The sequence below is a fragment of the Streptomyces sp. NPDC048659 genome (genome assembly GCF_040650575.1).
Taxonomy (GTDB): domain Bacteria; phylum Actinomycetota; class Actinomycetes; order Streptomycetales; family Streptomycetaceae; genus Streptomyces.
In genome coordinates, this window is sequence record NZ_JBEZHM010000034.1 from 1 (window position 1) to 55762 (window position 55762).

Annotated in this window: 57 protein-coding genes (1 of these 57 cut by a window edge); 22 read left to right on the forward strand and 35 right to left on the reverse strand. The window is 73.3% G+C overall.

Annotated elements, in window-relative coordinates; genetic code table 11:
• On the reverse strand, positions 1–577 hold a 577-nt coding region (locus AB0C99_RS24220), incomplete at its 3' end, for a glycosyltransferase family A protein (RefSeq protein WP_362478601.1).
• 247 nt (positions 578–824) lie between these two features.
• Here AB0C99_RS24220 and AB0C99_RS24225 point away from each other — a divergent pair.
• Complete coding sequence (locus AB0C99_RS24225) at positions 825–995, forward strand: hypothetical protein (protein ID WP_362478604.1); 171 nt, start codon at positions 825–827, stop codon at positions 993–995.
• Between the two features lie 114 nt (positions 996–1109).
• Here AB0C99_RS24225 and AB0C99_RS24230 read toward each other — a convergent pair whose 3' ends face one another.
• Positions 1110–1868: an SDR family oxidoreductase gene (locus tag AB0C99_RS24230; RefSeq protein ID WP_362478606.1), complete on the reverse strand. Its 759-nt coding sequence runs from the start codon at positions 1866–1868 to the stop codon at positions 1110–1112.
• 152 nt (positions 1869–2020) lie between these two features.
• Between AB0C99_RS24230 and AB0C99_RS24235 the strand changes: the two genes are divergently transcribed.
• Positions 2021–2908, forward strand: a complete 888-nt coding sequence (locus AB0C99_RS24235; RefSeq protein ID WP_362478608.1) for an AraC family transcriptional regulator — start codon at positions 2021–2023, stop codon at positions 2906–2908.
• Between the two features lie 85 nt (positions 2909–2993).
• Here the strand turns inward: AB0C99_RS24235 and AB0C99_RS24240 are convergent, their stop codons facing one another.
• On the reverse strand, positions 2994–4229 hold the full coding sequence (locus tag AB0C99_RS24240) for a hypothetical protein (protein WP_362478611.1): 1236 nt from the start codon (positions 4227–4229) through the stop codon (positions 2994–2996).
• Positions 4230–4420: 191 nt separating this feature from the next.
• Complete coding sequence (locus tag AB0C99_RS24245; RefSeq protein WP_362478614.1) at positions 4421–5026, reverse strand: TetR/AcrR family transcriptional regulator; 606 nt, start codon at positions 5024–5026, stop codon at positions 4421–4423.
• 407 nt (positions 5027–5433) lie between these two features.
• Here AB0C99_RS24245 and AB0C99_RS24250 point away from each other — a divergent pair, with 407 nt between their 5' ends.
• On the forward strand, positions 5434–7167 hold the full coding sequence (locus AB0C99_RS24250) for an amidase (protein ID WP_362478617.1): 1734 nt from the start codon (positions 5434–5436) through the stop codon (positions 7165–7167).
• A gap of 59 nt (positions 7168–7226) precedes the next feature.
• Here AB0C99_RS24250 and AB0C99_RS24255 read toward each other — a convergent pair whose 3' ends face one another.
• The 4 genes from AB0C99_RS24255 to AB0C99_RS24270 form a co-directional block, all read right to left on the reverse strand.
• On the reverse strand, positions 7227–7853 hold the full coding sequence (locus AB0C99_RS24255; RefSeq protein WP_362478620.1) for a dihydrofolate reductase family protein: 627 nt from the start codon (positions 7851–7853) through the stop codon (positions 7227–7229).
• Positions 7854–7909: 56 nt separating this feature from the next.
• Positions 7910–9019, reverse strand: coding sequence for a methyltransferase (locus AB0C99_RS24260; protein WP_362478837.1), 1110 nt, complete (start codon positions 9017–9019; stop codon positions 7910–7912).
• A gap of 395 nt (positions 9020–9414) precedes the next feature.
• Positions 9415–9708 (reverse strand): putative quinol monooxygenase, encoded by a 294-nt coding sequence (locus tag AB0C99_RS24265; protein WP_362478623.1) that lies wholly within the window; start codon positions 9706–9708, stop codon positions 9415–9417.
• A gap of 140 nt (positions 9709–9848) precedes the next feature.
• On the reverse strand, positions 9849–10358 hold the full coding sequence (locus tag AB0C99_RS24270) for a universal stress protein (protein WP_362478626.1): 510 nt from the start codon (positions 10356–10358) through the stop codon (positions 9849–9851).
• 232 nt (positions 10359–10590) lie between these two features.
• On the opposite strand from AB0C99_RS24270, the gene AB0C99_RS24275 reads away from it, so the two are divergent.
• Positions 10591–11460, forward strand: a complete 870-nt coding sequence (locus AB0C99_RS24275; RefSeq protein WP_362478628.1) for a slipin family protein — start codon at positions 10591–10593, stop codon at positions 11458–11460.
• A 49-nt stretch (positions 11461–11509) separates the two neighbouring features.
• On the opposite strand, the gene AB0C99_RS24280 is transcribed toward AB0C99_RS24275, so the two are convergent.
• Positions 11510–12304 (reverse strand): DUF4118 domain-containing protein, encoded by a 795-nt coding sequence (locus AB0C99_RS24280; protein ID WP_362478631.1) that lies wholly within the window; start codon positions 12302–12304, stop codon positions 11510–11512.
• A 370-nt stretch (positions 12305–12674) separates the two neighbouring features.
• Here AB0C99_RS24280 and kdpB point away from each other — a divergent pair, with 370 nt between their 5' ends.
• On the forward strand, positions 12675–14873 hold the full coding sequence (kdpB, locus tag AB0C99_RS24285; protein WP_362478634.1) for a potassium-transporting ATPase subunit KdpB: 2199 nt from the start codon (positions 12675–12677) through the stop codon (positions 14871–14873).
• Between the two features lie 36 nt (positions 14874–14909).
• Here kdpB and AB0C99_RS24290 read toward each other — a convergent pair whose 3' ends face one another.
• Positions 14910–15290: a metalloregulator ArsR/SmtB family transcription factor gene (locus tag AB0C99_RS24290; protein WP_362478637.1), complete on the reverse strand. Its 381-nt coding sequence runs from the start codon at positions 15288–15290 to the stop codon at positions 14910–14912.
• Between the two features lie 93 nt (positions 15291–15383).
• Here AB0C99_RS24290 and AB0C99_RS24295 point away from each other — a divergent pair, with 93 nt between their 5' ends.
• Entirely contained in the window at positions 15384–17345 is a 1962-nt protein-coding gene (locus tag AB0C99_RS24295; RefSeq protein ID WP_362478640.1) for a heavy metal translocating P-type ATPase, read from the forward strand.
• Between the two features lie 37 nt (positions 17346–17382).
• On the opposite strand, the gene AB0C99_RS24300 is transcribed toward AB0C99_RS24295, so the two are convergent.
• From AB0C99_RS24300 to AB0C99_RS24310, 3 genes are all read right to left on the reverse strand, one after another.
• The gene (locus AB0C99_RS24300; RefSeq protein WP_362478643.1) at positions 17383–17688 is read right to left on the reverse strand and encodes a hypothetical protein; all 306 of its coding nucleotides are present in this window, start codon (positions 17686–17688) and stop codon (positions 17383–17385) included.
• Positions 17689–17736: 48 nt separating this feature from the next.
• Positions 17737–18300 carry a DUF4291 domain-containing protein gene (locus tag AB0C99_RS24305; protein WP_362478646.1) on the reverse strand — a complete coding sequence of 188 codons (564 nt, stop codon included), beginning with the start codon at positions 18298–18300 and terminating at the stop codon, positions 17737–17739.
• A 102-nt stretch (positions 18301–18402) separates the two neighbouring features.
• Positions 18403–18936: a hypothetical protein gene (locus AB0C99_RS24310; RefSeq protein WP_362478649.1), complete on the reverse strand. Its 534-nt coding sequence runs from the start codon at positions 18934–18936 to the stop codon at positions 18403–18405.
• Positions 18937–19045: 109 nt separating this feature from the next.
• Here AB0C99_RS24310 and AB0C99_RS24315 point away from each other — a divergent pair, with 109 nt between their 5' ends.
• Together AB0C99_RS24315 and AB0C99_RS24320 are read left to right on the forward strand one after the other, a co-directional pair.
• Positions 19046–19546, forward strand: a complete 501-nt coding sequence (locus tag AB0C99_RS24315) for an SRPBCC family protein (RefSeq protein WP_362478652.1) — start codon at positions 19046–19048, stop codon at positions 19544–19546.
• 59 nt (positions 19547–19605) lie between these two features.
• Positions 19606–19770 carry an LPXTG cell wall anchor domain-containing protein gene (locus tag AB0C99_RS24320; RefSeq protein ID WP_362478655.1) on the forward strand — a complete coding sequence of 55 codons (165 nt, stop codon included), beginning with the start codon at positions 19606–19608 and terminating at the stop codon, positions 19768–19770.
• 70 nt (positions 19771–19840) lie between these two features.
• On the opposite strand, the gene AB0C99_RS24325 is transcribed toward AB0C99_RS24320, so the two are convergent.
• Entirely contained in the window at positions 19841–20875 is a 1035-nt protein-coding gene (locus AB0C99_RS24325; protein WP_362478658.1) for a LacI family DNA-binding transcriptional regulator, read from the reverse strand.
• Positions 20876–21022: 147 nt separating this feature from the next.
• Here AB0C99_RS24325 and AB0C99_RS24330 point away from each other — a divergent pair, with 147 nt between their 5' ends.
• The 10 genes from AB0C99_RS24330 (at position 21023) to AB0C99_RS24375 (ending at position 31944) form a co-directional block, all read left to right on the forward strand.
• Entirely contained in the window at positions 21023–22213 is a 1191-nt protein-coding gene (locus AB0C99_RS24330) for a C45 family peptidase (protein ID WP_362478660.1), read from the forward strand.
• A gap of 75 nt (positions 22214–22288) precedes the next feature.
• On the forward strand, positions 22289–23992 hold the full coding sequence (locus tag AB0C99_RS24335; protein WP_362478663.1) for an amidohydrolase: 1704 nt from the start codon (positions 22289–22291) through the stop codon (positions 23990–23992).
• Positions 23989–25020: an ABC transporter permease gene (locus tag AB0C99_RS24340; protein WP_362478666.1), complete on the forward strand. Its 1032-nt coding sequence runs from the start codon at positions 23989–23991 to the stop codon at positions 25018–25020. Before AB0C99_RS24335 ends, AB0C99_RS24340 begins: the two co-directional genes overlap by 4 nt.
• Entirely contained in the window at positions 25017–25928 is a 912-nt protein-coding gene (locus AB0C99_RS24345; RefSeq protein ID WP_362478669.1) for an ABC transporter permease, read from the forward strand. Before AB0C99_RS24340 ends, AB0C99_RS24345 begins: the two co-directional genes overlap by 4 nt.
• Positions 25925–26968 carry an ABC transporter ATP-binding protein gene (locus AB0C99_RS24350; protein ID WP_362478672.1) on the forward strand — a complete coding sequence of 348 codons (1044 nt, stop codon included), beginning with the start codon at positions 25925–25927 and terminating at the stop codon, positions 26966–26968. Before AB0C99_RS24345 ends, AB0C99_RS24350 begins: the two co-directional genes overlap by 4 nt.
• Positions 26965–27792 carry an ATP-binding cassette domain-containing protein gene (locus AB0C99_RS24355; protein ID WP_362478675.1) on the forward strand — a complete coding sequence of 276 codons (828 nt, stop codon included), beginning with the start codon at positions 26965–26967 and terminating at the stop codon, positions 27790–27792. The genes AB0C99_RS24350 and AB0C99_RS24355 overlap by 4 nt, the downstream gene beginning before the upstream one ends.
• Positions 27789–29501 (forward strand): ABC transporter substrate-binding protein, encoded by a 1713-nt coding sequence (locus AB0C99_RS24360; protein ID WP_362478677.1) that lies wholly within the window; start codon positions 27789–27791, stop codon positions 29499–29501. Before AB0C99_RS24355 ends, AB0C99_RS24360 begins: the two co-directional genes overlap by 4 nt.
• Before the next feature lie 57 nt (positions 29502–29558).
• Positions 29559–30215 carry a hypothetical protein gene (locus AB0C99_RS24365; RefSeq protein WP_362478684.1) on the forward strand — a complete coding sequence of 219 codons (657 nt, stop codon included), beginning with the start codon at positions 29559–29561 and terminating at the stop codon, positions 30213–30215.
• 166 nt (positions 30216–30381) lie between these two features.
• The gene (locus tag AB0C99_RS24370) at positions 30382–31407 is read left to right on the forward strand and encodes a hypothetical protein (RefSeq protein WP_362478687.1); all 1026 of its coding nucleotides are present in this window, start codon (positions 30382–30384) and stop codon (positions 31405–31407) included.
• A 99-nt stretch (positions 31408–31506) separates the two neighbouring features.
• Complete coding sequence (locus tag AB0C99_RS24375) at positions 31507–31944, forward strand: DUF4259 domain-containing protein (protein WP_362478690.1); 438 nt, start codon at positions 31507–31509, stop codon at positions 31942–31944.
• A 31-nt stretch (positions 31945–31975) separates the two neighbouring features.
• On the opposite strand, the gene AB0C99_RS24380 is transcribed toward AB0C99_RS24375, so the two are convergent.
• Both AB0C99_RS24380 and AB0C99_RS24385 read right to left on the reverse strand, forming a co-directional pair.
• Positions 31976–32410 (reverse strand): hypothetical protein, encoded by a 435-nt coding sequence (locus AB0C99_RS24380; RefSeq protein WP_362478693.1) that lies wholly within the window; start codon positions 32408–32410, stop codon positions 31976–31978.
• A 38-nt stretch (positions 32411–32448) separates the two neighbouring features.
• On the reverse strand, positions 32449–32865 hold the full coding sequence (locus AB0C99_RS24385; protein WP_362478696.1) for an ankyrin repeat domain-containing protein: 417 nt from the start codon (positions 32863–32865) through the stop codon (positions 32449–32451).
• A 69-nt stretch (positions 32866–32934) separates the two neighbouring features.
• On the opposite strand from AB0C99_RS24385, the gene AB0C99_RS24390 reads away from it, so the two are divergent.
• On the forward strand, positions 32935–33321 hold the full coding sequence (locus AB0C99_RS24390) for a hypothetical protein (protein ID WP_362478699.1): 387 nt from the start codon (positions 32935–32937) through the stop codon (positions 33319–33321).
• A gap of 22 nt (positions 33322–33343) precedes the next feature.
• On the opposite strand, the gene AB0C99_RS24395 is transcribed toward AB0C99_RS24390, so the two are convergent.
• Both AB0C99_RS24395 and AB0C99_RS24400 read right to left on the reverse strand, forming a co-directional pair.
• Positions 33344–36694 (reverse strand): FlgD immunoglobulin-like domain containing protein, encoded by a 3351-nt coding sequence (locus AB0C99_RS24395; protein ID WP_362478702.1) that lies wholly within the window; start codon positions 36692–36694, stop codon positions 33344–33346.
• 191 nt (positions 36695–36885) lie between these two features.
• Complete coding sequence (locus AB0C99_RS24400) at positions 36886–37182, reverse strand: hypothetical protein (protein WP_362478704.1); 297 nt, start codon at positions 37180–37182, stop codon at positions 36886–36888.
• Positions 37183–37600: 418 nt separating this feature from the next.
• Between AB0C99_RS24400 and AB0C99_RS24405 the strand changes: the two genes are divergently transcribed.
• The 3 genes from AB0C99_RS24405 to AB0C99_RS24415 all read left to right on the forward strand — a co-directional run bounded on the left by AB0C99_RS24405 (position 37601) and on the right by AB0C99_RS24415 (position 39101).
• Positions 37601–38116 carry a hypothetical protein gene (locus AB0C99_RS24405; RefSeq protein ID WP_362478707.1) on the forward strand — a complete coding sequence of 172 codons (516 nt, stop codon included), beginning with the start codon at positions 37601–37603 and terminating at the stop codon, positions 38114–38116.
• Positions 38117–38401 (forward strand): DUF1214 domain-containing protein, encoded by a 285-nt coding sequence (locus AB0C99_RS24410; RefSeq protein WP_362478839.1) that lies wholly within the window; start codon positions 38117–38119, stop codon positions 38399–38401.
• Positions 38402–38771: 370 nt separating this feature from the next.
• The gene (locus AB0C99_RS24415; RefSeq protein ID WP_362478842.1) at positions 38772–39101 is read left to right on the forward strand and encodes a metalloregulator ArsR/SmtB family transcription factor; all 330 of its coding nucleotides are present in this window, start codon (positions 38772–38774) and stop codon (positions 39099–39101) included.
• A 15-nt stretch (positions 39102–39116) separates the two neighbouring features.
• Here AB0C99_RS24415 and mnhG read toward each other — a convergent pair whose 3' ends face one another.
• The 17 genes from mnhG to AB0C99_RS24500 all read right to left on the reverse strand — a co-directional run.
• Positions 39117–39458 (reverse strand): monovalent cation/H(+) antiporter subunit G, encoded by a 342-nt coding sequence (gene mnhG / locus AB0C99_RS24420; protein WP_362478844.1) that lies wholly within the window; start codon positions 39456–39458, stop codon positions 39117–39119.
• Positions 39459–39466: 8 nt separating this feature from the next.
• On the reverse strand, positions 39467–39760 hold the full coding sequence (locus tag AB0C99_RS24425) for a monovalent cation/H+ antiporter complex subunit F (protein WP_362478710.1): 294 nt from the start codon (positions 39758–39760) through the stop codon (positions 39467–39469).
• Positions 39757–40344 (reverse strand): Na+/H+ antiporter subunit E, encoded by a 588-nt coding sequence (locus tag AB0C99_RS24430; protein WP_362478713.1) that lies wholly within the window; start codon positions 40342–40344, stop codon positions 39757–39759. The genes AB0C99_RS24425 and AB0C99_RS24430 overlap by 4 nt, the downstream gene beginning before the upstream one ends.
• Entirely contained in the window at positions 40341–41963 is a 1623-nt protein-coding gene (locus tag AB0C99_RS24435) for a Na+/H+ antiporter subunit D (RefSeq protein ID WP_362478716.1), read from the reverse strand. Before AB0C99_RS24435 ends, AB0C99_RS24430 begins: the two co-directional genes overlap by 4 nt.
• Positions 41960–42553, reverse strand: coding sequence for a Na(+)/H(+) antiporter subunit C (locus tag AB0C99_RS24440; protein ID WP_362478719.1), 594 nt, complete (start codon positions 42551–42553; stop codon positions 41960–41962). The genes AB0C99_RS24435 and AB0C99_RS24440 overlap by 4 nt, the downstream gene beginning before the upstream one ends.
• Complete coding sequence (locus AB0C99_RS24445; RefSeq protein ID WP_362478722.1) at positions 42550–45441, reverse strand: Na+/H+ antiporter subunit A; 2892 nt, start codon at positions 45439–45441, stop codon at positions 42550–42552. The genes AB0C99_RS24440 and AB0C99_RS24445 overlap by 4 nt, the downstream gene beginning before the upstream one ends.
• 252 nt (positions 45442–45693) lie before the next feature.
• The gene (locus tag AB0C99_RS24450) at positions 45694–46473 is read right to left on the reverse strand and encodes a hypothetical protein (protein WP_362478725.1); all 780 of its coding nucleotides are present in this window, start codon (positions 46471–46473) and stop codon (positions 45694–45696) included.
• Positions 46474–46523: 50 nt separating this feature from the next.
• Positions 46524–47072, reverse strand: coding sequence for a hypothetical protein (locus tag AB0C99_RS24455; RefSeq protein ID WP_362478726.1), 549 nt, complete (start codon positions 47070–47072; stop codon positions 46524–46526).
• Between the two features lie 26 nt (positions 47073–47098).
• Positions 47099–47800: a hypothetical protein gene (locus tag AB0C99_RS24460; RefSeq protein ID WP_362478728.1), complete on the reverse strand. Its 702-nt coding sequence runs from the start codon at positions 47798–47800 to the stop codon at positions 47099–47101.
• Positions 47797–48312, reverse strand: a complete 516-nt coding sequence (locus AB0C99_RS24465) for a hypothetical protein (protein ID WP_362478731.1) — start codon at positions 48310–48312, stop codon at positions 47797–47799. Before AB0C99_RS24465 ends, AB0C99_RS24460 begins: the two co-directional genes overlap by 4 nt.
• Positions 48309–49574, reverse strand: a complete 1266-nt coding sequence (locus AB0C99_RS24470) for an MlaD family protein (protein ID WP_362478734.1) — start codon at positions 49572–49574, stop codon at positions 48309–48311. Before AB0C99_RS24470 ends, AB0C99_RS24465 begins: the two co-directional genes overlap by 4 nt.
• The gene (locus tag AB0C99_RS24475) at positions 49571–50872 is read right to left on the reverse strand and encodes an MlaD family protein (RefSeq protein ID WP_362478737.1); all 1302 of its coding nucleotides are present in this window, start codon (positions 50870–50872) and stop codon (positions 49571–49573) included. Before AB0C99_RS24475 ends, AB0C99_RS24470 begins: the two co-directional genes overlap by 4 nt.
• Positions 50869–51891, reverse strand: coding sequence for an MCE family protein (locus AB0C99_RS24480; protein WP_362478739.1), 1023 nt, complete (start codon positions 51889–51891; stop codon positions 50869–50871). Before AB0C99_RS24480 ends, AB0C99_RS24475 begins: the two co-directional genes overlap by 4 nt.
• Positions 51891–52937: an MCE family protein gene (locus AB0C99_RS24485; protein ID WP_362478742.1), complete on the reverse strand. Its 1047-nt coding sequence runs from the start codon at positions 52935–52937 to the stop codon at positions 51891–51893. The genes AB0C99_RS24480 and AB0C99_RS24485 overlap by 1 nt, the downstream gene beginning before the upstream one ends.
• Positions 52934–53989, reverse strand: coding sequence for an MCE family protein (locus AB0C99_RS24490; RefSeq protein ID WP_362478745.1), 1056 nt, complete (start codon positions 53987–53989; stop codon positions 52934–52936). Before AB0C99_RS24490 ends, AB0C99_RS24485 begins: the two co-directional genes overlap by 4 nt.
• A complete protein-coding gene (locus AB0C99_RS24495; RefSeq protein WP_362478747.1) occupies positions 53986–55239 on the reverse strand; it encodes an MCE family protein in 1254 nt (417 codons plus the stop codon). The genes AB0C99_RS24490 and AB0C99_RS24495 overlap by 4 nt, the downstream gene beginning before the upstream one ends.
• A 1-nt stretch (position 55240) precedes the next feature.
• A protein-coding gene (locus tag AB0C99_RS24500) for an ABC transporter permease (RefSeq protein WP_046907540.1) crosses the window boundary here: on the reverse strand, positions 55241–55762 show its 3' portion. 285 nt of this gene lie beyond the right edge of the window; only the last 522 of its 807 coding nucleotides appear in the window; the start codon falls outside the window, past its right edge — the gene reads right to left on this strand; it ends in the stop codon at positions 55241–55243.

Consider the following 55762-nt stretch of genomic DNA (forward strand, 5'->3'; position numbering starts at 1 on the left):
CGTCCCGCATGATCGACAGCCACAGGGCGTAGTCCTGCCGCTTACGCATCTCCGGCATGAGCCGGGTGCCCAGGGCGTTGCGGTCGTACATCGCGGTGAGGGCGCCGATGTAGTCCCGGACCAGCATCGCGCGGTAGTCCACGTGCTCGCGGGCCTGGATCACCCGCCCGTTGGGCACCCAGTCGGTGCTCTCACCGGCGTACTCGGCGTCCATCTTGAAGTACGAGGTGAACGTCAGGGGCGCGGTGCCCTCGGCGGCGAAGGCGAGCTGCTTCTCGGTCTTCTCGGGCAGCCACATGTCGTCGCTGTCGAGGAAGGCGATGTAGTCGCCGCGGGCCCGCTGGATCGCGAGGTTGCGGGCCCGGCCCGCGCCGCCCTGCTCGGGGGCCGTCTCCGGCCGCACGCGCTCGTCCCGCGCGGCGAACTCGCGGAGCAGTTCCATCGAGTCGTCGGTGGACTGGTCGTCGGTGATCAGCAGCTCCAGGTCGGTGTGGGTCTGTGTGAGCACCGACCGCACCGCCGCGCCGAGCGTTGCCGCCGAGTTGTACACGGGCATCACGACAGACACCAGGGGCACAGCGTTTCTCCTTGCAAGACCTGAGACGACGGTCCATTCAAGCATTCCCGGGTGGATCCGGCCGCACGGCACCGGTCGCCGCCGCCCGGGCCCCAGGCCGGGGAGCCGCTGCCGAACCTGCTCGGCGACGCCCGGCAGGCCGTCGTCGACGCCCGGGACGTGGCCGCGGTCGCCGTCGCGGCCCTGAGCGGGGACGCGCACGGCGGGCGGCGATCCTGGGGCGGGTCGCGCGGTCCCGGTCATCGAAGTGGACGCGCGCGCCGGGCTGCCGGCCACGTACGCCACGGACATCGGCTGGGCCCGCTCCGGCGGCGCGGCCTACGCCACCGACCACGTCGAGCGAGTGCTCGGCCGCCCGGCGGGCACGTTCGAGCGGTGGGCGCGCGCCCATCGGGAGGCACTCACGGCGGCGCCGTGAGACCGGCCCGGGGAGAGGGGCGGTGCCCATGACGGTGCCCAGGCCCGTCATGACCGGCCGGAGGACCGCAATGGCCGGGCCTCAGGCCGGTCTCGGACGCACGGCACCGCCGGGTCAGAGGCAGTAGCCGCCGGACACCTCGATGTTCTGGGCCGTGATCCAGCGGCCGTCGTCCGACAGCAGGGCCGCGATGGCGGCGGCGATGTCCTCGGGGGCCCCGAGGCGGCCCAGGGCCGTCTTCTCGACGAGGGGCGGGACGAGCTCGGGGAAGCGGTCGAAGGCGTCGCCGCCGAGGCGGGTACGGGTGGGCCCGGGCGAGACGGTGTTGACGCGGATGCCCCGGGCGCTGAGCTCCTTGGCCATGTAGCGGCTCAGCACGTTGAGACCTCCCTTCAGCGACGCGTAGGCCGAGTAGCCGGGCTCGGGGGCCGCCGCCGTCGCCGAGCTGCTGCTCGTGTGGACGACGGCGCCGCCGTCCGCCAGCAGCGGCAGCAGGGTCTGGGTCAGGAAGTACGGGCCCTTGAGCAGCACCCGGGTCAGCCGGTCGAAGTCCTCCTCCGTCGTCTCCTCGAACAGGGCGGAGTGGGCGCAGCCCGCGTTGTTCACCAGGTGGTCGAAGGTGTCCCGGTCCCACCGCTCGCGCAGCGCCTCGGCCACCGCCTCCCGGAAGGCGGGGAAGCCGGCCGTGTCGCCGAGGTCCAAGGGGAGGGCGACGGCCGTCCCGCCCTCCTTCTCGATGGCGGCCACGGTCTCGTGACCGCCATCCGCGTTCCCGCCGTAGGTGAGGACGACGCCCGTGCCGCGCCGGGCGACCTCGATCGCCGTGCTCCGCCCGATCCCGGAGCTGGCACCCGTGATGACCGCTACCTTCATGACTCTCATCCCATCCGTGACTCGTCGCCGGTTGCGCTGTCCTCTCCATTCAAGGCTCTGAGCTGCACAGACAGTAGAACGATCCGCTCCCCCACTTGCACGATCCTCCCGCATCGAGGAGTTTCGGATGGATCCCGTGCTGGAATGGCGGCATGTCCCTCGACGAGCTCCGCACCCTGCTCGACCGGCACGCCAGGCCCGACACGACCACCGCCGTCGACGGGGTCCTCATCTCCCGCGTGGACAGGTCCGACCCGCCCGCCCCGGCCGCCTCCGGCACGGTCCTCGCGGTCATCGCCCAGGGCACCAAACGGCTCATGCTGGGCGACCGGGTCTTCACGTACGGGCCCGGTGAGTACCTGGTCGCCTCAGTCGACCTCCCCGTCACCGGCCAGTTCGTCGGGGCGACCCGCGAGCACCCGGCCCTCGGCTTCGGCATGACCCTGGAACCCTCCGCCATCGCCGAGCTCCTGCTGCGCGCGGGGACGGCCACGCCCGCACGTGCCGTCGGCGGCGCGGCGCCCGGCATCGCGGTCGGCTATGCCCCGGACGCCCTGCTCGACGCCGTGGTCCGGCTGCTCAGGCTGCTGGACGAGCCGCGCGACCGGGACGTGCTCGCCCCGCTGGTCAAGCAGGAGATCCTCTGGCGCCTGATCAGCGGCGAGCAGGGCCGCGCCGTACGCCAGCTCGGCCTGGCCGACAGCGGTCTCGCGCATGTCTCGCGGGCGGTCCGCTGGATCCGCGAGCACTACGCGGAACCCTTCAAGGTCGAGGACCTGGCCCGGCTGGCCGGCATGAGCCCGTCCGCCTTCTACCGCAACTTCCAGACCGTGACCGCGATGAGCCCCATCCGCTTCCAGAAGCAGATCCGCCTCCAACAGGCCCGCCTCCTGCTCGCCACCCACCCCCGCGACGTCACCTCCGTGGGCCACCGCGTCGGCTACGACAGCCCCTCCCAGTTCAGCCGCGAGTACCGCCGCCAGTTCGGCGCACCCCCCAGCGCGGACGCCGCACGCTTCCAGGAGGCGAGGGCGAGGTGAGGGGGGGCGCCCTCGCCCCCGCCCCGCCCTCCCCATCCCCGCCCCTTCCCCCTCCCTCCGGTTCTCGTACCCGTGCGCCCTACCGTCAGGGAGCCAGTGTCAGGGAGAACCGGTCGAAGACGTCGTACACGTCGATCCAGCCCACGGCCGTGCTGCAGAGCGGATAGCCCTCGGCGTTGTTGCAGCCGAAGCCGACGGCGACCATTCCGTTCAGCTGACGGGAGTCCTGGTTGTTGACGGTGATGACCGGGCCGCCGCTGTCGCCCTGCTGGGCGACGTATCCGCCGTTCTGCGGCACGCCGATGCTGCCGAAGACCGTGATGCCGTCGATGACCCAGCTCGCGTTGCCCGCCTGTTCGGTGCGGATGTTGCAGACGACCTTGGAGCCGTAGCCGAGCTGGCAGACGAAGTCGCCCACGGCGACGTTCCGCGTGCCGTTGAGGTAACGCACGTAGCCCTGGGCGTCGGTGCCGTCCCAGGTGTATCTGCCGGAGGGCACGTCGATGAACGCCGAGTCGATGTCGGTCAGCTCGGATCTGACCCGGCCGATGTACGTGCCTCCGGCCGTGGTGACGACGTCGTCGACGTTGTAACAGTGGCTGGAGGTGACGAGCCACCGGCGCTGGTCCACCGTGCTGATGGCCGGGATGCCGCTGGTGCAGGCGGCTCGGCCGCTCGCGCTGACGGGTCCGAGCGCCGCCCCCGCGTAGAAGGGCGAGCTGTCGTCCCACCGGCTGGCCAGGGGCAGCATCGCGGGTGAGTGGCGGACGCGGACGGGTGTCGCTCCCGCCTCCGCGCGCTGCCGTACGACGGCGGGGCGGGCCAGATACGCCTCCGCGGCCTTCGTGTCGTTCACACCGAGCTCGATCACGCTGCCGTCGACCGCGCTGTTCGCCCTCTCGATCTTGAACGGCAGGTCGCGCCGGTCGACGAGGGCCTTGATCTCCTTCCGGAGCGCCAGCCGCGACTTGGCCGCACGGCGCACGGTGAGCAGGCCCGTATCGGCCTTCGGGGCGGCCTGGTGCACCGCCTCCACGAAGTCGGCCCGCCGGTCCGGGTCCGTCAGATAGACGTTGACGGACCGGTAGTCCGGGGCCATCTCCACCTGGGTGTACACGTCCGCCTTGCCGGCTCTCCCCACCCGGGCCACGGCGTCGGCCAGCACCCGCAAGGGCTCCAGCACCTCGCCCTGGCGCTCCGGCGTCATCGCCGCCACCGTGGCGGCCGACAGCGGCTCGGGCGTCCTGGCCTCGGCGGACATCGCCATGAGCGGCAGGACGGCCAGCACCGCCGCGAGGACGATCGGGCGTCGCACAGCCATCGTCATCACTCCTCTTCCCTCTCACCTTCGTCACTGAGCGTACATAGTGATTACGGTGCGTGACAATAGGGAGTGTGCGCCGCCCCTCCAAGGGGGCGCGGCGAGGCCGCCCCCGTTCGAGGGTGCGCCCGGAGCAGCGCACGGGGGTGTTTCCGGCGCGCGACAGGGGCGCTCGCGCCCGCGGTCCATCCTCAGCCGTCGACCCCCGGGAGCAGTTCGCGCCGGAGGGCGGCCAGGGCGAAGGCGTGCGCCGACGCCTGCCGCCAGCGCGCCCGCCCGAACATCACGTCCTCGGAGATCCCGCTCAGCATGGCCACGGCCCTGACGGTGAACTCGGGGATGTCGACTTCCGCGAACTGCCCCAGGTCCCGGCCCTCGCGGAGGATGGCCTCCAGGCGCTCGTCCCAGCCGTCGAGCAGCTCGGTGAGGATCTTGCGGCCGGCCCGGTCGTGACGCTGGGCCAGGACCTGCGTCCACAGCGCGTACCGCTCGTCGCCCTGGCCACTGGGCAGGTAGAAGCGGACGAAGACGTCCAGCTTCCCGGCGGGGGACCCGGCCCGGTCGGCCTCCCGCTGGAACTCGGCCCAGAGGTCCGCCTGGCTCCAGGCGAGGACTTCGAGCAGGAGCCGGTCCTTCTTCCCGAAGTGGTAGAGGATGTGCCCGGTGCTCATGCCGGCCCGCTCGGCGATGTCCGACATCCGCAGCCCCGCGGTGCCCTTCTCGGCGATGGCGCTGATCGCGGCCCGCATCGCCCGGCCGCGCGCGTCGTCGCCGGCGGGCTGACGCTTCCTGTCCACCGGGGGCCGGGGCGCGGGCCGCCCCCCGGACCCGACCCCGATTTCGGCCCCGCCTCCGATTTCGGATCCGGGTCCGACTTCGGCTCCGGGTCCGACCCCGGCTCCGGATCCGCCGCCTGTCGACTCACCCCCGCCGTCCGGCGGTAGGGACTGGTCGCGGTCGGGCAGCGCGGGCCCGGTCTCTGCGGTCGGCATCGGTCGGCTCACCTTCGGTTCCGGACGGTCAGGGCTCCGAGGGCCTGGAGGGCTCGGTCTGGATTTCCAGTGTTCCCAATATTAGATCGCTGCTCTAGACTGAAAATCTAGTTAAAGCGCTGGGGTGCGATGCCGGACTGTGCGCGAGGCCGCCCCGACCCGCCGGCGACCCGTCCCGTCCGCCTGCACGACCCACCACCCGGGAGATCCCTATGACGCGCGGCTTCGATGTCGTGGAGACCTGTATCGCCGACCTGCGCGCGGCGCTGGAGAAGGGCGAGACCACCTCGGTCGCCCTGCTCGACGCCTATCTCGCCCGCATCGACGCGTACGACCGCCCGGGGACGGCCACCGCCCTCAACGCGATGGTCGTGATGAACCCGGGCGCCCGGGCCGACGCGGAGGCATCCGACGCCCGCCGCGCCCGCGGCGAGACCCTGGGCCCGCTCGACGGGATCCCGTACACCGCCAAGGACAGCTACCTCGCCGAGGGGCTCACGGCCGCGTCCGGCTCCCCCGCGTTCGAGCACCTCGTCGCCCAGCACGACGCCTTCGCCATCGAGCGGCTGCGCGCGGGCGGCGCCGTCCTCATCGGCCTGACCAACATGCCGCCCATGGCCAACGGCGGAATGCAGCGCGGTGTGTACGGCCGCGCGGAGAGCCCGTACAGCGCCGACTGGCTCACCAGCGCGTACGGCTCCGGCTCGTCCAACGGCTCCGGCACGGCCACGGCCGCCTCCTTCGGCGCCTTCGGCCTCGGCGAGGAGACCTGGTCCTCGGGCCGCGCCCCGGCCTCCAACAACGCGCTGTGCGCCTACACCCCCAGCCGCGGCGTCATCTCGGTGCGCGGCAACTGGCCGCTCGTACCGACCATGGACGTCGTCGTCCCGCACACCCGCACCATGGCCGACCTGCTCGAACTGCTCGACGTCATCGTCGCCGACGACACGCGGACCCGCGGCGACCTGTGGCGCGCCCAGCCGTGGCTGGAGATTCCCGCCGCGTCACAGGTGCGTCCCGCCTCCTACCCGGCGCTCGCCCCCGCCGACTCGGAGGCCGCGTCCGCCGCGCTCGCCGGCAAGCGCGTCGGCGTGCCCCGGATGTACATCAACGCCGACCCCGAGGCCGGGTCGAACCCCGAGGGCGGCATCGGCGGCCAGACCGGTCAGCGCGTCGACACCCGCCCCTCGGTCATCGCCCTGTGGGAGGCCGCCCGCCGCGACCTGGAGGCCGCCGGAGCGGAGGTGGTCGAGGTCGACTTCCCCGTGGTCACCAACTACGAGGCCGACCGCCCCGGCGCGCCCTCGCTGCTCACGCGCGGGCTGGTGAGCCGCGCGTACCTCACGTTCGAGATCGAGGACCTGTCCGCCTGGGCCTGGGACGACTTCCTGCGCGCCAACGGCGACCCGGCGCTCCCCACGCTGGCCGACGTCGACGGCGACAGCATCTGGCCGAAGCAGCAGGGCGAGCTGCCCGACCGGTACGAGGGCTTCGACGACACGATCGGCGCGTACCCGCGGTTCGTGCGCGAGCGCCCGTACGCCTCCCTCGCCGACATGCCGCTCCTGGAGGAGGGCCTGCGCGGGCTGGAGGAGACGCGCCGCGTGGACCTGGAGCTGTGGATGGACGGGCTCGGCCTGGACGCCGTGGTCTTCCCCGCGGTCGCCGACGTCGGCCCGGCGGACATGGACGTCGACGAGGCGTCCGCCGACCTCGGCTGGCGCAACGGCGTCTGGGTCGCCAACGGCAACCTGGTCCCCCGCCACCTCGGCATCCCGACCGTGACCGTGCCCATGGGCACCATGGCGGACATCGGCATGCCGGTCGGCCTGACCTTCGCGGGCCGCGCCTACGACGACAACAGCCTGCTGTCCCTGGCGGCGGCCTTCGAGCGCACCGGCGACCGGCGCACCACGCCGCCGCGCACGCCGCGGCTCGGGGCGTAGCGGCCTGACGGGGGGGAGGGGTTCGGTACGAGCCCCTCCCCCCCCGGCTTCGGGGCTGGTCAGCTCCTTGTCGTCTCGTACCTGGTCAGGACCACGCCACCGGGGAATGTGCGGGTCTCGACCAGATTCAGCTTCACCCACCTGTCCAGCGCGGTGAAGAAGGGCGTGCCCGCGCCGATCAGGACCGGGTGGACGGCGATGACGTACTCGTCGATCAGTCCGGCGCGTATGGCCGCCCCGGCTAGCGTCGCGCCGCCGATGCTCATGGGCGGGCCGTCCTCGGACTTGAGCCGGGTGATCTCGGTGACCGCGTCGCCGGTGAACAGGCGCGCGTTCCAGGCGGCCTCGCCGATCGGATGATCCGAAGCCGCGTCCGAAGCCGCGTCCGAGGACGCGTCCGTGCCCGCACCCCCGCCCGAGAACACCACCTTCGGTGTCTCCCGCCAGTTCCGCGCGAACTCGATCTCGGCGGGGGTCGCGCCGGGCTGCTCGTCGCCCGTCGGCCAGTAGGCGCTCATGGTCTCCCACAGCTTGCGGCCGTACAGCGTGAGGCCGCACGTCAGCTCGTAGTCGAGCCACCACTGGAACAGCTCGGCGCTCGGCGGTCCGCTCCAGCCGATGTCGTCGCCGGGTGCGGCGATGTAGCCGTCCAGGGTCAGGTTCATCCCGTAGATCAGTTTCCGCATGGAACAGCCAGCCTTCCTCGCTCACCAGCCGCTCGGTCGGAAGGCCGGATCAGATCTCAGATCGCGGTCACGACCGTGGCCGGGCTGTCCAGCCACAGGTGGGCGGAGCCGTCCACGCCCACGCTGAGCCCGTACCGGTCGACCGTCGGACGGCCGAGTCCCTCCCATTGTCCGTACGCGGCCGCGATCTCGCCCCACAGAGCGCGGGGACCGGACTGGGTTACCGTGAAGTGCGTGCTGGTGCGGCCGTCGTAGTCGACCGTCGCCCAGGAACCGCTGGTGTCGTCGGCGATGTCCAGCCGGGTGTGGGCCTGCCGGCCGCTGGTGTCCCAGGCGAAGGACGCGCCGGGTACGGCCAGTCCGACGTGGAACTCGGCGTCCAGGTCGCCGCCCGCGACCGTCCACGGGGACAGTGTCGACGTCGAGCGGGCGGGAGCGGCGTGTGACACCTCAGTCGCTACGGGGGCGGCCTCGGCGGACGTTGCCATGGGCATGAACGAGGCGAACGGGTGAAAGCGCCCCTGTGCCGCACTGTCCCTGCCATCCCCGCTGTCCCGGCCATCGCCGCCGACGGTCAGCGCGAGCGTCCCGTAGCTGCACCATGCCGACATCCACGGGGTCACGATCCGTCCGCCCCGGCGCGTCTGGGACAGCCAGGCGGGCGGTACGCGGTCCACGGAGAACGTTGCCAGGATCCTGTCGAAGAATCCTTCCCCAACCGCATCGACCGTATCGACCGCATCCGCCGCGTCACCATGGACCACAGCCGGGGCGAACCCCACCGTCTTCAGGTTCTCCTCCGCCTGTCGGGCCAGCAGCGGATCGACCTCGACGGTGGTGACGGCGTCCTCCCCCACCAGCGCGCACAGCAGACCCGCGTTGAACCCGGTGCCGGCCCCCAACTCCAGTACGCGCTCACGCCCGCCGGCCGGCTCGGACTCCGCCACCGGACCCGCGAGGCCGACGAGGAGCAGCATGCGGGCCACCATCGACGGCATCGACGCCGACGACGACGGCCGCCCGTTCGCGAACCGGGTGATCAGCGGCTCGTCCGCGTACGCCGCCGCCAGCCACCGCTCGGGCTCCGCTGACCGGTCGCAGGGCGCGTAGCCGCCCGTGCCGTCCCGCCGCCAGACACGGTCCGGCAGGAAGAGGTGCCGGGGCACCCGTTCGAATGCCTCGCGCAACCGCGCGGGCAACGGCCTGCCCAACCGCTCTCGTACGGCGGCGAGCAGACCCTCGACGAACTCGTCCCCCACTGACCCGGCCGGGCCCCGCCCCGGAATGTCCGTCATCGCCCGTCTACTTCTTCCGGCCCTGGTCGGACGGCGGCGGGGGCGGCGGAGGGGGAGGAGGCGGTAGGGGCCGGTTGGGCTGGTGCCCGTCGTCCCCGATCGGCGATCTGTGCTTGCCCTCGGCGATGCGTACCACAGCGACCTCCTCGATGCCCCGGATACCCAACGGTAGGAGCGGAACCCGGGACACGGCAGACCACAAACTCGCCACAGAAGGGTCGCTCTCTCGTCCTCGTCCACGCCCTCCGTGTGATCTGACCCCGCCGTCAGGACTCGGCGGTGAACACGTGCTCCGTCGGCGGCGCCAGCAGCAGGCCCGGGCCCGCGGCGAGTGCTTCGGTCAGGTGCGGGCTCGCCAGGTGTGCCTCGAAGGACGCGCGGTCCTCCCACTCCTCGAAGACCAGCCACGCGCTCGGGTCCTCGGGGTGGACGTACGCCTGGTAGCTGATGTTGCCCGGCTCGGCGCGCGACGGCTCGACCAGGGACAGGGCCTGCTCGCGGACCTTGTCCTCGGCGCCGGGGGCGGCCTTGAGGAGGGCTATCGCGGTGACCTTGGGCATGGTGCGCTCCGTTCGACTGCGTGTTCTCGTGCGGGAGCGGTGAGTCTATGTGCGTGCGGTCACAACAAGCCATGATGGCCTGACCGTTCGGCCGTCGCCGCGACTCGTCGCCTTCATCGCCCACCTCCTCGCCGACCCGTTCAGACCGCCTCGCTCGGGTCGAGCGGCAGGTGCCACAGGTTGCGGCGGTGGGCCGTGCCGTAGGCGGCGAGGAGGGGGGACGGGGGTACCGCCAGTACGGGGCAGGCGGCGTGCGTCTGGCAGTAGCGCGCGACGGAGGGGCGGACGAGGCGGCGTACGGGGCCACGGGACCCGGTGCCCACGACGAGGAGGTCGTCGGGGTCGCTCGCCATGTCGACGAGCGCGGCGCCTGGTGTGGCGCACACGGTGAGGCCCTGGAGCGCGGTCCTCGGCCTCTCCGGGCCGAACGCGGCGTCGAGCGCCTCGTGCAGCCGCTCCCGGGCCGCCTCGCGGCACAGCTTCAGGGCCGGGTCGTACGCGGTGTGCCGGCCGCCCAACGAGCCGCCGGGCGTCTGCCAGGCCAGTACCGCCCACAGCTCCGCCCGGCGCAACCGGGCCTCGGCGGCGGCCCGGTGCAGGGCCGCCAGACAACCGAGGCTTCCGCTCACGCCGACCACTATCTTCGGCACGACGCCATCCCTCCCTTTCCGTTCTCCGACACTCAGTGCTCATTACAGAGCGGGGGCGGGGCTCGGAGGGGTTCGGAGTGGGTCCCCTGACGCCTCTTTGACGTCGGCGGGGTCGGTTCTACGGATTCTTGACTCTCCCTAGGGACTCCGCGCTCTCGCGGCGGTGCCATCGTTCATTGTCCGAATCCATTCCTCGTGATGCTCGTGAAGGGCGGTTGTCGTGGACGGTTCCGTGACAGGGTTCCTCGCCGTCGTCGTGATCCTCCTGTTCCTGGTGCTGCGCGGCTCCGTCCGCGTCGTCAACCAGGTCGAGCGGGGCGTCGTCTTCCGGCTGGGCAAGGCGCTTCCCGGGCACCGGCAGCCGGGCGTCACCTTCCTCGTGCCCGTCGTCGACCGGCTCCGCAAGGTGAACGTCCAGGTGGTCACCCTGCCCATCCCCACCCAGGAGGGCATCACCCGCGACAACGTCTCGGTGAAGGTCGACGCCGTCGTCTACTTCCGGGTCGTCGATCCGGCCCAGGCCACCATCGAGGTCCAGGACTACGTGTTCGCCGTCGGCCAGGTCGCCCAGTCCTCGTTGCGGTCGATCATCGGCAAGAGCGACCTCGACGACCTGCTGTCGGACCGCGAACGCCTTCACGAGGGGCTGGCGTTGATGATCGACAGCCCGGCGGCCGGCTGGGGCGTCCACATCGACCGCGTCGAGATCAAGGACGTACAACTGCCGGAGTCCCTGAAGCGTTCCATGTCCCGGCAGGCCGAGGCCGAGCGTGAGCGGCGGGCCCGGGTCATCACGGCCGACGGCGAGTTCCAGGCGGCGCAGCAACTGGCCAACGCCTCCCGGATCATGTCCGACACCCCCGAGGCGATGCAGCTGCGTCTGCTCCAGACGGTCGTCGAGGTCGCCGCCGAGAAGAACTCGACCCTCGTGATGCCGTTCCCCGTGGAACTGCTGCGCTACTTCGACCGGGCCGCGCGCGCCTTGGACCCGGACGGGGCGCCTGGGGGCTCCAACGCCCCCGCGCAGTCTGCGGATGCCGGCGTCCCCTCTCCGCGGAAGAGCGATCACGAGCCCGAGGATCCGCGCGCCGCCGGGGCGTGAGCGGGACGGTGCCGGGTTCGCCGCCCGGCCCGTGCCAGGGCTCGTCCCTTCAGGAGTTGCCCGCCGTCCCGTTACCCGCCGGCTGCCGCGCGCGGTCCAGCGCCGCGGCGGCCCGGCCCGCGAGGTCGGCGGCGACCAGGCGGGACTCCAGGGGCGGTGGGGTGCCGCCGGGTGCCGGGGTCATCATGTAGCGGCCCTGGTAGTGGCCCGCGGCGACGGCGCGCAGTTCGATCTCGCCGTCGGGCCAGCCCTGCCGGTCCACGTCCCAGTCCCAGCCGTCGACCCACACGGAGCCGTCCGGCTGGAGGCGCGCCGGGCGTCCCGTGAGCGTCCCGTACTCGAAGCGGCAGCCGGTCAGCTCCAGCAGCGCCGTCAGCTCGACCCCGACGTACCGTACGAACTCCTCCGGCGTGCGCGTCGTCCCGGCGAGCCGGGTCGCCGCGTGGAGGCGTTCCAGGTGGACCGCGTCCGTGTACGCGGCGGCGCCCAGCAGACGGGCCCGGGCGGCGAGCTGGGAGACGGCCAGGCCGACGGCCAGAAGGAGCAGCGCGGTCACCGCGTCCGCCCGGTCGTGCATGTGGAAGCTCTGGTACGGGACCGTGTGGAAGAAGTCGAACCACGCCGCCGCGGACACCGCCGCCAGCGCCCCCGCGAACCGGTTGCCGAGCGCGGAGACCGCCACGACCACGACGACGAGCAGCAGCGCGAGGTTGGTGTGCGTCACGCTGGTCCGCAGCGGGACAAGCGCCAGCGCGGCGAGGAAGGGTGCGACGACCGCCGCCGTCACGGCGGCCACGTCACGGAACTCGCGGAACTCACGGAACTCACGGAATTCGGCGTTCATCGTCCACCTCCGGAGACACCGTCGGAAGCCCGAACCCCCATCGGAAGCATCCCTCGGGCCGGGCCGGAGAGAGCCGTTCCCGCGAATCTCTGACGCGGCTCTGACGCATCTCCCACGGGGCTCCTGCGGCCCGCGTTCCTCTGTCGTCAAGGCTCCGTCAGAGCCGCGTCAAAGCCGTCGTTCCGGGGTTCCGGCGGGCCGTTCGCCGTCTAGATTCCCTCTCGGTCGCTCACCGGCCCGGGGCGTCGGCACCTGCCCGTCCCGGACCGCGGGGGCGCGGGCCGCCGCTCCCATCCGGCGTCCGCGCCCCCGCGTCGCGACGACGCCGTCCATCCGTGCGTCCGTCCGTCCTCCCAGAAGGTCCTCCACGATGCGCTCCGCCGTCCCCGAACAGGCGCCGTCCGCCCCTGTCCCGCACGTTCCCCCACACGATCCGCCGCATGCTCCCCCGCACGACGCGCCGCCCGCTCCAGGGCGCGGCGGGCGTTCGCGGCGCCGGCGGGCGGTGCGGGGCGGTGTGCTCGATCCCGTACTCCTGCTCCGGTCCTTCCCCGAGGCCGTGCGCAAGCTGCGTCCCCGGTCGCTCGTCCGCAATCCGGTGCTGTTCGTCGTCGCGGCCGGTTCCGCGCTGACCACGCTCTCGGCGCTGCTGGATCCGTCCGTGTTCACCTGGACCGTCAGCGTCTGGCTGTGGCTGACGGTGATCTTCGCGAACCTCGCCGAGGCCGTCGCCGAGGGCCGGGGGCGGGCGCAGGCCGAGTCGCTGCGCAAGGCGCGTACGGACGCGGTGGCGGTGCGGCTGAAGGAGTGGCGGTACGGGACGAACCCGCATACCGCCGAGACGGAGGTGGTCGCGGCGACCGACCTCAGGCAGTTCGACTTCGTCCTGGTCGAGGCGGGCGGGCTGGTCCCGGCCGACGGCGACGTCGTGGACGGCGTGGCGTCGGTCGACGAGTCGGCGGTGACCGGGGAGTCGGCGCCGGTGATCCGCGAGGCGGGCGGCGACCGTTCCGGGGTCACGGGCGGTACGACGGTGCTGTCGGACCGCGTCGTCGTACGGATCACCTCGCGCCCGGGGCACTCCTTCCTCGACCGGATGATCGCCCTGATCGAGGGCGCGCGGCGGCAGAAGACGCCCAACGAGATCGCGCTCAGCATCCTGCTCGCCGCCCTGACCATCGTCTTCGTGCTGGTGGTCGTCGCGCTGGGGCCCATGGCCCGGTACGCGGGCGCCGCCCCGACGACGCCCGTCCTCGTCGCCCTGCTCGTCACCCTCATACCGACGACGATCGGCGCCCTGCTCTCCGCGATCGGCATCGCGGGCATGGACCGGCTCGTGCAGCGCAACGTCCTCGCGATGTCCGGCCGGGCCGTCGAGGCCGCCGGTGACGTGGACACCCTGCTACTCGACAAGACCGGGACCATCACGCGCGGCAACCGGGAGGCCGCCGCCTTCCTGCCCATGCCGGGTGTGGAGGCGTCCCTGCTGGCCGACGCGGCCCAGCTCGCCTCCCTCGCGGACGAGACACCAGAGGGCCGTTCCGTCGTCGCCCTCGCCCGGCGGCAGTTCGGTCTCCATGCGCCCGGCGAGGGCGAGTTGGCGAATCCGCGGTTCGTGGCGTTCAGCGCGCGGACCCGGATGAGCGGCGTCGACCTGCACGGGGACGGCGGGGCCTGTCACCTGCGCAAGGGGGCGACGGCGCAGGTCGTGGCGTGGGTGGAGATGTACGGGGGCGTGGTGCCGGCGGAGGCGCGCGGCTGGTCCGACGCGGTCGCGGAGGCGGGCGGCACGCCGCTGCTCGTGGCCGTGCACGACGGGGGCGGGGCCCGGGTGCTGGGGATCGTGCACCTCAAGGACGTCGTGAAGGAGGGGATCCGCGAGCGGTTCGGCGAGCTGCGCCGGATGGGCATCCGTACGGTGATGATCACGGGCGACAATCCGCTCACCGCGCGTGCCATCGCCCAGGAGGCCGGTGTCGACGACTACCTGGCCGAGGCCACGCCCGAGGACAAGATGGCCCTCATCAAGCGGGAGCAGGCGGGCGGCAGGCTCGTGGCCATGACCGGCGACGGGACCAACGACGCCCCGGCGCTCGCCCAGGCGGATGTCGGCGTCGCGATGAACTCCGGCACGTCGGCCGCGAAGGAGGCCGGGAACATGGTGGACCTGGACTCCGACCCGACGAAGCTCATCGACATCGTCGAGATCGGGAAGCAGCTCCTCATCACGCGGGGCGCGCTGACCACGTTCTCCATCACGAACGACGTGGCGAAGTACTTCGCGATCATTCCCGCGATGTTCGCGGGCGCCTATCCGGGCCTGGAGGCGCTCGACATCATGGGCCTGCACAGCCCGACCTCGGCGATCACCTCGGCCATCATCTTCAACGCCCTGATCATCGTGGCGCTGATCCCGCTCGCGCTGCGCGGCGTCCGTTACACCCCCGCCTCCGCCCACGCCCTCCTGCGCCGCAACCTCACCCTGTACGGGCTCGGCGGCCTGGTCCTGCCGTTCGTCGGCATCAAGCTGATCGACATGCTCGTCTCCGGCGTGCCGGGACTGGGGTGAGCCCGAGGGGGACGCCCCCTTCCCGCCCTTCCCGTCCTACTCCCCCCGTCCGACCTCGACCGGCTCGGGGGGCAGGTCGCGCAGGCCGCGGCGGAGGTGTTCGACGTGGTAGAGGGCCTGGTCGAGGAGTTCGGCGACGTGGTTGTCGTACAGGGCGTAGACGATCGAGCGGCCGTGCCGTTCGCCGGTGACCAGGCCGAGGTTGCGCAGCAGGCGGAGCTGGTGGGAGCAGGCGGACGCCTCCATGTCGACGGCCGCGGCGAGGTCGCCGACGGACGAGGGGCCTTCCCTGAGGCGGGCCAGGATGTAGAGGCGTGACGGGGTCGCGAGGGCCTGGAGGGTGGCGGCGACGTCGGCCGCGCCGACGGCGTCGAGTCGTTCGCGCGTGCTGCTGTCGGAGTTCGTTCCGTGGCCCATGTGACCATGATACGGACGACACATGAAGACCTATTCAGATGTTCCGCTATCGTGGACGTGTCGCCCCATCCGCCCGCGAAGGGTTGCTTTGTCATGTCCTCAGTCCTGGAACGGCCTTCCGCGCCCGCCGCCGGACCTCCGTCCCGTACGCCCGTGCGCCGCACCCGGATCCTGGCCCTGCCCGAGGTCCGCTGGGCGCTGGCGGCCCTCGTGCTGTTCCTGCTCGCGCTCCCGCTCCACCTCCTCGGCGGGCCGGTGTGGCTGTGGGGTCCGCTGTTCGCCGCCACGTACGCGGCGGGCGGCTGGGAGCCGGGGTGGGAGGGCCTGAAGGCGCTCAGGGAGAAGACGCTCGACGTGGACCTCCTGATGGTCGTGGCCGCGCTCGGCGCGGCGGCGATCGGACAGGTCCTGGACGGCGCGCTGCTGATCGTCATCTTCGCCACCTCGGGCGCGCTGGAGGCCGTGGCGACCGCCCGGACCGCCGATTCGGTGCGGGGCCTGCTCGACCTCGCGCCCGAGACCGCGTCGCGGATCGGCGCGGACGGCGGCGAGGAGACCGTCCCGGCAGCCGCGCTCGCGGTGGGCGACCTCATCCTCGTACGGCCCGGAGAACGCGTCGGGGCCGACGGCGTGGTCCTCGACGGCGCGAGCGACGTCGACCAGGCCACCATCACCGGCGAGCCGCTGCCCGCCGCCAAGGGCCCCGGCGACGAGGTGTTCGCCGGCACCCTCAACGGCTCCGGCGCCCTGCAGGTACGGGTCGGGCGCGACCCGTCGGAGTCGGTGATCGCCCGGATCGTGGCCATGGTCGAGGAGGCCGCGGAGACCAAGGCGCCCACGCAGCTGTTCATCGAGAAGGTCGAGCAGCGCTACAGCCTGGGCATGGTCGCCGCCACCCTGCTGGTCTTCGCCGTCCCGCTGCTCCTGGGCTCCGACCTCCAGTCCGCCCTGCTGCGCGCGATGACGTTCATGATCGTCGCCTCGCCGTGCGCGGTCGTCCTCGCGACGATGCCGCCGTTGCTGTCCGCGATGGCCAACGCCGGGCGCCACGGCGTGCTGGTCAAGTCCGCCGTCGTCATGGAACGGCTCGGGCAAGTGGACGCGGTCGCGTTCGACAAGACCGGCACCCTCACCGAGGGCGCGCCGCGCGTGACCGACCTGCGCCCGCTGGACGGTTCCGGGCTCGACGTGGACGGGCTGCTGCGCGTGGCGGCGGCGGCCGAGCGGCCGAGCGAGCATCCGCTGGCGCGGGCGGTGGTCGCCGCCGCCGTCGCGCGCGGCCTCGACCTGCCCTCCGCCGAGGACTTCGCCTCCACTCCGGGCGCCGGGGTGACCGCCACGGTCGACGGACACTGTGTGGCGGTCGGGAGCCCCCGGCACCTCCTCGCCGACCGTGACGGCGCGGCGGGTCGTCTCGCGGACGCCCTGGAAGAGGGCGGGCGCACGGCGGTGGTGGTCGCGGTCGACGGGCGCCCGCTGGGTGTCCTCGGGCTCTCCGACGCGCTCCGGCCCGAGGCCGCCGCCGGGATCCGGGCCCTGCGCGCGCTCACGGGCCGCGAGCCGGTGCTGCTCACCGGCGACAACCCGCGCGCCGCCGCCCGGCTCGCCGCCGAGGCCGGCATCGCGGACGTCCGCGCCGGTCTGCTGCCGCAGGACAAGGTCGCCGCGGTGCACGCGCTCCAGAACGGCGGGGCCAAGGTCATGGTCGTGGGCGACGGCGTCAACGACGCGCCCGCGCTGGCCGCGGCGCACACCGGGATCGCGATGGGGCGCGCGGGCTCGGACCTCGCGCTGGAGACCGCCGACGCCGTGGTCGTACGCGACGAACTCGCCGCCATCCCCGCGGTCGTCGCCCTCTCGCGCCGCGCCCGTCGCCTCGTCATCCAGAACCTCGTCATCGCGGGCGCCTTCATCGCGGTCCTCGTCGCCTGGGACCTGGCCGGCACCCTACCCCTCCCCCTCGGCGTCGCCGGCCACGAGGGCTCCACGGTCCTCGTCGGCCTCAACGGCCTGCGGCTCCTCACGGAGGGGGCCTGGAGGCGGGCGGCTTCGTGAGCCCGGGCGCGGCGGGGGCGGTGGCGGCGCAGCGGGGTCAGCTCTGCGGGAGGGTGTCGGCCCCGGCGTACTCGTAGACCCACCCCGCGACGGCGCCGGGCACCCGCGTCGCCAGGTACGTGTGCCTGGCGCCGGTGCTGCGGAAGCCCGGCACGCCGGCGGACCCGGCGCGGAACCCGACGGGCGGGAGGGCCTCGTCGTCGAGTGCGACGATCTTGGTCTTCCCGTCGAGCGGACCGCCGACGATCTTGATGCCGACGCTGCCGTTGACCACTTCGCCGGAGAGCCAGCGCCGAATCAGCCTCAGGTGATCCGAGTCACCGTGCTCGTCCTCGCTTCCCATGGCGGCAGCCCACCACCCGCGCGAGTCGACGGGCAAGCAGCTTTCAGGTCAGCCCGGCGTGACGGCATCCTCCAGCGCCCGCGGCAAGGGATACGCCCGCTCGGCGGGGAACAGCCGCTGGGCCTTGGCCGCGTGGCCGGACTGGATCAGGGTCGCGGCCTTGCGGACCTGAGGGGTGAGGTCGGTGAGGCCGACGATCCAGTCGTCCGTGAACGTACGGATGAGGTGGCGGCCCACGCCGACCTGGATGCTGTAGTGGTTGAGGGCCGCGCCGCGCGCCGAGCGCTCCGGGTCCCACTGGACGTGCACCGCCGCCCGCGCCACCGCGTCCGGGTCACTCGTCGTCAGCACCGCCTGGGACAGGGCCTCCTCCCACCCCTCGCGCGTGATCCGCACCGCGAGGATCCGCTCCTGGCCGGACTTGCGGGCCCAGTTGCTGCGGTGCATGAGCCACAGGAACGAGGGCTTGATCCACGTCATCCGCCCGAACGAGAACGGCGCGACGAACCGGCCCGCCCGCAGCGCCGCGTCGGCGATGGCGGGCGCGTACGCCTGGTAGACGACGATCGTGCGAGCGTCGTAGTCGGCACGGATCTGGTACTGGGACGTCATGCGCCGCACCCTGCCAGCCGGCCCGCCCGCGCGGCGAGCCGTTTTCCTCACCTCGGCGACGCGCCGACGGCTGTCCGCCGTCGCGGAGGGGCGGTGGAGAGTTCAGGGGCGTAGGCGGACGCGGTGGCCCGGGACCGCTGCCGGGACGCTTCCCTGCGATGCCAGCGGCTCGCCCGTGTCCGCGAACTCCCAGCGTGTCGCCTGCCCGCCGCCCCCGCCCGTGAGCGGCCACGTCACGCGTACGACCGGGCGGCTCAGCAGCGCCTCGAACCAGTCGGCGCACCGCTCCGCGAGGGCCTCCGGTGGGCCCTCGGCCTCGAAGGAAGCGGGGTCGGGGGGCTCGTGGAGGCTGAAGAGGTGGTCGAGGACCTTTCCGGCCCTCACGTGGGCCCCGTGGAAGTGCGCGGCCCACTCCCCCAGGATCAGGCCGCGCGCCTCGTCGACGAGGGCGACGTGGACGAGCAGGGACCCGCCGTCCTCGGGCCGGCCCGCCTGGCTCGGGGCCCAAGGCACCCGCCAGCGGGCGGCGCGGGCTCGGAGGGCGGTCAGGAAGGCACGCTCGGCCTCGTCGAAGTCCCAGGGCTCCTCCCCGTACTCCTCCGGGTCCTCGGCCTCGACCCAGTCGTCGGCATCCACAACCGGTGACTCTAGGGCCACATCCCGGCGCTGCGGGTGCCGAGGGGCGGTGTCGGGGCTACTGTCGAAAGGCGCCGCCCGAGCAGTCGTTCGAAGGAGCGTGGTCGGTGTGTCCCGGAACCGTCGGCTGATCCTCAGTTCGCCCTCCGAGGTCTGGGGGCTCCTGTCCGCCGGTCACCGTTACGGGGAGTGGGTCACCGGCACACAGCAGGTCATCTCCGCCGACCCCCACTGGCCCGACGTGGGTGCCCGTCTGAAGGTGCGCGTCGGGCTCGGCCCCGTGGTCCTCGACGACACCTGCGTCGTGCGCGTCTGCGAGCCGGAGCGGCGGCTGGAGCTGGAGGCCAAGGCGGGTTCGTTCGGCGCCGCCCGTATCGCCATGCGCCTGATCCCCTGGGGCGGCAACACCCTCTTCGTACTCGACTGGCATCCCTTGCGGGGGCCCGGCACCCGGATGCACGGGCTGCCCGTCGACTACGTCGTCTCCATCCGCAACGGCATGATGCTGACCAAGCTCGCCCGCATCGCCGTACACGAGCACGATGCCGGTGTCGGTGTCGGCGGCGGGTCCCAGGAACCGAACCCGCCCCTCCGCGGTCCCCACCCTTGACGCCGACCGGCGCCACCGAACGCCTCCTCCGCGGGGGCACGGTCGAAGGGGAGCTGCGCATGGACTGGTTCGACGGGGAGATCGGCGGCGGGGGCCGGGACCACGACCTGCCCGACACGGGCGGCTCCTGGAACTGGGTCAACATCGTCCTCATCGGCGTCTTCGTGCTGCTCGCCATAGGGATGTTCAGCCTGATCCACTGGCTGCGGGGGCTCCTCTTCTAGGCTCCGCGCGGGCCGAACACGCAGGCCGAACCCTCAGGCCGACCCCGCAGGCCAGCCGCGCGCGGGCCCTTCAGCCGCCCGCGCCCGGCTGGGCGCGCCGCGTCGACGCCCGGACGCGGAAGCGCGAGGTCGTCAGGATCGGGCCCTTGCCCGGTTCGCCCGCGATGCGGGCCTGGAGGAGGTCGAGGAGCGCCAACGTCGTGTCGGCGACGTGGAGTTCGACCGCCGAGATCGCGGGGCGGCTGTGCCGGGTGTGTTCGGAGTCCGAGGCCGCCGCCAGCATCGTGCGCTCGGGCACCGCGACACCCCGGGCCGTGAGGCCCGCCAGCACACCGGCCGCCTGACGGCCCGTATGGCACAGGATCGCGTCCGGTACCCCGTCGTCGACGACGGCGTGCGCCACGCGCTCGCCGCCCCGCTGCCCGTCGCGCTCCGCCGACTCGTACACGCGCGGCGCGATCCCCGCGCCCTCGCACCACGCGCGGTACGTCGCCTCGCTGTCGATGTTCCAGGCGTTCGGGTCGGTCCCGCGGACGAGCGCGACCGAGCGGGCGCCGTTGGCCGCGAAGTGCTCGTAGACGCGCCGGAAGCCCACGTACTCGTTCTCGGTGGCCCAGTCCGTGAAGTCCGGCCGCCCGGGGTCGCGCCCCAGCGTGACGTACGGGATCCCCCGGCGTTCGAGGAGGGCGACGACCGGGTCGTCCAGGTGCGGCATCGTCACGATGTAGCCGTCGAGCGAGAGCGCGAGCGGCGGGGTCGGGCGCCTGGTCGGGTCGGGTACGAGCATCACGCTGAGGCCGCGGTCCATCGCCTGCGCCGAGACCGCGCCGATGTAGCGGGTGAACACGTCGACGCCGCGCGGCGCGTACTCCCCCAGCGAGTCCAGTGACCGCATGACCAGCCCGATCGCCCCGACCGACGCCCGGCGCAGCCCGCGCGCGAGGGCGTCGGCCTGGTAGTCCATCTCCTCGGCCACCGCCCGGACGCGCAGCCGCGTCGCCTCGCTCAGCGTCCCGGTGCCGTTGAGTGCCATCGAGACCGCGGCGACGGAGACGCCGGCGCGCTGGGCGACGTCGCGGATGGTCACGCCCTTCGTGCGGGCCACGGGGACCTCCTGGGGAGACGGAGAGGCGCGGGGAGTCGGGAACGTCGGCGGATCGGGTCCGACCGTTGTATTAAACGTTTTACCTCCCTAGCGTGGCGGCCGTTCCCCCCTGTGATGGGCCTCACAAGGCAAAGGTCTGCGAACCCTATGAAGCTGCACACGCTCCGCTCGACCACCACCGATCCCCGCGAGCGCGGCCACGAGATCGGCACGCTGTACGGGGAGCGGGTGCGTGACGTCGGCGCCCGCTACCTGGAGCACTTCGCGCTGCTGGGCATCCCGGACGCCACCGTCCGCGAGATCACGGCCCGCAGCCACGACGCCCTGCGCGACTGGTGTCCGGCGCTCGCCGAGGAGTCCGACGCGATCGCCGGGGCGGCTGGTGTCGAGCCGTGGCGGGTGGCCGCGGTCGGCGCCCGTACCGAGATCCTCGCCGCCGCGCCGGCGCCCTCGAAGGGCGAGTGCACGACCGCCGTGTACGCGCCGCCCGCCGGGGGCCCGCCCGAGACGATCCAGACCTGGGACTGGCACGACTCGCTGACGCCGGACGGTCTGCTGCTGTCCCTGGTGACCGGCGCCGGGCGCCGGGTGAAGCTCTTCACCGAGTTCGGCACCGCCGCCAAGATCGGGCTCAACGACGCCGGTCTCGGCGTGCACTTCAACATCCTGCGGCACCGCTCCGACAGCGCCTCCGGCGGTGTGCCCGTCCACGCCGTCGCCCGCCGCGTCCTGGAGGAGGCGACGACGGTGGCCGAGGCCCGCGCCCTCGTCGCCTCCGCCGAGGTGAGCGCCTCCACCGTGCTGACCGTCGTCACCTATCGGGGCGGCGATGCCGAGCGTGACCCCTGTGACCGTGCCGAGGGCACTGACCGTGCCGAGGGCACCAACCGCGTCGAGGACACCAACCGCGTCGAGGACACCGACCACGCCCATGGCACCGCCCGCGCCGAAGCCGCCTCCATCGAGATGTCGCCGTCCGGGACCGCCGTCCTGGAGCCCGGCGCCGACGGCTGGCTGCTCCACACCAACCACTTCCTCGACACCGGGCTCGCCGACGGCTGCGTCACCGTGCCGGAGTCGGTGTCGGTCGAGCGGTACGCGCACGCCCTCGCCGTACGGGGCGGCATGACCGGCCGCTCCGCCGCCGAGCGCGCCGCGGCCTTCTGCGGCTCCGACGGGGCCGACGCGGTCGTGTGCGTGCGCGCCGATCCGGCCGAGCCGCGCCACGAGCAGTGGGGCACGTTGCTCACCGCGTCCCTCGACCTCCCCGGCTTCGCCCTCGCGTACCGGGCCGGCACCCCCGACCGCGCGGCCCGCGAGGGCCTCGACCTGTTCTGACCCGGCCGTCCCCGGCCGCCCCTCGCCGTGCTCTTCCTGCCTTTCCTGCCCTTCCCACCTGCTCCGAGGAACCCCATGGACGACAATCCCACCCCGCTCGCCCCGCCCGCACCCGCCCAGCTCTTCCGCAACGCCCGCGTCTTCACCGCCGCCCGCCGCGCCCACGCCGAGGCCCTCGTCGTGGTGGGCGAGCGGATCGCCTACGTCGGCGACGAGGCCACCGCCGCCCGCGTGGCCGGGCCGGACGCCCGGGTCCACGACCTCGGCGGCGCCACCGTCCTGCCCGGCTTCGTCGACGGCCACGCCCACGTCGTGGGCACCGGCGAGGCGGCGGCCCAGGTGAACCTCTGGGGCGCCGACTCGGTGGCCGAGATCCAGCGCCGGATCGACCGCTGGGCGCGGGAGCACCCGGACGCGCCCCGCGTGCTGGCCACCGGCTGGAAGCACGGCGACATCCCCGGCGGGGCGCCCGACCGGGGGATGCTCGACGCGGTCGTGGCCGATCGGCCCGTCTACGCGCAGGCGTACGACTTCCACTCGATCTGGCTGAACTCGGCGGCCCTCGAAGAGTCCGGCATCGACGACACCACCGTCTCCCCGCCCGGCGGCACGGTCCACCGCGACGCGGCCGGCGCCGCCACCGGCCTGGTCGACGAGACCGCGATGCACCGGCTCGTCTGGCCGGTGCTCGACGGCTTCACCACCGAGGCCGACCGGGACGAGGCCCTGGCCGTCGCCCTCGCCGCGTACGCCGAGTCCGGGATCGTCGGCTCGACCGAGATGGCGCTCAACGAGGACGACTACGCGGCCATGCGGCGCGCCGACGCGGCCGGCGCCCTGACCACCCGTATCAGCGCGTTCTGGCGGGTCCAGCCCACCGGCGACGAGGCCGCCAACCTCGCCCAGGTCGCGCGGGTCGCCGAGCTCGCCGCCCGCGACGCCACGCCGTTCCTGCGGGTCACCGGCATCAAGGTCATGGTCGACGGCACCGTCGACGGCTGCACCGCCTCCCTCGGCAAGCCCTACGTGGACGGCACGAACGCCGACCCGATCTGGAGCCTCGCCGAACTCGCCCCCGTCGTGGCCGCCGCCGACGCGGCCGGTCTCCAGGTCGCCATGCACGCGATCGGCGACGAGGCCACGCGCGTGGCGATCGGCGCCGTCGAGCACGCCGTCGCGGTCAACGGCCCCCACGGCTCCGATGGTTCCGATGGCCCCGGCAGCTCCATGGAGCGCCGCCACCGCATCGAGCACCTGGAGGTCGTCGACCCCGAGGACATCCAGCGGCTGGCCGCCCTCGGCATCACGGCGAGCATGCAGCCCGTACACGCGGATCCGGCCATACAGGAGAACTGGCGCCGCGTCCTCGGTGACGAGCGCGCGGACCGGGGTTTCCCGTGGCCGGAGATGACCGAGGCGGGCGCCACGCTCGTGCTCGGCACCGACTCCCCCACCTCGCCGCACGCCCCGCTGCCCAACATGTTCATCGCGGCGACCCGGCGCTCGGCGCTGGACCCCTCGCTGCCCGCCAACATCGCCCGTTACGCGCTGCCGCTGGCCGACGCGATCGTGCACGCCACTCGCGACGCCGCCTGGGCGAGCCGCTCCGAGCACCTGCACGGGCGCCTCGCGGAAGGGCTCTACGCCGACTTCGTCGTGCTCGACCGGGACATCTTCTCCCGCCCGCTCGACGAGCTGCTCGACACGCGCGTGCTGCGCACGGTCGTGGGCGGGCGCGCCGTCCACCCCGTACGGCCGGAGCCGGAGGAGGAGAGATGAACGACGACGCTACGAAGGGGGCGGCGAGGGCAGGGACGGCTCCACTCGCGCCGCCCACCCGCAAGCGCCCCGTCGCGGCGGTCGCGCGCTTCGTGGCCGTGCGCCTCGCGGGGCTGGCGGTGACCCTGCTGATCGCGAGCCTGGTCGTCTTCGGGGCGCTGTTCGCCGCGCCCGGCAGCCCGCTCACGTACCTCACGCACGGGCGCACGATGAGCCCCGAGACGATCGCGTCCATCAAGGCCGAATACCATCTCGACGACTCCGTCTGGGAGCAGTATCTGCGGTGGCTCGGCGGGGTGCTGCACGGCGACTTCGGCACGTCGATCATCTACAACCAGCCGGTGTCCACGCTGGTCGGCGGCCGTGCCGCGGTGACCACGCTGCTCGTCGTGATGGCCGCGGCGATCGTCCTGCTGTGCGGTCTGGCCGTCGGCACGCTCGCCGGGCTCAGGCCCGGCCGGCTGTCCCGGTCGGCGATGGCGGGCGCGACGGGGCTCATGGCGGTGCCGACCTTCGTCGGCGCGGTGGTCCTGATCATCGTGTTCGCCGTGAACCTAGGCTGGTTCCCCGTGTTCGGCGCGGGCGGCGGCGCGCTCGACCGGCTGTACCACCTGGCCCTCCCGGCGCTGGCGCTCGCCCTCGCGTCCGTCGCGTTCGTCGCGCGGCTCGCCCAGGCCGCCGTACGGGCGGAGCTCGCCGCCGACCACGTACAGACGGCGATCAGCCGCGGGCTGCCCCGCCGGGCCGTCGTGCGCCGGCACGTGATGCGCAACGCGGCGATGCCCGTGCTGACCGTCGCCGGTCTGACGATCGCGGGCCTGATCGCCGGAAGCGTCGTGGTGGAGCAGGTCTTCCAGCTCGGCGGGCTCGGCCAGTCTCTCGTCAACTCGGTGCAGCAGAAGGACTTCCCGGTCGTCCAGGCGATCTGCCTGGTGTACGTCGCCGCCTTCATCGTGCTGAACACCCTCATCGACATCGCCTACACACTGCTCGACCCGCGGGTGTCGATCGGGAAGAAGGACACATGAGCGCGACAGCGGCGGTACACCCCGACGGACGGGATTCCGGGCCTGGTGCCGGAGCCCGTGCGGTGAAGACCGGGCGGCGCGCCCGACGCCCCCGCTCGGCCCGAGGGATCGGCGCGTCCGGCTGGACGGCCCTGGTCCTCCTCGGCTGCGTGGTGCTCTGCGCGCTCCTCGCCCCGGTCCTGGCGCCCCAGCCGCCGGACGCGATCGACTTCTCCGGCGCGTACCAGGGCCCGGGCATTGGGCACCTGCTGGGCACCGACGCGACGGGCCGGGACCTGCTCTCGCGGCTGGTCACCGGCTCCCGGACGGCGCTGACCGGCCCGTTCCTCGTCGTGGCGGTCTCGACGTTGCTCGGGACGGCGCTCGCGCTGGCGGCCGTGTGGTTCGGCGGCTGGTTCGACCAACTGGTGGTCCGGGTCGTCGACGCCGTGTTCGCCTTCCCGGGGCTGCTGCTCGCGATCCTGGCGACCGCGCTGTTCGGCTCCGGGCTCCCGGCGGCGATCGTGGCGCTGTCGGTCGCGTACGTCCCGTACATCGCCCGGATCGTGCGGAGCGCGGCGCTCCGCGAGCGCAATCTGCCGTACGTGGCGGCGCTCCAGGTGCAGGGGGTGCACGGGCTGCGGATCGCGCTGTGGCACATCCTGCCCAACGTGAGCGGGCTGATCGTCGCCAACGCCACGCTCGCCTTCGGCTTCGCGCTGATGGACCTCGCGGGGCTGTCGTTCATCGGCCTCGGGGTGCAGCCGCCGACGTCGGACTGGGGCGCCATGGTCGGCACCGGCATGGCCGGCGTGCTCCAGGGACACCCGCAGGAGGCGCTGTTCGCCTGCGCGCTCATCGTCATCACGGTCGGTGCCGTCAACACGCTCGGCGACCGGCTCACGGAGCGCTGGGAGGCACGCTCGTGAACGCACTGCTCGAAGTCGAGGACCTGACGGTCCGGCTGCCCGTCGCGGGCGAGCCCCGTACGGTGCTGCGCGACGTCTCGTTCTCGCTGGCCGAGGGCAGGACGCTCGGTCTAGTCGGCGAGTCCGGCTCCGGGAAGTCGATGACGGTACGGACGGTCGCGCGGCTGCTCCCGGACGGCGCCGAGGTGACCGGCCGGGTGCGCTTCGACGGGGCCGACGTCTTCGACCTGCGCGCCGAGGCCCTGCGTCGGTACCGGGCGAAGGACGTGGCGATGGTCTTCCAGGACGCGCGGGCCCACACCAATCCCGTCCGCACCATCGGTGACTTCCTCACCGAGGCGATGCGCCTCAACGACCGGATGCCGAAGTCCGCCGCGCGCGGGCGCGCCCGGGAGCTGCTGGCCGAGGTCGGGATCTCCGACCCGGACCGCCGGCTGCGGCAGTATCCGCACGAGCTGTCCGGCGGGCTGCTCCAGCGGGTGATGATCGCCGCCGCGGTCGCCGCCCGGCCGCGCCTGGTGCTGGCGGACGAGCCGACGACCGCGCTCGACGTCACCACCCAGGCGGAGGTGATGGCGCTGCTGCGCCGGATGCAGCGCGAGTACGGCATGGCGATGCTCTTCATCACGCACGACCTGGAGCTCGCGGGCGCGGTCTGCGACGAGACGATCGTCCTGTACGCGGGCCGGGTGATGGAGCGGCAGCCCTCGACGCGGCTGCACGAGGACCCGCTCCACCCGTACACGGCCGCGCTGGTGCGGGCGCGCCCCGAGATCGGCCGGCGCGCGGAGCGGCTGCCCGCGATCGCCGGGCATCCGACGACCGCGTACGAGGCTCCGGACGGCTGCGCGTTCGCCCCGCGCTGCGGTTTCGCGGAGGACCGGTGCGCGGAGGGAGCGCCGTCCCTGCTGCGGGTCGGCGAGGGGCTGACCGGCTGCGTCCGGATGCCCGGCCTGCGGGGCGGGCTGCTGCCGTCGGCACCTGCCGCCCCCACCGCCACTGCGGCTACCGCCGTTTCGGACGAGGAGGTCCAGCGATGACCGAACCCCTGCTCGTGGTCGAGCACCTGACCAAGACCTTCGGTCACGGGCCCGCCCGCGCGACCGCCGTGGCCGATGTGAGCTTCACCCTGAACGCGGGCGGGTCCTTGGGCATCGTCGGCGAGTCGGGCTCCGGCAAGACGACGACGGCCCGCATGATCATCGGCCTGGAGCGGCCGTCCGGCGGGCGGATCACGGTGCGGGGCGAGGACCGTACCCGGCCCGCGCGCTCGGCCCGCGCCCGCCGCTCGCGCGGCAGGGACGTCCAGATCGTCTTCCAGGATCCGTACACCTCGCTCGACCGGCGCCAGCGCGTCGGCGACTGCCTCGCGGAGGTCGTCGGCGTCCACTCCCGCCTCGGGCGTACGGGGACGAGGGCGCGGGTCGCCGAACTGGCCGGACTCGTCGGGCTGGACGACCGCCAGCTCGCGGCGCTGCCGCGGTCCCTGTCGGGCGGGCAGCGGCAGCGCGTCGCCATCGCCCGCGCGCTGGCCGCGGATCCGGAGGTGCTGATCCTGGACGAGGCGGTGTCCGCGCTGGACGTCTCGATCCAGGCGCAGATCCTCAACCTGCTCGCGGACATCCGGCGGGAGCGGGGCGTGAGCTACCTGTTCATCAGCCATGACCTGGCCGTCATCCGGCAGGTCACGGACGACACAATCGTCATGCGGCACGGCGTCGTCGTCGAACAGGGGCCCACCGCGGAGGTCCTGGACCACCCCTCCCACCCGTACACCCGTCTGCTGCGCGACAGCGTCCCGCGCGCCGGCTGGAACCCCGAGACCCTCACGGGCCCCACCACCTCGCCTGGAGTAGCGCCATGACCGCACGACACCGCCCGCGCGGACGGGACTCCGTCGCGGCTCCCGCCGCCTCCGCCACGGCCGGGACGACCCGAACCCTCACCCTGAAGTTGACGTTGACCCTGGCCGTCACCCTGCCCCTGACCTTGAGCGGCTGTACGGGTGGAGGGGCTGCCGGAGGCGCCGGAGGCGCCGCCGCCCTGACGACGTACACACCGCGGGGCACGGGCACGGTGGACAAGATCACCTGGAACGTCTTCCAGGGCGAGCCGCAGACCGTGGACCCCTTCCACGCGGCCGACTACACGCCGAACATGATCAACTCGAACATGTGCGAGACCCTGTTCGTCCAGACGCCCGACTTCACCATCAAGCCCAACCTGGCGACCTCGTACACGAACCCCGACCCCAAGACCTGGGTGTACCGGATCCGGTCCGGCGTGACGTTCTGGGACGGCTCGCCGATGACCGCGGACGACGTCGCGTGGAGCATGAATCACCACCTGACGGACACCACCGGCTTCTACGGCTACCTCTACCGAAACGTCGACTCGGTCACGAAGACGGGTGAAAACGAGGTCACGGTCACCCTCAAGCGCCCCGACTACCTCTTCAACGACGAGCTCGCGAGCTACGCGGGTGTCGTCGTCCAGAAGAAGTTCTACGAGCGGCACGGCAAGAAGGTCGGCACGCCGGACGTCGGCGTCATGTGCACGGGCCCGTACAAGTACGCCGGGTGGAAGCGGGGCCAGTCGATCAGCGCGAGCCGCTACGACGGCTACTGGAACAAGGAACTGCCGCTGAAGGTGAAGAACATCGACTTCACCTTCCTCACCGACGACTCCGCGATCACCTCCGGCCTGCTCTCGGGCCAGATCGACGGGACGTACCAGCCGCCGACCGCGGGACTCCCGCTCCTGCGCGCCTCCACGGCGGGCAGGCTCTACTCGGGCCCCGCACCGCTCGCCGTCACCCTCGTCGTCGCCAACCCGAAGGGCGCGATGGGGAACGCGGACGTGCGGCGGGCGCTCCAGATGGCCATCGACTGGAAGGGCATCGGGAGCCAGGTGTACGCGGGCGAGGGCACCCCCGCCGCCCTCCAGACGGTGCCGGCCGCGTACGGCTTCGCCAAGGCGGGCCTGACCGCGTACGCGGACACGGTCAGGACGGACGGCAGGCCCAGGATCGAGGAGGCGAAGAAGCTCCTGGCGGGGGTCCCGGACGCCGTCAAGTCCCAGCGGATCAGCCTGGTCGTGCCCCAGCAGGCCGAGACGCAGCAACTGGGCATCGGCGTCAAGGACGCGGCGGACAAGATCGGTCTGAACTTCAAGCTGGACGTCGTCCCCGCGACTGGATACTCGAACTATCTGTACGATCCGGCGACGCGCGGCGGCACGGACCTGCTCTACACGCAGTTCTGGCCCAACATCCCGAACCCGCTCGACTGGCTCGGCATCACGGCGGTGACCGGGGGCAGCTTCAACCAGTCCGGCTACAGCGGCATCGACGCGCTATACGCGGAGGCGGTGGGCACGAAGGACGAGGCGGCACGGGCGAAGCTGGTCGTCCGGATGGAGCGGCTACTTAGGGAGGAGACGCACCCGATGTTCCCGGGCATCCAGCTGACGAACGACGTCTGGCTCGGAAACCGCGTCACCGGGGCACCCGCGGCCTTCGCCTTCGTCTACTACCCGTGGGCGGCGCACCTCGGGGGGACGGGCCGGGGGTAGAACGACGGGGCCTGGCGGTCCGGAGGGGACGGCCCCCCGACCGGATACGGTGCTGTCATGCCTCGATCAGTCACCCCCGGCCCCGCCCGGCCTCCCGTCACCGCCGACGATGTCGCCCTCGCCGTACGGCTCGCCGTGGAGACCCTGAGCGGCGCGCCCGGGGAGGCGTGGGACGAGAGGGCCGGTTCGCTGGAGTGGGACTGCTGGGAGACCGCCGAGCACCTCGCCAACGACCTCCTCTACTACGCGGTGCAACTGGGCCCGCAGACTCCCCCGCTGGACACCCACGTCCCCATCGCGCTGCGGCGGCCGCGGGTGTCCGGCCCCGCCGTCTTCATCGAGGCGGACCGCGCGGCGGGCCCGGCCGGCCTGCTCCAGGTCCTGGAGTCCTGCGGCGCGCTCCTGGTCGCGATGGTGCGCACCACCCCGCCCCAGGTCCGCGCCCACCACGCGGCCGGGGTGTCGGACCCGGAGGGGTTCGCGGCGCTGGCGCTGCAGGAGACGCTGGTCCACACGCACGACCTCGCGCAGGGCCTCGGCCTCGCCTGGACCCCGCCGTCCGACCTCTGCGCCCGCACGCTCGGCCGCCTCTTCCCGCAGGCTCCGACCGACACGGACCCGTGGCCCACGCTGTTGTGGGCCACGGGCCGTGCCGAACTGCCGGGGCGAGGGCGCCTCAGCGGGTGGCGGTCGGACAGCACGGCGAGGGCGTAGCCGCAGGTCCCGTCCTTCCATGCCGAACTCCCGGCCCGCGCCACCTGACAGTCGGTCGCGGGCGGCACCCGTTCGGTCAACAATGACGTGACCGGCGACGCGGGGGCTCGTTGAGCGACGGTCCGGCCCGCCGACCGACCGCGGGTCGCCCCCTCTGAGGAGCCCCATGACCCGCGCGCGCGGCGCCGCCCTCCCGCTGTCCCGAAAGGGCCTCCTCGCGGCTGCCGCGCTGGCGGCGCTCGTCGTACCGTCCGCGCCACCGCCCCTCGCCCCGGTCGCCGCCACGGCGCCGACGGCCGGACCGGCGCTGCGCACCCCCGTCGCCGCCCTCGCCGAAGCCCTCGACTGCGACGCGCGCCTCGATCTCGCGAGGGGCCGGACGCCGATCCTCCTCGTGCCCGGCACCATCGAGTCGGCCGAGCAGGTGTACGACGGGGGCTATCGCAAGGTCCTCGGCGCGGCCGGGCACCCCGTCTGCGTGATCCGCCGCCTGCGCGGGGGCGGGCTCGGCGACCTCCAGGAGAACGCCGAGTACGTCGTGTACGCCGTCCGCGCCATGGAGGCGCGGGCGGGGCGCCGGATCTCGGTGATCGGCCACAGCCAGGGCGGCACGCTGCCCTTGTGGGCGCTCCGCTTCTGGCCCGATCTCTCCGGCAGGATCGACGACTTCGTGGCACTCGCCGGAGCTCCCGGCGGGGTCACCCTGGCGACGGTCCTGTGCCTGCCGGGGCGTTGCCCGGAGGCGGCGTGGCAGTTCCGTCCCGGCTCGAACTGGACCACCGCGCTGCGGGCCGAGCCGCTGCCGAGGGGGACGGACGTGACGTCGATCGGGTCGGCCACCGACGAGATCGTCCAGCCGTCACCCCGGGCCACGTCCACCAACGGCGGGACGGACATCGTCATCCAGCGCGACCTGTGCCCGCTGCGGCTCGTCGGGCACCTGTCGATCCTGGTCGACGCCGCCGCGTACGCGCTCACGCGGGACGCCCTCGACCACCCGGGCCCCGCCGACCCGAAGCGGGTCGGCCGCGCGGCCTGCGCGAAGACCGCCTTCACGGGCGTCGACGCCCGCATGGCCCGAACCGTCGAAGCCGCGCCGCAGCTCGTGGCGGACGCGGTGTTCCGCGGTCACGGAACCGACCGGGAGCCGGCGCTGCGGGGCTATGCGGCGCGTCGGCAGGACGCCAACTGAACCGAGGGCCGCGGCCATGTCGCCGCGGTGCCCGTCGGCTCCCCGCGTGCTGTCAGTGGCAGGTGCGACGATCCGTCGACGACCAGCGCGAGGAGAGACATGGGCACCTGGGACACCGGCCCCTTCGACAACGACACCGCCGCCGACTTCGCGGACGCCTTGGACGAGGCGCCCCTGGCGGAGCGTGAGCCGTTGGTCCGAGCGGCCCTCCGCAAGGTGGATGTCCCCGTCGACCTCCTCTGCGCCGACGACGCCCAGCGGGCGGTCGCGGCGGCGGCCTTGGTGGTCGCCCAGCACCCTGCGGGTCCACCCGCGTGCCCGGGCCACGGACCGTCGGAGCCCCTGCCGGAGTTCCCGGCGGCTCTCCGGGCGCTCGCGATCGACGCCCTTGATCACGTCGTCGCCGATTCGTCCGAGCTCGCGGAGTCGTGGGTCGATTCAGCGGCCGAGGCCAGCTGGCGCCGGAGCGTCCGCGGGCTTCGCGATGTTCTCGACCCTCCGCTCCCGCCACAGGAGGAAGTCCTCTTCCACCTCTGACCGGCACGGGCATCCGCGTCTTTCCTCGCCCCTAGACCATCGTCAGCAGATGGTCCGTCGGCAGGTAGTCGATCTTCCAGTCGGCCCAGACGCCGCAGAAGCCGTCCCCGGCGCACCGCAGGCCGACGGTGACCCAGCGGACTGAGCCGTCGGCGCCGAGCGAGAAGGCGACCGCCGCCTCGAACTCCTCGGTCCCGCAGGGGCAGGCGGCGGTGCCGGGTTCCTCGCCTTCCCAGTCCTCCTCGTTCCAGTACTCCTCGGTGTCGGCGATGAACGCGCGGCTGCCGCAGCCGGAGCACTCCCGTTCCGCGCCGGAGGTGTTGACCAGTACGGCGAACGCGCGACCGCCGCATCCCGCGCAGACGCAGGGAGCGATCCTCGCCGGACGGCTGTCGACCGCGTCCCGCAGGAACTCGGCCAGTTCGGCGGAGACCCCGGCGCCTATCTCGTCGTCGTCAGATGCCATGGGGCACATCGTCGCAGACCCGCCGCGCCGCGCGGAGGTCAGCGCCCGTCGGCCGTGCGCAGGAGCTCCGCCGTGGCCTCGTGGCCGCCGTCGGCCGCCCACTCCAGCGGGGTCCGTCCGGTGCCGCGGTCCTCGCGGAGGCCGGGGTCCGCTCCGTGGGCCAGCAGGTGGCGGACCGTCTCGGCGTGGCCCCAGCATGCGGCGGCGCACAAGGGCGTGCCGTCCGCGCCGGGCCCCTCACTCTCCTCGTCGGGAGCGGCCCCGGCAGCCAGGAGCAGGCGGGCCACCTCGGCCTCGCCCTGTACCGCCGCCAGGTACAGGGCGGTCGTACCGTCGCCGTCCCGCGCCTCCGGGGAGGCTCCGCCGCGCAGCAGCGACCTCACGGACGGGGCGTCGCCCGACAGGACGGCCGAGAACAGACGTTGGGTGAGCTTCTTCTGGCGGCGCCGCTTCATGGTGGCCGAGGCTAGTGATCGGCGGGCGGCTCGGCCACCGATATCCGCCGGAGGCGGCCCGCTCGGCCCTTGGACGGATTCGGCCTCGACCCGCTCCTCCCGGGCGGCCTCGCCGGTTTCCACGACGGCTCCGAGATGTCGCTGGACACCGGGCTGGAGCTCGACCGGCTCATGCTCCGCGAGGACGGCGCCTGGTGCCGGCTGGAGGTGGAGGGGGTGTTCGCCGTGCACGTGGGGTGGGACCAGTACGTGTACGTCAGCGGCGACCGTCCCTGCCCCGGCGCGGTGGAGCGCACCCGTGAGCTCGGCGTCCCCGTACGCCTTCGAACCCGGCAAGGACGGTTGCGTCCTGCGGCCGGGCGACGACGCCTCGTGGGCCGGTCCGGTCGACGAGGAGGACCGGTCCGCGACGCCCGCTGGCGGGCCGAGCCGTCTCTCGACGACCCGCCCGCCTAGGCGGCGCAGACCGGCACCGTCCTCACTGCGCGTAGTAGCCCGCCACGTCGGCCAGCAGGTCCACCGTGCCCGCGTGGTTGTACAGCGTCACCTTGCCGTCCCGGACCGGGACGACGACCTGGTTGGCCACCGTGCGGCCGGTCGTCACGTTCAGGTTCGAGGTGGGCGGACGCGGGGTGCCGTGCGGGTAGGCCGAGACGTACGTCGGGGTGGTCGGGTTCGTGGCGGTGACGTTCAGGACGATCGCCGAGACGCCGGTGGCCGGGACGCCGGCCCGGTCGGTGACCGGGAGGGTGACCGTGCCGCCGGGGCCGAGCTTCGCCTTGGGCGCGGACACGCCTGTGACGGTGCTGAGCAGGCGGCCCGGCGGCACCGGCCGGAAGCGGTCGCCCTGGCCCGGCGTGTCGGTGAAGTACCCGGCCACGTCGGCCAGGAGGTCGACCGATCCCGCGTGATTGTACAGGGTGATCCGGCCGTCCTTGACCGGGACCGTCACCAGGTTGGCCACGGTCTCCCCGGCCGTCACGTTGAGGTTCGAGGTCGCCGGGCGCGCGGTGTCGTACGGGTAGGCCGAGACGTACGTCGCCGTGGTCGGGTTCGTGGCGGTCACGTTCACCGTCACCGCCGTCACCCCGGTGGCGGGGACCCCGCCTCGGCCCGCGACCTGCACGGTCACCGTCCCGCCCGCCGTGACGGGGGACTTGGGCGCGCCGATGCCCGTCACCGTGCTCAGGAGTCGCGCCGGGGAGACCGCCTCGAACCGGTCGCCGGTCTCGTCGAGCGTGTGGTAGCCGGCCACGTCGGCGAGGAGGTCGACCGAGCCCGCGTGGTTGTAGAGCGTGACCGTGCCGTCCTTGCCGACCGGCACCGTCACCAGGTTCGGCGCGGTCCGGCCGGCCGCCACGTTGAGGCTGGAGGTGGCCGGCTTCGGCGTACCGCCGGGGTAGACCGTGACGTACGTCGAGGCGGTCGCGTTCGTCGCGGTCACGTTCATGGTCACCGCGGTCACCCCGGTGACGGGGACCCCGCCGCGGCCCGCGACCTTCAGCGTCACCGTGCCGCCGGGGCCGACCTTCGCCTTCGGCGCCCCGGTGCCGGTCACGGTGCTGAGGGTCCGGGACGGGGTCAGCGGCCGGAACGTGCCGAGCCCGCTGCGCGTCAGGAACGTCCCGCCCTGGTCCGTCTGTGTCCATCCGACGCCGTCGGCGGGCGTGACGGCCATCTCCCAGGTGTACAGCCCCTCGGCCAGTCGGCCGCCGTCCTCGCCGCGACCGTCCCACACGGCCTTCACCAGTCCGCGCGCCTCGCCGCCGCTCAGGGTCCGCACGGCGTTCTTCGCCCGGTCCCGGATGGTCAGCTTCCAGGATCCGGCGGGCTTGTTCAGCCACCATCGGCCGGTCCACGACGTCTCGCCGTCCGTCAGGTCGAGGACGGCGGGCTTGTCCACGTCGAGGAAGGAGAGCGGTGAGGCGGGGACGCCGCCGGGCCGGACGACGTGGACGCGGTGCCGGCCGTCAACGTACGCGAGGGCGCCGCCGAAACGGTCCACGGTCCAGCTCCCGACGGCACCGGTACCGTCGCCGCCCCCGATCACGCGCGTCTCCCCCGTACCGTTCAGGGGCGTCACGGACAGCACCCCGTCCTTGGAGTGCGCCAGGTAGCCGTCGCCGAGCATCGCCCGCGTGTGGGCCGGTACGGGGATGTCGTAGCCGACGCCCCACTGCCGGACACCGGCCGTGCCGTCGCCGCAGCGCCAGTACGCGTACGCGCCCCATGCCTGGAGCGCCGTCGAGGCGCAGTCCGCGACCTTGCGCTTCCCCCGCCACTCGCCGGTGCGCACGTCGAACGCCTCGACGTCGCCACCGGTGACGGTGCCGCGGAAGAGCATGTCGCCCACGAGGGCGTGGGTCTTGCCGTTGCCGGGGGCGAAGTGCCGCGACACGACTTCCTGGCTGTCGATGTCGGTGACGTCGACGTCGTACGTACCGGCGTCGTACGAGACGTGGCGGCCCGAGGCCCGCAGGGTGGCGGAGAGCTCGGTCGGCAGGCTCGCGAGGGGCTTCCCCGGGAGTGTCCCTCCGGGCTCCAGCACGCTCATCCGGCCGCCCGCGCCGGCGAACAGCGCGCGGCCGTCGCCGGTCGGGATCGCGTCGCATCCGGGCAGCGCGGCGCAGCCCCCGGGCCCCGTCAGTTCGCGCGCCGGGCCGACGGTCGGCGCGCCGCCGGTCGTCACCTCGCGTTCCCGCAGGCGGTACGAGCCGTCCGGCATCGCGTCCTTCGACAGGAGGACACCCTGGGCCATCTCCAGGTCCCGGGGCTCGACGGTGACCGGCGGCACCTCGGCCACCCGTGCCACGACGGGCGCCCCGCCGTCCGCACCCGCCTGGATGGAGTGGACGGTGCGCTCGTGCCCGTCGCCCGCTCGGACCGCGACGAGGCGTCCGTCCGGGCCCGCCTGGGTGGCGCCCGTGAGCCGGTCGAGCACCTCCTGCTCCGGGCCGCCCGCGAGCGGGCGCGCCACGAGGCGGTCGCCGCCGTCACCGGGGACGCGCGTCAGGATCCGGTCGCCGAGGAGGGCGGCCGGGGTCCCGCCCGCCCAGTCGAGGGTGTGGAGCGGCGCGGAGAGGTTGCCGGTGAGGTCCCAGATCTGGACGCGTCCCGGCACGGGGAAGCGGAAGAGGTACCGGTCCGCCCGGACGTTCGCGCCGCCGGTGGGGGCCGGGCCCAGGTCGACGGCTCGGGCGGTGAGGGAACGGTCCACCCACAGGGTGGTGACCGCGCCGTTCAGGCGGTAACTGAGCCAGAGGCCGTACGGGTTGCCCCGGCCGTTCATGTCCGCCACGACCTCGGCGCCTTCCGGCAGCGTCAGCGGGCGTTCGGTGACCTGGTCCTGTTCGAGCGTCAGCAGATGCCCCAGCCAGGGCTTCTTGTCCTCGAACGTCAGCACGCTCCGCCCGACCGTCGTCCAGGCTGTCTGCCCCGCGGGGACGGGGATGGTCCGCGTCGTGCCCGTCGCCGGGTCCCAGAACCGGACGTCCGAGCGCCCGAAGGAGGCGACCAGGTCCGTGCCGGTGTCCTTCGGGGAGCGGCCGGGGATCGGGGTGCGGCTGCCGTCGGCGTAGGAGTACCAGTGGTATCCCCTGCCTTCGCCTCCCTGCACGAAACCGGTCGCCCCCGCGAGGGTGACGCTGTCCGGGTCCGCCGCGAGCTCCGCCGGGAGGACGAACTCCGCCGCCTCGGCCGGCGGAGCCGCCTGCGGACCGGCCGCCACGGCCGGGTCCGCGCCCAGCGGGACGAGGCTGACAATTGCCGCCGCGGTCGCGACGACGGCCGCCGCGGCGCGGCCACGGCGGCTCCGGGTAACGCTGCGCACGTAAGAAGTCCCTCCCCAGGAACCGGGCCAGGCTCCCCACCTGCCCCGAGTGCCCCGACAGTAACAGCAGCCCCACAGGGCCTCGGTGGGCTATTCGAACCCGTTCGAGAATGGCTTGAATGCGCTGCGGGGGGCTCGGTTCGCGCGCCGGTCAGACGGTCGGACAGTCAGGTGGTCAGGCAGTCAGGTGGTCAGGCGGCCTGGCCTCGGCGGGCGCGGAGCCAGTGGACGCCCTTCACCACGTTCACGCCGGCCATGACCACGAAGCCCACCAGGGCGAGCACGCCCCACGCGTCCGACCACAGGAGGGAGCCGGTGAGGGAGGCGAACAGCAGCATCGCGCCGACGCCCTCCACGAAGTCGAGACGCACCGCGCGCCGCGCCGAGGGGTCGAGGCCGCGCATCCGGCGGCCCAGGCGGACGAGGGCCAGTCCTTGGGAGACGAAGAGGCCGAGGGCTATCCATACGAACCAGTCGGGCATGTCCACGCCGTGCACCCTATCCCGCCCGGCCGCACACCTGTTCCATGCATCGGTCCTTTCGCGGATTCACGGACGGGCTCGGTTGGTAGTCCCCCCTCCCGTGCCCGACCGGGGCACCACCAGCATCCGCCAAGAACTCCAGAGAGTCCCAGGAGGTATGGAGATGCCCCTGCCGTCCGAGTCCGTGTCCGCATCCGCGTCCGATCCGGGCGACGACCCGCAGGACCCCCAGTACTGGCTGATGCAGCTCATGGACTTCTGGACCAACACCGTCCACGACCCGGGCAGCGAGCTCCCGCTTCGCTCCCCTTCCCCACCGACACCATCTGGGTCGCCGGGCGCACCGAGATCCGCGACGGGACGGACGAGGAGCTGGCCACGGTCACCGGCTACCAGGACCGGATGCGGCTGCTCCCCCCTCAGCGTGTGGCCGGACCCCGACGGCAGCTACTCGCCTCCGCCCGGCCACCATGACGACAGCCTGCCCACCACCGCTCCGGCCGACCAGATGGCCGCGATGGACGGGCCGACCTTCTTCGCCGACCTCACCGCGCTCCTCGCCACCACGCCGCTCGACCCGCCCGACGCCGACATGGCGGCCAAGCTCGACGCCGTCGGCGTCCTGCCCGGCAGCACGCAGCCCCTGCCCGACGCCGCCGTCCTCGAACAGGCGGTCACCGACGGGCAGGCGTACATCGCCGGTTACCCCGGGCCCGATCCGGTCAACGGCTGGTCCCTGGCCGTGACGGGCATGGGCGCGTACGGCACGGACTACGGCCAGCGCGCGTACATCGCCCTGACCGCCCTCGGCGCCAACCTCCCCCAGGACGCCCTCTATCCCTCCCTCGCCGCCGAATCCGCGGACGAGCAGCACCGTCCGCTGCGCTACACGCTGACCTTCGCCGAGGGCGAGGCACCGCCGGTCGGCGCCTTCTGGTAGCTGACCGCCTATGACGCCCAGGGCTTCCTCATCAGCAACGGCGCCAAGGCGTACTCCATCGGGCACCGCGCCTTGGTCCCCGTTGCCGACCCGGGCAGCGGCGCGACCGTGCTCCACATCCAGTACGAGCGCCCCGACGCCAGCGTCAACGAGGCCAACTGGCTGCCCATCGGCCCCGACGGCACCTTCACTCTCATGCTCCGCCTCTACGCGCCGCAGACCGGCCTCATCGCCCCCGAGGGGACGTGGGCTCCGCCGAAGCTCGCGCGGGTCACCGACAACTGACCGAACCAGCCGCCTGATCCCGACACCCCGGCCCCGGCATCCACCCCCTCCCCCCTCGCCGCCACCGGGGCGCTGGAGCTGCTGCGCGCGGACGGCGGGGGCCACGCCGGGACGCCGGAGGCGCTCGCGGCGGCCCGCTCGCTCCTCGTACGCCCCGACGCGGAGGGGATGGGGAGGGGCGTGTGGGCCACCCTGCCCCTGCGAGGCGCCCGCCCGGCCGACTGTCACGACTTGCACGAATCTGCAATTGTGGAGGTCAACGGAGTGCAGAAACGGGCGGCGCCGGTGCGGGCCGCCCCCGAGAGAGAGTCGTGGGTGGAGCAGGGTGCCTAGGACGCGCGCAGACGGGACGGCCCAGGGCCACGGCCCGCTGGACCCGCCGCTCTACCAGCTGAAGGCCGAGTTCTTCAAAACCCTCGGCCACCCGGTCCGCATCCGCGTCCTGGAGCTGCTCAGCGTGCGCGAGCACGCGGTCGCCGAGATGCTGCCGGAGGTCGGTGTCGAGGCGGCGGCCCTGTCGCAGCAGCTCGCCGTGCTGCGCAAGGCCAACCTGGTCACCACCCGCCGCGAGGGCTCCCACGTGTACTACCGGCTCGCCGACGACGGCCTCGCCGAGCTCCTGAGCGTGGCCCGCGGGATCCTCACCGGTGTCCTCCAGGGCCAGGCCGAGCTCCTGGCGGGGCTGCGCGCCAACCCCTGACCCGGGCCGAGCGGCTCAGCGGCCGTCCCGGAGTTCGTCGTAGAGCAGGGCGCAGTCGCCGGTCTGGCCGGTGCGGTAGGCGGCGCGGGCCACCATGTGCGCGGCGACGGCGCTGGTCAGGAGCTGGAAGAAGGCGACCAAGGCGAGGGTGCCGAGGTCGGGGCCGGAGCGCAGCCGCAGGGCGACACCGGCGAGGAGTACCAGGATCCCGAGGGTCTGCGGGTTGGTCGAGGCGGCGCTGCGGGTGAGGACGTCCGGGAGCCGGAGCATGCCGATGACGCCGGTCAGGCAGACGGCGGCGCCGGTGAAGAGGAGGACGGCGCCGGCCAGTTCGGCAGCCTGCTGCCAGGTGTTCAGGGGCGTGGTCACGGGCGCTCCTTGGACACGCCCCGGTCGCGCGCGGCGATGAAGCGGGCGATGCCGACCGAGCTGGTGAAGCCGAGGAAGGCGAGGACCAGCATGATCGAGAGGTAGTAGCGGGTGTGGGTGATCGCCGCGTCCACGCCGATCCCGGCGATGATGAGGACGGCGGCCACGTCGACGGCCACGGCCCGGTCGAGCATGGAGGGGCCGCGCCACACCCGGACGAGGAGCAGCGCTCCGGCGAGGACGATCAGCACCAGGGCGCCGTTGAGGAGGATGTCGTCGGCCAGTTTCACGGTCGTCCGGGCTCCGTTCCGTCGGGGTCGGCCGGGTCGGGCGGGTCGGTGCTCACGCGGGCGATCTCCTCGCGGGTGCCGAAGGCGCGGACGACGAGGGCTTCGAGCTGCCAGACGTCGTGCCGGGCGCGGGTCACGGCGCCGGGGGCCTCGGCGTCGTACACGTGGAGGTAGAGGGTGGCGGTGGTGCCGTTGACCTCGACGAGGGCGCCGCCGGGCACGCTGGAGACGGCGACGGCGGTCGCGGCGATCATGAGGTCGGTGCGGCAGCGCAGCGGTACGCGCACCACGGCGGCGGGCAGGTGCCGGCGGCTCAGGGCGTGCCGGGTGACCACGGCGCTGGAGGCGACCATGTCGTACAGCAGGTAGCAGGCGAGCCGCAGGATGCCGACCGGGCGCAGCCGTAGGTCGAGTTCGACGGCGGGCAGCGGGAAGACGAGGCACAGGATGAGGGCGACGACCAGGCCGCTGAAGAGGTTTCCCCAGGTCAGCCCGGACCACAGCAGCATCCAGATGACGGTGAGCCAGCCGATCAGCTTGAGGTCGAGGCGTCGCCAGCGCGCGCTGATCGAGGGGGAGTTCACGGTTCGAGCACCGCCTGTACGTAGGGGGTACGGGTGAGCAGCTCGGCGGCCGAGCGGTCGGCGAGGCCGGTGAGGGGCGTGGCGAGCACGGTGTAGGAGAGGCCGAGCGCGACGGCGGTCGCGGTCGCGGCGGTCATCACCCGGGGGACGCGGGTGGTGGTGCGGACGCACACGACGGGGGTGGCGGTGGTGGCGGTGCCCGGCCGGCCGCCGGAGGCCGGGGCGGTGTCGTCTGCGTCGTCTGCGTCGTCTGCGTCCGTCTCCTCCAGGACGTCGCCCTCGGGCGGGCCCGGGAGGTGCGGCGCGGCGCGCCAGAAGGCCAGGTTCCAGACCTTGGCCATCGCGTAGAGGGTGAGGAGGCTGGTGACGGCCGCCGCGCCGAGCAGGACGTACGCCGCCGTGCCGCCGTCCGCGGCGCCCGCCCGCATCAGGCCGAGTTTGCCGAGGAAGCCGGACATGGGCGGGATGCCGGCGAGGTTCATGGCGGGGACGAACCACAGGGCGGCGAGCAGGGGCGCGGAGCGGGCGGCGCCGCCGAGGCGGGTCAGTTCGGTGGTGCCGTAGCGCTTCTCCAGGAGGCCGGCGGCGAGGAACAGCGTGGTCTGCACGGTGATGTGGTGGGCCGTGTAGACGATGGCGCCGCCGATCCCGGCGACGCTGCCGAGCGCGAGCCCGTACAGCATGAAGCCGATGTGGCTCACGAGGGTGAAGGACAGCAGGCGTTTGAGGTCGGTCTGGGCGACGGCGCCGAGGATGCCGATCAGCATGGACGCGAAGGCGACCGCCATGAGCACGGTGGAGAGGCGGTTGCCGGGGAAGAGGAGCGTCTCGGTGCGGATCATCGAGTAGACGCCGACCTTGGTGAGGAGGCCCGCGAAGACGGCGGTCACCGGTGCGGGCGCGGTCGGGTAGGAGTCGGGCAGCCAGGCGGCGACGGGGAAGGCGGCGGCCTTGACGGCGAAGACGGTGAGGAGGAGGACCTGGGCGAGGGTGCGGATGCCGAGGGGGACCTGGTCCAGGCGGAGGGCGAGCTGGGCGAAGTTGACCGTGCCCGCCGCCGCGTAGGTGACGGCGATCCCGGCGAGGAAGACGAGGGAGGAGACGAGGGAGACGACGACGTAGGTGGAGCCGGCTCGCATCCGGGGTTCGGTGGCGCCGAGGGTGAGGAGGACGAAGCTCGCCATCAGCATGATCTCGAAGCCGACGTAGAGGTTGACGAGGTCTCCGGCGAGGAAGGTGAGGGAGACTCCGGCGATCAGGACCAGGTAGGCGGGGTGGAAGACGGCGATGGGGGCGCCCTCCTCGCGGTCGGCCATGCCCTGGCCCATGGCGTAGACGAGGACGATGAGGGTGACGGCGCCGGAGACGGTGAGCATCAGGGCGGCGAGCCGGTCGGCGACGAGCGTGACGCCGAGGGGCGGGGCGAAGTCGCCGAGGTCGACGACGAGCGGGCCGGTGCGGTCGGCGGCGACGAGGAGGGCGAGGTCGATCGCGACGACGGCGCTGAGCACGCCGAGGGTGATGATCCGGTGCAGCCAGCGCAGCCGGGCGCCGAGGAAGAGGCTGAGGCCGCAGACCGCGAGGGGCAGCACGACGGGCAGCGGGACGAGGGAGTTCACCGGGCGTCCTCCGGGTCGGTGCCGGGGCCGGAATCGGTCCCGTGGGCGTCCTCCGGGTCGGTGCCGAGGACGTCGTCCCACAGGTCGGCGTCGTCGGAGAGGTCCTGGGCGCGGGCCTGGGCGGCCCGGTCCGCGCGCAGCCGCTGCCGTTGTTCGCGGCGTTCGCCGCGCCAGGCCCGCAGGCCGTCCTCGCGGTGGCGGGCGCGGAGTTCGGCGCGTTCGGCGGCGATCTGGGCGCGCAGCACGACCCGGTGGTCGGCGAGGTCGTCGGGGACGAAGTCGGAGCCGGTGAGCTGGCTGCCGCGGTAGGCCATGGCGAGCACGAACGCGGTGGTGGCGAGGGTGATGACGACGGCGGTCAGGACGATGGCCTGCGGCAGCGGGTCGGTGACCCGGGTGCGCGAGACGCCCGGGTAGAGCAGCGCGGGGACGCCGGCGGGGCCGGCGGCGGCGAGGACGAAGAGGTTGACGCCGTTGCCGCAGAGGATGACGCCGACGAGGACGCGGGTGAGGCTGCGGGTGAGGATGAGGGTCCCGCCGGCGCCGGCCAGGACGAGGGCGCAGACCAGCAGGGTCACGCTGACGGTCATCGGCGTTCCTCCCCGGCGAGGACGAGGCGCGCCGCGTACTCGGTCTGCTGGTCGACGCGCGAGCCGAGGGCGCGGACGGTGTCGAGGACGACGCCGAGGACGAGCAGGTAGACGCCGAGGTCGAAGAGGACGGCGGTGCCCGCGTGCCACTCGCCGATCAGGGGCAGCCGGCCGTGCCAGGTCCAGGCGTGCAGCACGGTGCCGTCGGCGAGGCCGACGAGGGCGACGCCGGTGGACAGGGTGAGGCCGAGGCCGGTGAGGAAGCCGGGGTGGAGCGGGGCGGCGGCGTCCAGTTCGTACCGTCCGCCCGCGAGGTAGCGGATGGTCAGCGCGACCCCGGCGACGAGCCCGCCGACGAAGCCGCCGCCGGGCAGGTTTTCGGCGCACAGCAGCAGGTAGGCGGAGAGCATCAGGATCGGGTGGAAGACGAGCCGGGCGACCACCTCGAAGACGACCGAGCGGTATTCGGGGGCCAGCGTGTCGGCGGCGACCAGCCAGCTGCGTTCGGGCGCGGCCTGGCCCGGGGCGAGGGGGGCCTGGATCCGGGAGGAGGACAGGGACCAGGCGGTGACGCCGCCGGGCAGCCGGACGGGTTCGCGGGCGGCGGGGCCCTGGCGGCGGTGGACGTAGAGGAGGCTGGTGACGCCGAGGACGGCGACGGCGAGGACGGCGGACTCCCCCAGGGTGTCCCAGGCGCGGAAGTCGACGAGGATCGTGGAGACCACGTCCTTGAGGCCGTGGTGTGCCGTCTCCTCCGTCATGGCGGCACCGGCCGGTGCGGCGGTACGGGCGCCTGCGGCGAGCCACAGGGCGCAGGCCACGAGGGCGCCGCTGCCGAGCGCGAGGGCGGTGCCGGTCACCTTGCGGCGGACCTTGCCCTTGTCGCCGAAGAACACGGGGAGGCGGCGCAGCACGAGCACCAGGACCACGGTGGAGACGGTCTCGACGGCGAACTGGGTGAGCGCGAGGTCGGGGGCGCCCTGGACGACGTACAGCAGTCCCGTGCCGTAGCCCGTGAGTCCGGCGAGGACGGCGGCCTTCATCCGGCGCTGGACCAGCAGGCACATCAGGGCGCACCCGCAGGTCAGGGCGCCGACGGCGGCCTGCCACGGGGAGTCCCAGAGGCGGGGCGCGGGGGTGCCGTGCCAGGGCCGGTCGGTGAGGAGGACGGCGGCGAGGCCGACGACCGCGACGAGGAGGACGGTGGCCACGTAGGCGGGCAGCGAGCCCTTCTGGACGGTGCCGGTGACCTGGAGGGCGGTGCGTTCCAGGCCGAGGACGCAGCGGCCGAAGACCGCGTCGGCGGTGGGCCAGGCGAGGCGGCGGCCGATCCGGACCACGGGCTCGCGCGCGACGAAGAGCGCCGCGCCGCCGAGCCAGGCCAGGGCCGACAGGCCGAGGGGCGTGCCGAAGCCGTGCCAGAGGGCCAGGTGGTACGGCTCGGCGGGGGCGGGGTACGTGTCCGCGTACCGCTCGAACAGCGGGGCGAGCCAGCCGATGCCGGGGCCGAGGACCAGGCAGCCGAGGGCGAGGAGGGCGGGCGGGGCGAGGAAGGAGGGGGCGACCCGGTGCGCGGGCGTCGGCGGCAGGCCGGGCTTGCGGGCGAAGGCGCCCCACAGGAAGCGGAGCGTGTACGCGGTGGTGCACGCCGAGCCCGCGACGATCACGGCCAGCGCCCACCGCTCGGCGGTGCTCCCGTGCAGCAGCGCGTCGAGCGCCGCCTCCTTCGCGACGAAGCCGAGCAGCGGTGGGAGGGCCGCCATCGACGCGCCCGCGACGACGGCGACCGCGCAGACGCCGGGGAGGGAGCGCCCGAGCCCCGAGAGGCGCCGCAGGTCGCGGGTGCCGGTCGCGTGGTCGACGATGCCGGTGACCAGGAACAGCGGTGCCTTGAAGAGGGCGTGGGCCAGGATCATCGCGATGGCGGCGAGGGCCGTGTCGTACGAACCGGCGCCGGCGAGGACGACGAGCAGGCCGAGCTGGCTGACGGTGCCGTAGGCGAGGACCAGCTTGAGGTCGTTCTCGCGCAGCGCGCGCCAGCCTCCGAGGAGCAGGGTGGCGGTGCCGAGGGTCAGCAGCACCGGTTTCCAGGCGGTGACCTCGGCGAAGGCGGGGGCGAGGCGCGCCACGAGGTAGACCCCCGCCTTGACCATCGCCGCCGCGTGCAGATAGGCGCTGACGGGGGTGGGCGCCGCCATGGCGTTGGGCAGCCAGAGGCTCAGTGGCCACACGGCGGACTTGGCGACGGCGCCGCAGAGGATGAGGAGCACGGCGGCCGTGAGGGTGCCGCTCGGTCCCGGGGGCGCCTCCAGGATCCGGGAGATACGGTACGTGCCGGCCAGGTGTCCCAGCATCAGGAACCCGACGAACATGGCGAGTCCGCCGACGGAGGTGACCGTCAGCGCCTGGAGCGCCGAGCGGCGGCTCTCGCGCTTCTCGCTGTCGTACCCGATGAGCAGGAACGACAGGACCGTCGTCAGCTCCCAGAACAGATAGAGGATGACCAGGTCGTCGGCGAGGACCAGTCCCAGCATCGCCCCGGCGAAGGCGAGGAGGTTGCCGCCGAAGGGGCCCAGTTGCGGCGCCCCGCCGCCGAAGTAGCCGACGCAGTAGAGCAGGACGAGGGCGCCGATCCCGGCGGCGAGCAGCACCATCACCAGGGACAGGGCGTCGAGCCGGAAGGCGACGTCGACGCCGTAGGTGCCGATCCAGGTCCACGCCTCCTCGCTGGCCCGGCCGGACGCGACCGCGTCCCACCGGGACAGCGCCCAGGCGAGAGCCGCGGCGGGCGGGAGGGCGAGCACGAGGAAGGCGCGCGGGCCCGCGCGGCTGATCAGCGGGGCGGCGCAGAGGGCGACGACGAAGTGGGCCAGGACCAGTGCGGTCATGGAGCATAGAAATATCGGCACGGATCCGACAAATCGGTCGGGACGCGCCGAGCGGGCCGGGGGCTTCTGCGTTCGCCTAGGACTCCTAGGTGCCCTGGAACGCGCCCGTCGCGCGGGCCAGGTCGGGGTTGGCATGGCCGACGCGCAACAGAGCGCGCGGATCGCGGCCGACTCCGCATCGGCCGCGATCCGCGCGCTCCCCTTCACACCCCACCCGAGGGGTCTACCTGGCCGAACAGTTGCCCGAGCGGCCTAGCGGCCGAAGGTGTCGATGTTCTCGACCAGCCAGCGGCCGTCGCGCCGGACGACGTCGACCGCGAACATGGCGCCCGCGTAGACGCCCTGGTCCTGGGCCTTCGCGCCCTTCTTGGTGCCGGCCGTGGCGACGCTGCTCTGGTCCGCGTAGACGAGGACCCGGGCGCGGTCGCCGTCGATGCGCTCGACCGCGCTGTCGGTGACCGTCGTGGTGATCACCATCTTCTGCGCGGCGGCCTGCTCCAGGACGCCCCCGAAGAGGGTGGTGTGCTGCGCGACGGCCTTGCCGGTGAGATACGTCTTCCGGGCCTTCTCGAAGGCGTCCGGGGCGGCGTGGTCGTAGGAGAAGAGCGCGGCGACGGCCTCGGCGGTCGCGCCCTTGATCTCGCTGGTGCGGGCGAGGTCGGTGAGGGCGGTGTTGGCGCGCGCCGGGTCGTCCCGGAGCTCGCCCGCCTTGCTGTACGCCCACCCGGCGAAGCCGCCGAGGAGCAGGGTCAGGACGCAGAGGACCACGAGCGGCACGGAGCGGCGGGGCCGCGGCCCGGCCGCCGCCTTCCGGGCCGGGGGTGTCCTCTCCCCGCAGGACTCCCCCACGGCTTCCTCCCCGGGGTCCTCCCCGGACTTCCGTACGGGTTCCTCGCCGGATCCGGACTTCCGTACGGGCTCCGGGGGCGCGGGTGCGGTGAGGACGTCCCCGGCGGGGCGGGCCGGGGACGCGGGGTCGCCCAGGGCCTGGCGGCGGCGCTGGCGGTTGAGGTGGTGGCGGGTCGTCGACATGGTGCGTGTCCTTCTTTCGGCGGGGGGCGGCTCTCGGGGGACGGGCCCGGTCAGCCGCCGGAGGCCGTACCGCCCACGGGGGCCTGGCCCAGTCCGCTGAGCTTCCACTGGCCGTCGACGCGGGTCAGCTCCCCCAGCATCCGGCTGTCCTTGTCGGTGCTCTTGTCGTCGGGCGTCTTGACGGTGACGCGCAGGGCGACGAGCATCCGGGCGCGGCCCGCCCGGTCGTCGAGTTCGGTGACGGCGCCGGAGAGCACCCGGGCGCTGGTCACCGTCCGCGCCTCCTTGACCTGTCCGGCGAACTCCTTGCGGCCCTGCACGAGTTCCTGGTGGAGCTCGCCCGTGGTGGAGGACTCCCAGAGGTCGAGGCCCTGGTCGACGCGCCGGTGGTCGAGCGTGTTGAGGTTCTGGACCGCCTGCTGTCCCGCCGCGAGCGCCTGGTCGCGCTGGGCCGCGTAGGCGGCGGAGTCGTCATGGGCGGCGGCGTACCAGCCCTGGCCCTGCCAGGCCGCGAAGCCGCCGGCGACGAGGGTGAGCACGAGGGCCGCGGTCAGTGCGGGCCGGCTGCTGCCCGTCGTGGTGCGTACCAGGCGATTCATGGGTTCTTCCTTCTTCCGCTCGCGGCTCAGCGGGCCTTGATGTCGGTGATCAGCCACCGGCCGTCCTGGAACTGCGCGGTGACGGTGAGCTGGGCGGCGGCGGAGGTGACGGCGCCCCCGTCCCGCCGGGAGGTCTGGTCGAGGAATACGAGGACGCGGGCGCGGTCCCCGTCGAGCTCGATCACTCCGGTGCGGACGGACTGGGTGGTGAGGGTGATCTTCTGGGCGACCAGGTTCGCGCGGACCTGGGCGATCAGCTGCGCGTACTGGCGGGCCGCACGGCCGGTGAGGACGGTGCGGGCGGAGCGCTCGGCGGTCTCGGTGCCGGCCGGGGTGTAGGAGAAGATCCGGGCCAGGCCCTCGGCGACGTCGCCGCCGACGCGGTCGGTCGCCCCGGCGTCGGTGAGGGCCCGGTTCTGCGCGGACGGGGTGGACCGCAGCTCGTGGGCCCCGTAGAAGAAGGCGCCCCCGCCGAGGAGGAGGGCGACGACGGCCACGACGACGGCCGCCCCGCGCCAGGAGGCGCGGCGGCGCCGCTCGGGCACGGGGGTCCCGGCGGCCCCGTCCTCCTCGGCGGTCGCGACGGCACCTGTCTCGGTGCCGGTGTCGGCATCGGTGTCGGTGCCGACATCCGTGCCGGTATCCGTGTCGGTATCCGTGTCGGCATCGGTGCTACTGGTGATGTCGTCGGCCTTCGTGTCCTGTGCGTCCTTCAGCAGTCGGGTCACCGGCCCTCTCCCTTCCCGGCGGGGGTGACGGGGACCGCGCTGAGCGCCGAGACCTTCCAGGTGTCCTCTCCCGTACGGGTCAGGACGGCCTCCAGCCGCTTGCGGTCGCTGGTCGCGGCGGCGGAGCCCTGGGGGGTGACGTCGACGCGGAGGGTCGCGATGAGCTTCGCCGTCCCCGCCCGCGCGTCGAGCGCGGTGACGGCGGCGTCGGTGACCGTGGCGCGGGCGGAGGCCCCCACGGCGGGCCGGACGCGGCCCAGTTCGGTGTGGAGCGGGCCGGTCGAGGCGTCGCCCCAGGCCCGGATGGCGGCCTCCGACTTCGCGCGCGTCGAGGCGTCGAGGGTGTGGAGGACGGTCAGGCGGGCGCGCCCCTCGGCGAGCGCGGTGTCCCGCTCCCTGCCGAAGGCCAGCTCCTCGTCGGCACGCGCCTGGGCGTAGGTCCAGGCGCCGGTGCCGCAGAAGCCGAGGGCGAGGACGAGGGCGCCGACGGCGGCGGCGCGGGCGCGCTTCACCGGCCGCTCCGGGCACCCAGGCCGAGGAGGCCGGCCAGGTCCGTCGGGGCGGTGCCCTCGCCGGGCAGCGCGAGCGCGCCGGGCAAGGCGGTCCGGGCGCCGGGCGCGGTGCCGGAGGGGAGCGAGCCGGGCCGGGCGGGCTCGGGGACGGCGCCCCCGCCGGGGGCGTGGGCCGAGCCGCGCACGTTGACCCCGGTGGAGGCGGGGGCGGTGCAGGAGGCCCCGGTGTTGAGGGCGGGCGCGGTGCCGAGGTCGAGGCCGTTGCGGTAGCGGGTGGCGCCGTAGCCCGTGGTGCAGGGCAGCGGCTTGAAGAAGGTGACGGCCATGCCGACGTGGAGGCGGCCGTCGTGGACGGCGGAGGCTCCGGCGGCGACGGCCGTGGGCAGCTTCACGAGGAGTTCCTCGAAGCCGCGCTGCCGGGTGACGGCGATCTCGGAGGTGGTGAGGAGGTTGGCGAGGACGACGCCGAGGCTGGGGTCGACGTCCCGCAGCAGGCCGCTGACCTGGCCGGTGGCCTCGGGGGCGGTGGCGAGGACGCGGCGCAGGTCGGCGTCGGAGCCCTTGAGGGCGGCGGCGAGGTCGCGGGCGCCGGTGGCGAAGCCCCGGATGGCGCGGCTCTCGTCGGCCTGGGTGCGCAGCACCACTTCGCCGTCGTCGATGAGGCGGGTGGTGGCGGGCAGCGAGCGGTCGGCGGCCTCGACGAAGCGGCTGCCGTTGTCGAGGAGGACCTGGAGGTCGTCGCCGTGGCCCTCGAAAGCCGTGCCGAGTTCGTCGACGACGGTGCGCAGGGAGTCGAGCGGTACGGAGCGGGTGAGGTCGTTCATGCTGGCGAGGACGTCGGTGACGGGGGCGGGCACCTGGGTGTCGATCTGGTCGATGGTGGCGCCGTCGGCGAGGTAGGGGCCGCCGTCGCTCTCCGGGCGGAGATCGATGTACTGCTCGCCGACGGCGGAGAGCCCGGCGACGACGGCCTTCGCGTCGGCGGGGATGCTGGGGGCGGACCGTTTGATGCGGAGCTCGGCCACGACGCCGTCGGCGGTGAGGTCGATGGCGCCGACGCGGCCGACGGAGACGCCCCGGTAGGTGACGTCGGAGTGGGTGAAGAGGCCGCCGGTGCGGGCCAGGTGGACCCGGACGGTGTAGTGGTCGGCGACCCCCGCGAAGCGGCCGAGGTCGGCGTAGCGGATGCCGAGGTAGCCGAGGACGAGGACGGCGATGACGAGGAAGGCGATGTTCTTGAGCCAGACGGTACGCGTGATCATCGGCGGTTGCCTCCGTCCGCGGGGGTGGTGACCGGGGGCAGCGGCAGGCCGGTGGCGCCGCGTCCGCGCTGCCGGAGGGTGCCGTCGCCGGGGGCCGGCTCCTCGGGGGGCGTGGTCTCCTCGGGGGGCGTGGGCGGCGAGGTCGGCGTCTCGTCCCGGGGGATCAGCGGCGGGATGACCTCGGTGCCGGGGACGGCGGCGAGGTGCAGGTAGGTGTTGAGGTAGTCGCCCTTGATGCCCCGCATCACCTCGTCGGTGAAGGGGTACGTGAGGAGGACCTGGAGCGAGTCGGGCAGGTCGGCACCGGCGTCGGCGAGTGCCTTCAGGGTCGGCGCGAGGGCCTTGAGGTCGGCGACCATGTCCTTCTTGCTGGAGTTGACGGTGGAGACGGCGACTCCGGAGAGGGTGTCCAGGGAGCGCAGCATGGTGATGAGGGAGCCGCGCTGGTTCTCCAGCGTCTTCAGGCCGGGCGAGAGGCCGGTGAGGACGGTGTCGACGTCGTCCTTGCGGTCCGCGAGGGTGGTGGAGAGGCGGTTGAGGGCGTCGAGGGCGCCGGTGATGTCCCCGCGGTGCTCGTCGAGGTTCTTCACGAGGGTGTCGACCCGGTTGAGCATGGAGCGGACCTCGGGTTCGCGGCCGCCGAGCGCCTTGTTGAGTTCGCGGGTGATGGTCTTGAGCTGGTTGACGCCGCCGCCGTTGAGGAGCAGGGAGAGGGCGCCGAAGACCTCTTCGACCTCGGTGTTGCGGCTGGTGCGGGCGAGCGGGATGACGGCGCCGTCGGCGAGGCGGGGGCCGTCGTCGCGGCCGGCCGAGGTCTGCCGGACGCCGTCCGCGCCGGTGCCGGTGCCGGTGCCCTTGGCGGTGCCCGCGCCCGTACCCGTACCCGTACGAAGGGGGGCGACGAGCTGGATGTACTTCTCGCCCAGGAGGCTGGACTGCTCCAGGCGGGCGTTGGCGTCGGCGGGCAGCCGGACGTCTCCGTTGATCTTGAGGGTGACCCGGGCGGTCCAGCCGTCGGAGCCCACCTCGATACGGGTGACGCGGCCGACGGCGACGTCGTTGACCTTCACCGCGGCCTGCGGCACGAGGCTGAGGACGTCGTTGAGTTCGGCGGTGACGGTGTACGGGTGGGAGCCGAGGTCGGCGCCGCCGGGCAGGGGCAGGTCCTCGATGCCGTCGAAGCGGAACGGGGTGCCGGGCAGCAGGCCGAGGACGGCGGCGAGGCCGAGGCCGAGGGCGACCGCTCCGGCGGCGCCGGCTCCGGCGGCCCTGCGGGAGGGCAGTGCGCGCTTCGTCACCGCTGCCCCCCGCCGGTCGTCGCGCCGCCGCCGGTGACCGGCAGCGGGAGCAGGGGGCCGCCCAGGCCGATCTCGTTGAGGTTGGCGCGGCCGGTGAGGGTACGGGAGTCCTTGTCGTAGGCGTTGACGAGGTTCCCGGCGGCGAGCGGTGCGGTGTCCAGGGCCTCCGCGAGGGAGGCGCGCTGGTCGACGAGGGTCTGGGTGAGGGGCACGAGCCGGTCCACGTTCTTCTTGAGCTCGCCCCGGTTCTCCTTGATGAAGGTCTTGACCCGGGCGAGGGCCTTGGCGAGTTCCTTGAGCGCGCCGGAGAGGTCGTCCTTGTTCTCCGCGAAGTAGCCGACGACCTCGTCGAGGCGTTCCTGGGCGGTGCGGACGTCGCCGTCCTTCTCCTTGAGCATGGTGGTGAAGGTCTGGAGCTGGGCGAGGGCGGCGAACAGGTCGTCGCTGCTGCCGTCGAGGGTCTTGGCGGCCTTGCCGAACTGTTCGATGGAGGTGCCGATGGCGGCGCCGTTGCCCTTGAGGTTCTTCGCTCCGGTGTTCAGGAGGTCGGAGAGGGCCCCGTCGGCGTTGGCGCCGTTGGGTCCGAGGGCGTTGCCGAGGTCGGTGATGGACCGGTAGAGCTGGTCGATCTCGACGGGGACCCGGTTGCGCCAGGCGGGGAGTTCGGCGCCGTCGGCGAGGGCGGGGCCGCTGCTGTAGGCGGGGGCGAGCTGGACGTAGCGGTCGGCGACGATGCTGGGGGCGACGACGACGGCGCGGGCGTCGGCGGGGACGCGGACGCCCTTGTCGAGGCGGAGCCGGACGCGGACCCGGGTGCCCTCGGGATGCACCGACTCGACCTCGCCGACGCGGACGCCGAGGATGCGCAGGTCGGAGCCGGCGTAGACGCCGACGGCCTGGTCGAACCAGGCGGTGACGCGGGTGCCGCCGGTGTCGAGGACGCCCCCGGCGGTGAGTCCGCCGGCCGCGAGCACCACGAGGGCGACACCGGCCACGAGGGGTTTTCTGGCTCTGGCCATCACTCACCGCTCCCCTTGGCGGCCGCCTTCTGCTTCGGCGGCATGCATCCGGTCGTGGGCTGGGTGCCCTCGGGCAGGTAGGTGCGGGGCACCACGCCGCACAGGTAGCTGTCGAACCAGCGGCCGTTGCCGAGGGTGTTGCCGACAAGCCGGTAGTACGGGCCGACGAGCGCGAGCGTCTTGTCGAGCTGGCCGCTGTTCTTCTCCAGCACCTCGGTGACCCGGCCGAGGGCCTTCAGGGTGGGACCGAGCTGCCGCTCGTTGTCGCCGACGAGGCCGCTGAGCTCGGTGCCGAGGGCGCGGCTTCCCTTGAGGAGGGAGCGGATGGCCTCGCGGCGCTTGCGGAGTTCGCCCAGGAGGGAGCCGCCGTCCTGCAGGAGGATCTCGAAGCTGGACTTCTTGTCGGCGAGGGTCTTGGTGAACCGGTTGCTGTTCTCCAGGAGGCGGGCCAGTTCGGCGTCGCGCTTGGAGACGGTCCTCGACAGCGCGGAGAGGCCGTCGGCGGCGCTGCGCACGTGCGGCGGGGAGTCCTTGAAGGTGTCGGAGATCGTCTCGAAGCTCTCGGCGAGCTTCTTGGTGTCGATGGCGTCGGTGGTGCGGCTGAGGTCCTGGAATGCCTCGGTGACGTCGTACGGGGAGGTGGTGCGGGTCTTCGGGATGCGGGTGCCGGGGTCCTGGGGCGCGGAGCCGAGCGGGTCGAGGGCCAGGTACTTCTCGCCGAGGAGGGTCTTGACGGCGATGGCGGCGGTGGAGCGGTCGCCGACCCAGGCGTCGCCGACCTCGAAGGTGACCTTGACCTTGGGGCCGTCGAGGGCGACGCCGGTGACCTCGCCGACCTTGACGCCGGCGATGCGGACCTCGTCGCCGGTGTCGAGTCCGGCGGCCTCGGAGAAGTCGGCGCTGTAGGCGGTGCCGCCGCGGGCGAAGGGGAGCCGGTCGGCGTTGTAGGCGACGGCGGCGAGGAGGGCGAGGACGACCAGGCCGACGACGGCGACGGCGATCGGGTTGCGTTCCCTCACGGGCTTGAGTCCGGTGCGGGGGCTCATCCGCGGCACCTCGATTCGGTCACGGCGATGCCGGTCGGCGGCTTGGAGCCGTCGGAGGTGCCCACGCCGGTGACGCGTGCCTCGCACAGGTAGAGGCTGAACCAGGACCCGTAGGAGGAGAGGCGGGCGAGGGCGGTCATCTTGCCGGGGGTGTGGGCGAGGAATGCCTCGATGTCGGGGGTGTGCGCGCCGAGGGTGCCGGAGAGGCGGCCGAGCTCGCGGATGTCCTGCTTGAGCGGGGCGCGGCCTTCCTGGAAGAGCCCGGCGGTGGTGGTGGTGAGGTCGCCGACGGCCTGGACGGCCTGGCCCAGCGGCTTGCGGTCGGTGTTGAAGCCGGTGACGAGCTTCTGGAGGGTGACGACGAGGTCGTCGAAGGCGGCCTCGCGGTTGTTGATGGTGGTGAGGACGGTGTTGAGGTTGGTGACGACCTGGCCGATGACCTGGTCCTTGGCGGCGACCGTCTGGGTGAGGGAGCCGATGTGCCGCATCAGGCTGTCGACGGTGCCGCTCTCGCCCTGGAGGACCTGGACGAGGGAGTCGGCGAGGTCGTTGACGTCGGCGGGCGACAGTCCCTCGAAGAGCGGTTTGAAGCCGTTGAAGAGGAGGGTCAGGTCGAGGGCGGGGGTGGTGCGGTCGAGCGGGATGGTGTCGCCGTCCTTGAGGGTGCCGGCGAGCTCGCCGGTGCCCCGGCCGAGGGAGACGTACCGCTGTCCGACCATGTTGAGGTACTTGACGGCGGCGGTGGCCGAGCGGGGCAGGGCGCGGTCCTCGCGGACGGTGAAGGTGACCTGGGCGGTGCGGCGCTGGACCACGCGTACGTCGGTGACCTCGCCGACCTTGACGCCGGCGACGCGGACGGAGTCGCCCTTGATCAGCCCGGTGACGTCGGTGAAGAGCGCCTTGTAGGAGAGGGTCCGGGAGCCGACTCCGGTGTTGGCGATGCTGAGGCCGAGGACGGCGGTGGCGAGCGCCGTGACCAGGATGAAGACGAGGGACTTGACGACCGTGCCGGTGAGGCCGCGGCGGCGGGTGTGATCGGTCGGGGACGTCATCGCAGGGTCACCTCCGCGCCGCGGAAGGCGGGGCCGGCCAGCAGGCTGCTCCAGTCGGGCAGGTCGCCGGGGGCCGTGCGCGCGCCGGGGGCGAGGAGCTCGGTGACGAGGTCGTTCTCCTGCGGCGAGTTGGCCGGGCCGAGGTCCTGCGCGGCGGCCGCGGAGGAGCGCGCGGCGGGGGCCGCGGAGGTCCCGAGGTAGGGCACGGGGTAGCAGCGGGGGCCGCCGCCGGATCCGTACGAGGGGGCGTCGCGGCCGGGGACGTACGCGCCGCGCGAGGGCACGGTGGTGACCTCGACGTGGAGCCCGGGCCGGTCGGTGCCCTTGCCGAGCGCCTTGTCCATGGCGGGGACGAACTGGGCCAGGGTGCGCAGGGTGCAGGGGAAGGACGAGGAGTACTCGGCGAGGAGCTCCAGGGTCGGCCGGCTGGTGGCGCTGAGCCGGATGATGTTGTCCTTGTTCTGCCGCAGGAAGGCCGTGAGGTCCTGCGAGGTGCGGGTGGTGGCGCCGATGGTCTCGGCGAGCCGGCTCTCCTGCTCGGCGAGGGTGCCGCTGGTGGTGGTGAAGTCGGTGAGCGCGGTGACGATGTCCGGGGCGGCGTCCGCGTAGAGGTGGCTGACCTTCACGAGTTCTTTCAGGTCGCGGTTGAGGGTGGGCAGTTGGGGGTTGAACTTCCGCAGGTGCGCGTCGAGCGTGGCGAGGGTCTCGCCGAGCTTCTCGCCGCGTCCTTCGAGGGCCTGGGAGACGGCCGAGAGGGTCGCGGAGAGCTTCTGCGGCTGGACGGCGGTGAGCATGGGCAGGAGGTTGTCGAGGACCTGCTGGAGTTCGACGGCGTTGCTGGAACGGTCCTGCGGGATGACGGAGCCGGGGGCCAGCCGTCCGCCCGTGGAGGTCTCGGGCGGGACGAGGGCGACGAACCGCTCGCCGAAGAGGGTGGTCGGCAGCATCTGGGCGCGGACGTCGGCGGGGACGTGCTCCAGGGCGCCGGGCTTCATGGCGAGGGTGAGGCGGGCGCCCTCGCCGCTGGCGTCGATGGCGCGGACCTCGCCGATCACGACGCCCCGGAGCTTGACCTCGGCGCCGAGGTGCATCTCGTTGCCGACGCTGCCGGTCTCGACGACGACCGGGTCGGAGTCGGTGAAGCGCTTCTGGTAGACGGCGACCGCCAGCCAGGCCAGCAGGGCGGGCACCAGCAGGAAGACGATTCCGGCGAGCCGGAGGCGGGTGGTCCCGCCGCGTGGGTCGCTCATCTCACCCCGCCACCTTCACGGTCGTGGTCGCGCCCCAGAGGGCCAGCGACAGGAAGAAGTCGGTGACGCTGATCAGCACGATGGCGTTGCGTACGGAGCGGCCGACGGCGATGCCGACGCCGGCCGGGCCGCCGGAGGCGCGGAAGCCGTAGTAGCAGTGGGCGACGATCACCATCACGCTGAAGATCAGCACTTTGAGCACCGAGAGGAGGACGTCCGTCGGGGACAGGAAGAGGTTGAAGTAGTGGTCGTAGGTGCCCTGGGACTGGCCGTTGAAGAGGACCGTCACATAGCGGGAGGCCAGGTAGGAGGAGAGCAGCCCGATCGCGTAGAGCGGGACGATGGCGACGACGCCGGCGATGATCCGGGTGGTGACCAGGTACGGCATGGAGCGGATGCCCATGCCTTCGAGGGCGTCGACCTCCTCGTTGATGCGCATGGCGCCGAGCTGGGCGGTGAAGCCCGCGCCGACGGTGGCGGAGAGGGCGAGCCCGGCGACGAGCGGCGCGATCTCCCGGGTGTT

Coding starts and splice junctions, on each gene's coding strand:
- AB0C99_RS24230 (WP_362478606.1), bottom strand. CDS start 1,868: ATGAAGGTAGCGGTCATCACGGGTGCCAGCTCCGGGATCGGGCGGAGC.
- AB0C99_RS24235 (WP_362478608.1), top strand. CDS start 2,021: ATGTCCCTCGACGAGCTCCGCACCCTGCTCGACCGGCACGCCAGGCCC.
- AB0C99_RS24240 (WP_362478611.1), bottom strand. CDS start 4,229: ATGGCTGTGCGACGCCCGATCGTCCTCGCGGCGGTGCTGGCCGTCCTG.
- AB0C99_RS24250 (WP_362478617.1), top strand. CDS start 5,434: ATGACGCGCGGCTTCGATGTCGTGGAGACCTGTATCGCCGACCTGCGC.
- AB0C99_RS24255 (WP_362478620.1), bottom strand. CDS start 7,853: ATGCGGAAACTGATCTACGGGATGAACCTGACCCTGGACGGCTACATC.
- AB0C99_RS24265 (WP_362478623.1), bottom strand. CDS start 9,708: ATGCCCAAGGTCACCGCGATAGCCCTCCTCAAGGCCGCCCCCGGCGCC.
- AB0C99_RS24280 (WP_362478631.1), bottom strand. CDS start 12,304: ATGAACGCCGAATTCCGTGAGTTCCGTGAGTTCCGCGAGTTCCGTGAC.
- kdpB (WP_362478634.1), top strand. CDS start 12,675: ATGCGCTCCGCCGTCCCCGAACAGGCGCCGTCCGCCCCTGTCCCGCAC.
- AB0C99_RS24290 (WP_362478637.1), bottom strand. CDS start 15,290: ATGGGCCACGGAACGAACTCCGACAGCAGCACGCGCGAACGACTCGAC.
- AB0C99_RS24295 (WP_362478640.1), top strand. CDS start 15,384: ATGTCCTCAGTCCTGGAACGGCCTTCCGCGCCCGCCGCCGGACCTCCG.
- AB0C99_RS24300 (WP_362478643.1), bottom strand. CDS start 17,688: ATGGGAAGCGAGGACGAGCACGGTGACTCGGATCACCTGAGGCTGATT.
- AB0C99_RS24305 (WP_362478646.1), bottom strand. CDS start 18,300: ATGACGTCCCAGTACCAGATCCGTGCCGACTACGACGCTCGCACGATC.
- AB0C99_RS24320 (WP_362478655.1), top strand. CDS start 19,606: ATGGACTGGTTCGACGGGGAGATCGGCGGCGGGGGCCGGGACCACGAC.
- AB0C99_RS24330 (WP_362478660.1), top strand. CDS start 21,023: ATGAAGCTGCACACGCTCCGCTCGACCACCACCGATCCCCGCGAGCGC.
- AB0C99_RS24335 (WP_362478663.1), top strand. CDS start 22,289: ATGGACGACAATCCCACCCCGCTCGCCCCGCCCGCACCCGCCCAGCTC.
- AB0C99_RS24340 (WP_362478666.1), top strand. CDS start 23,989: ATGAACGACGACGCTACGAAGGGGGCGGCGAGGGCAGGGACGGCTCCA.
- AB0C99_RS24345 (WP_362478669.1), top strand. CDS start 25,017: ATGAGCGCGACAGCGGCGGTACACCCCGACGGACGGGATTCCGGGCCT.
- AB0C99_RS24355 (WP_362478675.1), top strand. CDS start 26,965: ATGACCGAACCCCTGCTCGTGGTCGAGCACCTGACCAAGACCTTCGGT.
- AB0C99_RS24360 (WP_362478677.1), top strand. CDS start 27,789: ATGACCGCACGACACCGCCCGCGCGGACGGGACTCCGTCGCGGCTCCC.
- AB0C99_RS24365 (WP_362478684.1), top strand. CDS start 29,559: ATGCCTCGATCAGTCACCCCCGGCCCCGCCCGGCCTCCCGTCACCGCC.
- AB0C99_RS24370 (WP_362478687.1), top strand. CDS start 30,382: ATGACCCGCGCGCGCGGCGCCGCCCTCCCGCTGTCCCGAAAGGGCCTC.
- AB0C99_RS24375 (WP_362478690.1), top strand. CDS start 31,507: ATGGGCACCTGGGACACCGGCCCCTTCGACAACGACACCGCCGCCGAC.
- AB0C99_RS24380 (WP_362478693.1), bottom strand. CDS start 32,410: ATGGCATCTGACGACGACGAGATAGGCGCCGGGGTCTCCGCCGAACTG.
- AB0C99_RS24385 (WP_362478696.1), bottom strand. CDS start 32,865: ATGAAGCGGCGCCGCCAGAAGAAGCTCACCCAACGTCTGTTCTCGGCC.
- AB0C99_RS24440 (WP_362478719.1), bottom strand. CDS start 42,553: ATGACCGTCAGCGTGACCCTGCTGGTCTGCGCCCTCGTCCTGGCCGGC.
- AB0C99_RS24445 (WP_362478722.1), bottom strand. CDS start 45,441: ATGACCGCACTGGTCCTGGCCCACTTCGTCGTCGCCCTCTGCGCCGCC.
- AB0C99_RS24450 (WP_362478725.1), bottom strand. CDS start 46,473: ATGTCGACGACCCGCCACCACCTCAACCGCCAGCGCCGCCGCCAGGCC.
- AB0C99_RS24455 (WP_362478726.1), bottom strand. CDS start 47,072: ATGAATCGCCTGGTACGCACCACGACGGGCAGCAGCCGGCCCGCACTG.
- AB0C99_RS24470 (WP_362478734.1), bottom strand. CDS start 49,574: ATGATCACGCGTACCGTCTGGCTCAAGAACATCGCCTTCCTCGTCATC.
- AB0C99_RS24480 (WP_362478739.1), bottom strand. CDS start 51,891: ATGGCCAGAGCCAGAAAACCCCTCGTGGCCGGTGTCGCCCTCGTGGTG.
- AB0C99_RS24485 (WP_362478742.1), bottom strand. CDS start 52,937: ATGAGCCCCCGCACCGGACTCAAGCCCGTGAGGGAACGCAACCCGATC.
- AB0C99_RS24490 (WP_362478745.1), bottom strand. CDS start 53,989: ATGACGTCCCCGACCGATCACACCCGCCGCCGCGGCCTCACCGGCACG.
- AB0C99_RS24495 (WP_362478747.1), bottom strand. CDS start 55,239: ATGAGCGACCCACGCGGCGGGACCACCCGCCTCCGGCTCGCCGGAATC.